This window comes from Methanosarcina sp., assembly GCF_049706645.1.
Lineage (GTDB): Archaea > Halobacteriota > Methanosarcinia > Methanosarcinales > Methanosarcinaceae > Methanosarcina.
The window spans coordinates 57,672-115,342 of record NZ_JBNAKP010000010.1; the positions used below are offsets into that span (position 1 = coordinate 57,672).

The window sequence follows — 57,671 nt, forward strand, 5'->3', positions numbered from 1 at the left end:
CATTCAGGCTTATAAATATAATTAAATAAAAGTATACTACAGGGTAAAATAATTAATGCAAATAGATTATAAGGGGATGGAATCTCTTTATACATAGTAAATAGGTCAGGGTACAATTGAATTTCTCTCTCCCTATTTTCAACAACGTTATGATTTATCACTTAGTTTAAACTTCTCATTAAAAAGTTGAACTATCTCTTATAACTTTTTATTCTATTCTCTCACTAGTTTTTGGGTAACAAATCCCTTCTAAGCCTTAACCTGACCCTTCAAAGCTAAGTTTTCCTAGGCTTTAGCTCTCTCCAAAACAAGGCTGTTAAGGGTGAATGGTTTGTCACGTTTTGCGTTCTGCTTCATGTAATGCCAGAGCCCCTTAGAAAATCCTGATTTCTTCCAATAAATATAAAAAATTTTTATGATTTTTTTGCCTTATGTCGTAAGAATCAATCTTCTCAATCTCATATATTGGGCTAACCCCCCTTACCTTCAGAAGGATAACATAACCTCACTTGCTTTCTTTTCCTTGGCAATTTACTTTTTTATTCAGCAATTGGAAAGCTCATTAACAACCTTTCAAACAGAATAAATCTTAACCCGGTGGGGAGAAAGTAATATATACTCCTAACCTGTCAGGGGAAGTATGCTAATTACTACCTCTCGCAAACCTTCTGCAAGGACCAGGACGCTTTGCAAGTTGCTTTCGCGGTTTATAGCCGGAAGATGTATGACACGCGGAAAGATGGGCGTGCAGGAACTCCTGGAGTTTGCGGAGGGCGGGCCTCTCATAGTCATAGGAGAGTACCACGGAAATCCTGGGGAGCTCAGCTTTTACGATGAAACCGGGAAGCTCATTTTCTCACTCAGGTTTACGGACTGGTATTCAAAGGAGCTTGATTCCTACTGGTTCCCTGATGTCGAGCCCGCGCTCGCAGGCCAGGGAGAGATTGCGGACGCCTTTGAGTCTTTTTTCCAATTCCAGAGGGTTGAAAAGGATAAAATTGATCAACTTCCTCCCGGTTCCACAGTTATAGACGCCGGGGAAAAAGATATCGATTTTATGGGCAGCGGAAAGTCCCTTTTTAAACTTAATGTTCGGGGTTTTAAGAAGTATTGACCCTCCAGACCCTTATTTTAAAACTGAGTTTTATAAACCGATTTTGTGCCTTATGTGATCTGAGGCTTCAAACAGGTTTTCAAAGAAAAATTAAATCCGATTCTTCCTCTCCGCTTTAAAAATAATTAAAAGCAGTTAAACTAAAATTTTCCAGTGTCAAAATAAATTGAAATAAAGTTTTTCAGGAGGAATTTCTTGAAACTCTTCGCAGAATTCATTTTTGAAACCGAAACTGCAGAAACGATCTACAGGGCTCTCCTGCCCGAACTCGATGATAACTTTTCAGAAAGGTCTGCAATCGGCCTGTACCTTGAGAATCCAAACAGGCTGGTACTGAGCGTAAAAGCTGAAGATGTAGTTTCCCTTCGCTCGGCCCTGAACACCTGGTTCAGGCTTATCCAGATTGCCCAGGAAATCCTTGAGACCACATCCGAAGCAAGCTGTTAGTCTTACCCGAAGCGCAATTCGGGGATAAAAAAGTAATGAGATTTCTTTTAAGCTCGTTTGATTCCGGCAGGCAAAAAAGAAAAGTTAATTATGCGTTCCGGAATTTCTGTCAGGGCTGGAGGTTTGCTTCAATTCATTTTCATTTTAAACCTCAATTTGAACTCTTTCGTCCTTCTGAGCTTCTTCTACCTCTTGTTTACACGTTTTTAATAACCGTGCGCTCCGGATTTTCTTGATTTGGGGCCTTTATTTGGCCTGAAAGCCCGCTCCGGGCACTTCTTGGAATCGGTTTTCCCGCGCACTTCAAAGCCCAGGCTGAAACATTCGCCTTTCAGTTCATCAATAGCCGTATAAAATCTGCAATCTTGGCATGTAGGCATTTGGATTACTACCTCCAGATACGTGAAGGCCACCTGGTTTTCATCCCAGAGTGTTTGCCCGGATACAGCCTCTCTGAAGCAAGAAATCGCTTCTCCTCAGATACCTTAAGTACGAAGATGTATCCCCTAAATAATATGTATCTGTAAATAAAACATTTTTGGTAGGCTACCAGAAAGAAGGTAGGGTTTTGGATCAGGTCAACTGGCAGATAATTTCAATAACTAACTAAAGTTATTTATATCCATCTCCAGAAAGCTTTTGCCGGTTATTCGCCGGTTATGCAGGATATATGTGCCTGGCCTGTGAAATTTTTCCGGCAGGGGTAACAGTTTCTTGTAGAGAGGAATTTTTCAAGACTGATTCCGAAGTCAAATTTCTTCATAGTCCTCAAATTCCACATCAAGTACAGGCAGTTCGGTTACTTTTCCTTCCCTATCGTAGCATGTCCAGCTCTGCTTATTGTAGGGGCGGCCCACTATGATATGGTAATTTCCTGTTTTCGAAAAGAGGTGCAGGTCCGCCTGAGAAGGGCTGCGGTTCGGGCCAGGGTGGCTGTGGACCGAGCCTGCGGCTTTAATGTTCGGCATCATATAAAGCCTGAGAATTGCATTCGTATCACTGGATTCCGTGCCAGGCAATATGAGGACCTCAGTAATGATGCCGTCTTTTTCCTGCAAAAGTCCGGCAAATTCCTGAGGAGCCATGGATTTGCTCGCTTCGAGGATAAAGTTGAGAGTATCGCGGGCTATTCCCTTAATTTGCATAAAGGACTATTCTCCTGAAAAGGTATATCTTTTCTGGGGGTAAGGATGAAGGACAGGTTAATTATTGCCGGCCGGGTTTTTTCCTGGTTATATAACCGACCGGGAGTTTTCACGGGATACAAGGGTCGTTAGCGGCTATATAATAAGAGCACTTCTCACAGGGGGCAGTTTTGGAATTATAGGCCAGTGGGTTTATCTACGGTTTGCATAGACTATTACACAGGAAGTTTTATTTCTTAGAGCTTGGTCGAATTATGAATTCGCTCTCAGTGATAGGTATTGCCAGGAGGTGCTGGAATAAAAGATACGCGCTCGGTTTCGGATCTGGAAGCAGACCTGAAACGGAATTCCGAAAGAGATCTGGAAAAGGATTCTCCAGGGGACCTGAAAAAGGATACCGGAAGGGACCTGAAGAAAAACCAGGAAAAAGGCAGTGACGCACACACATCATTATACAGGGAGTCGCTTGAAATGCACCGACGGCTTGGAGGCGTACTTGAGGTCGCAAGTAAAGTCCGCCTTCGCACGATACATGACCTCAGCGTTGCCTATACCCCCGGGGTTGCCGAGCCGTGCAGGAAGATAAGTGACGACCCGGAACTTGTCTACCTCTATACCCTGAAGAGAAATACCGTTGCTGTTGTCACCGACGGGTCTGCAGTGCTCGGGCTTGGGAATATAGGGCCTTATGCTGCCCTGCCTGTAATGGAGGGAAAGGCAATTATTTTCAAAGAATTTGCAGGCATTGATGCTTTTCCTATCTGCCTGGACACGCAGGAAACCGAAGAGGTGATAAAAGCGGTAAAGTATCTTGCTCCTGCTTTCGGGGGCATTAACCTTGAGGATATCAGTGCTCCCCGCTGCTTTGAAATCGAAGCCAGGCTGCGTGAAGAACTCGAACTGCCCGTTATGCACGACGACCAGCACGGGACAGCCATTGTAGTTTTTGCCGGGCTTCTCAATGCCCTTAGAATCGTGAATAAAGAATTAAGCGAGCTCAAAATAGTAATTTCAGGCCTTGGGGCTGCAGGAGTTGCAATTCTCAGGTTCCTTGTCCGAGCAGGAGCAAACCCGGCAAAAATCCTTGCCTGCGACAGCAAAGGGGTCGTGTATGAGGGCCGGGAGAAAGGCATGAACCCTGTAAAGGAAGAAATTGCCAGGCTTACGAACCCTGGAAATATGAAAGGAGGGCTCGAAGATGCCTTCCCGGATGCTGACCTTTTTATCGGAGTCTCGGTTGGAGGTATAGTCACCGAGGACATGGTTCGTTCTATGGCAAAAGATGCAATTGTAATGGCCATGGCAAACCCTGTGCCTGAAATAATGCCTGATGCTGCAAAACGGGCAGGAGCAAGGATCGTTGCTACAGGCAGGTCGGACTTTCCAAACCAGCTTAATAACTGCCTGAGCTTTCCGGGCGTTTTCAAAGGAGCTCTCAGCACCTGTGCAAGAAAAATAACGCCCGAAATGGAAATGGCTGCAGCCCATGCGCTTGCGAAAGTCGTAACAATCAGCGAGCTTTCCGAAGATCACATAATTCCTGATCCCCTTGACAGGCACGTAGTGCCTGCAGTTGCAAAAGCAGTTGCAGGTGCATCACTTGAAAGTTGTGTTGCAAGGAAAAAGCATGAAGACAACGCCTGAAAAGCCCGGATTCCGGCTAAAAGCCCTGTTTGCGGACAATTTCTTTTTTTCCTGTCCATCGGTCTTTTTTATCTTTCCTCTTTCTTTTAATTCTCCTTTCTTTTTGATTCAGGCTCACAGACAAATTCTCAGACAAATCATCAGAATTATTGTTTCGCAAGTAACTTGAACCCAAATAACATACTTTTTCTGTCATGTATCGGGGTGGTATGGAATGAATTGCAATGATCTGAAAACTGGTCAAACTCTTGTTTGTGAAAGATGCGGGCTTGAACTTAAAGTAATAAGTGAGTGTACAGATCACAGCTGCGCTACAGGCTGTGTCGGTGATATGGACTGTTGCGGAGAGCCGATGAAATTGAAAGAGTAAATGAAAGAGTAACCAAATAAAAGAGTAAGCAAAAAAGTAAAAGGAAATGAGTAAACCAGATAGTTTACTGGAGCATATAGGGGAATAGATCCGAAAAGGCTGCATCTAAAATCTGCGTTAAAAACCTGCGTTAAAAACCTGCTTTAAAGACCTGATTTTGTAATTCGTTTTTAACTAATTTTTCATCCGACTATTGCTTTCTTTCCAAACGCTTATTATTTTCTTTTTGTTGCCTGCTTATTGAAGTAAAATTTTCGAGAATGTGGCGGAGAGTAAAACGAAGGGCCCTGGTCCTGACGAACTATTTTTTCATACGATTTACAGGTTAACAAGAATCAACCGTAACATGATACTAAAAAGAAAGCAGTATAAAGTATATACAAAACAAAGGAAGAGAATACTAAGCATGTGCAATACAAAGGAGAAAAAGCTGTAAGGAGAAAAAGCTGTCATGGATGCAAAATCCTGGAGAAAAAGATGAATGAAGTTCAAAAAAGATTTGATGATATTTCAAAAAAGTATGATGAACAGAGAAAGAAGTTTATACCTTGCTTCGACGATTTTTATAGATTATCGGTATCCGTAGCCTCCGTAAACAGGGAAAATCCGGATATACTGGACATAGGGGCTGGAACAGGACTTCTATCGGCATTCCTGATGGAAAGATATCCTGAAGCCTCGTTTACTCTTATTGATATATCGGAGAAAATGCTGGATGTAGCAAAAGACCGATTCAGGAGTAACTCAAACGTAAAATATGTTGTAGCCGATTATTCGAAATACCATTTCGTAGAAAAATACGATATGGTAATGTCGGCGCTGTCTATTCATCATCTGGAAGACGAAGAGAAAAAGGAAATTTACAAAAAGAGTTATTCTTTACTTAAACAAAACGGGATTCTTATCAACGCCGATCAGGTCTATGGAGAAACCCCTTTCATAGAAACCCTGAATAAGAAAATCTGGAGGCAGTATATAGAGGATAGCGGCTTGCCAGAGGAAGAGATCCTGGCTGGTTACGAAAGAATTAAGCTTGATAAGGAGGCAACACTGGATCAACAAATGAACTGGCTTAAAGAAGCAGGTTTTTGTGATGTAAGTTGCATATATAAATTCTATCACTTTGCAGTGATGTTTGGGAGAAAAATCGTATAAAGTTGAGGGGCTACAGTAACTGCTACTCTCACCTCATGCGCGGGCTCTGCAGGGCTTTATAAAATGATGCCCGTTGAGAGTTAAAGATTCGAAATTATCCGCTTTTCTTTTTAAGGGATGAGTGATAATACTAATGCAAAGGAGATAGAATATGCCAGCAAACTTGATTGAATATTTTAACAAAGCGCCCAGGCTCGGCGTTCTCAGCACGTCCAGCAATGACGGACGGGTCGACACGGCTGTCTTCGGCTCGCCTCAAATGGTCGATGAAAAGACTGTTATAGCGGCAACGGCCGATAACCGTACCTTAGCAAACCTTCTGGAGAATCCGCATGCCATGTATACGATTATGGAGCCTGGAGAGTCGATCACGGATTGGAAAGGCATCCGGGTTTACATGAAGCTGAAAGAACATGCGACGTCCGGGGAACTCCTTGATATGATCCGAACCCAGGCTGCCAATTTCGTAGGCGAGGAAGGCGCGAAGCTGATATATGCTGCACTGACCTTCGAAGTCTATGAGGTCAGGCCCCTGGTAGACTTCGGGCAGGGCTGGGAGAAATCGATCTGAATTTAAATTCACAGGATCGAACTTTGAGAAGATAATTAAAAATTTGAAGATAATTAAAAATTTGAAGATAATTGGATATTGGAAGATAATTTGATATTGGAATGATCACAGGTTAAAAGTTTACAGGTCTTCTTATATATTACAATTGATTGTTTTTCCAGGTCTGCGATCCTTCCCGAATTATCGGGTATAATAGACTTACTTATTGCGGAGGCAGGGAAAAACTCTAGCTTAATTTAGTCTCCAGCCGCTACGGGCAAGTTGTGAACCAAATATAGGATTGCCAGTACATCCTTTGCCGTTCTTTCCCTTTCAAACCCTGTTTTTGATTATTATTGGTTTCTTATTTATATTTCTCTAGTTATTATATGTCAGTAAGAATAATCTCTCTATGATGCCTTTAGACTTTTTTCCAGTTTTCGGGTCCTGGTTGCGGCAGCTACCAATTAAATCAATGCTAGAGAAAGGGGGTAATTGAGCATGCATGAAGGTCACGAAGGAATGATGATGGAAATCTGGGAAATTCTTCCTGAAGATCAGAAAAAGGAAATTGCGTTAATGAAGATGGATATGAAAATACTCTGGCTGGAAGCCAAAATAGCTGAAATGGAAAAAATGATTGAATTAAAGAGAAAAGCCATAGAAAACACTAAAAAGATTCAGCAAGCACTGAGGAAATAAGATTTAAGGAAATTAAGGAAATTAAAAATTAAGGAAATCGAGAGCGTACATTATAAAGAATCATATATTCTAAAAAATACAGGTTAAAATTAAAAAAGCTTAAAAAAGCAGAGATAAACTTCAAGAGCTTACCAGCTCTTCGATTCCCTTTCAAGTTTTCTGGCGACCGTTGCGCCGGTCGATCACGCCGGATAGGGTTTGGGAATTAGATGTATTTCTTAATCATAGGCTCTAGCCGTTTTCGGTCAAACCTTTTTGCAAAAGGATTGTAGGCCTGCGTTTTTGATCAAGCTTTTTTTAAAAAGTTTGTGGTTATTTAATCCTTCTGAGTTCTTCCAGTATACTTTTCTGCGTTTCGGCTATTTCTTTTAATGTTGCATTGATTTCTGTCATCAGGCCTATCGTGCTTTGTGTTATCCTGGCTTCCGGGGTTTCCAGAGGGAAGGTTTCGTTTTGCTCCTGTTCTTCCTTCTGGAGTGCACGTAAGAGTTCTCCCATTGCTCCGAACTCACGGCTCTGGTCGGCGCAGCCTGTCGCTTTATCTTCCTGACTCATGACTCTAACAATGCTGCGAAATATAAAAATAATTTCCGGTAATCTGTGGCATCCATTTTCTTCCGGGTCAGGCTCAACTCTCTGTCCATATCAGATCAAATAGGATTTCCACTCTGTGCCTTGAAAATAGATTCAGATATCATGATTCTTTTTAAGGTAAACCGTTATTAAAATAGATCTTATGTGTCGAAAAAAAGTCTTTTTTTACTTTTTTAAGTGAAGTATAAATAGAACTTTAGCATTATGTTCTATGGGTGGTGGGGAATTAGCGTATGTAAACGGGATCTTTCTAAATTGGATAAAGCCTCTTTCATGATCCCCACTCCCTACAAACTATTAAAAATAGTTTTCTGGAATATTCTGTTTCTCTTCTTTTCTCAGTATCATCTTCCTGCGGTAGCTTACGCTTTAAAGGGCGGTTAGTTGACCAGGAGCAAGGCCGCTTAAAGCGATAAGCACCCCAAAAAGCAGAAGCAGCAAAATGGACAGAGCTACGGCCGCTAGAGATCTCTCCATGCTGATCTCGTGTACAAACTTGCCGCCAACAATATAGAGATACACCTGGTAAATCCCGAAAATCCACCCGACAAAAGGAATCCAGATGAGTGATGAGGCAGCAGATGAGTAAAGTACGAATTTAGCAGTACCCTCATAGGTTCCCTTTCCTCCAAGCGTTTTATAAACAGCGTAAAGTATTGTAGCATCAACAAAGAGAGCAATAATGCCTATAAAGGGTATCATAACCGCAATTATCGGTACTGTAGAAATGAATTTTCTAACCTCATCCGTTTCCGGGGTAAAAATCAGGTGAATAAACGTGCCTATGGCTGCGCTGACAGTTGAAAAAATGACAGGGTCAAAGTATCCCCCGGTCTCTGGCATTTCCCTGTAAAAATCCGAAGGTTTTTGCATAATATCTTTCCAGGTATCGATGTAATCCAGTATCATAACAAAAAATATTACAAAGTCTTACTATATTTAAGTTGTCAAAAACGTAGGTAAGTAGCATGCAAAATGGAATAAAGGTTTCAAAAGTGTGGGTATCTGGATAAATACCACGGAATCTTTTATGAACAAATTCCGTTGCTGCAAAAGCGTATGTCAATGCAATTTTGATGTGTTAAAAACTGGTTCAAGATAAAACAAAAACTTTATATTCGAATTTTACGTACTTCTTCCCGCAACACTGTACATAGATGGGCATTATATTTTCTGTGGCTCAAAAAACGGTTAAGTATCTTAAGGTAGATTTCCGGATTCTCCAAATAATTTTAATAGAAGTTTGGGAATTCAGATTCTTTTCAGGTTTATCTTAATCTTATTTCCTTCGAGATTTATCAAATATATCAAAATTTATCAACTTGTTAAAATATTACCCGAGATTCGAGATGATTTATTGACTGATAAAAAACTGTTAATGGGTAATGAAGCCATTGCACTTGGAGCTATAGAAGCCGGCGTCCAGGTGGTTACAGGGTATCCGGGGACTCCTTCGACCGAGGCTCTGGAGACGATTCTCCGGTATGCGGACAGGTGTGGAATCTATACCGAGTGGTCCAGCAACGAAAAGGTTGCACTTGAAACGGCTGTAGGGGCGGCTTACTCCGGGGCAAAGGCGCTTGTGACCATGAAGCAGGTAGGGTTGAACGTTGCATCTGATCCCCTCATGAGCCTGAGCTATATCGGGGTAAAAGGAGCCCTTGTGTTGCTCGTTGCCGACGATCCCGGGCCTCATTCTTCCCAGACCGAGCAGGATACGCGGGCTTTCGGGCACTTTGCAAATATTCCTGTCCTGGACCCCGCAACCCCTCAGGAAGCCTACGAACTGACAAAGCTGGCTTTTGAGCTTTCGCATGAATTCGAAATCCCTATCATCCTGAGAACGACCACGCGGGTCTCCCACAGCTGCGGGGACGTCGAGGTTGCAGTCGCAGAACCTGGGCCGGTAGAAGCCGTTAGCGAGGGTTTTGTAAAGGACAGGCGCTGGACAATCTTTCCAAGGCTTACTGCCGAGCGGCATCCCTGGCTTGAAAGCGTGCAGGTGCAGCTTTCCGAGCGCTTTTCCGGGCTCCCCTTCAATTCGGTTTCGGGATCGGGAAAAATCGGGATTATAGCCTCTGGAGTTTCAGCGCTTTATGTAAAGGAAGCCGTGGAAACTGTCAGGGGTTTTGAAGAGCTTTTTACACTCTTCAGGGTCGGAACGGTTTATCCGTTTCCGGAAAACGCAGCCCTTTCTTTCCTGAAAGCCATTGACAGGCTGATCGTGGCCGAAGAACTTGACCCTTACCTTGAGGAGCAGGTGCTCCAGCTTATAGGAAGAGCACATCTGCCTGTTGATGTTTACGGGAAAAAGAACGGCTTTTTCCCTGTAAGCGGGGAATATAATGTGGACCTTGTCATTGACGGCATTAACCGCGCACTCTCAGCTTTCGGGGAAGATTTGCGCGTTTCCCAGGCTTCTCCTGCCGTCTCAAGAGAAAAGCTTCCGCCCCTTCCGGTCCGGGCCCCGACCCTCTGTGCCGGCTGCATGCACAGAACCGTCTTTTACGCTTTCAAGCAGGCTGCAAAACAGCTTAAAAAAGAGGCTCAAACCGATACGATTTTCTCCGGGGATATCGGCTGTTATACCCTTGGAAACGCTTATCCCCTTAACATGGTAGATACCTGCCTCTGCATGGGGGCCGGGGTAAGCATTGCAGGAGGGCTCTTCCGTACGAACCCGAAAGCAAAACATGTGGCCTTTATCGGGGATTCGACCTTTTTCCATTCAGGCATCGCTGCGGTGGTAAATGCTGTCTATAATGGAGCCGACATCACCCTTGCAGTCCTCGACAACCGAACAACTGCAATGACAGGGCACCAGCCACATCCGGGCATAGGCTTGACCGCACTCGGAAGTGCTTCGAAAGCCATTGAGATTGCAGACGTGATTCGGAGCTGTGGGGTTGAATTTGTAAGGACTGTAGATACCGTGGATACGGACAGCCTGGAGAGTTGTGTAAAAGCCACACAGGAAGCCATGAATTTCAGAGGGCCGTCGGTTATAGTATTCAAAGGCAAATGCGCAGGGATTACAAAACCCGACAAATACTACAAAATAAAACCTGAAGCCTGCACAGGCTGTGGTTTCTGTATAAAAGAGCTCGGCTGCCCTGCCATTAACCTTGCTGCGGATGAGCCTGTTATACAGGACAGTTGCAGCGGCTGCGGGCTCTGTGCGCAGATCTGCCCGTCGGAAGCTATCTGCATAGGAGGGGTAAAGCTGTGAAATATGATATTCTGATTGCAGGCGTTGGCGGGCAGGGTGTCGTGCTCGCTTCCCGCATGCTCGCACTTGCTGCGATGAAAGCGGGATTCCACGTAAGCACTGCCGAAACCATAGGCATGTCCCAGAGGGAAGGATCGGTCAGCAGCCACGTAAGGATAGGAGACAAAATTTCCGGATCACTTATTCCCATCGGGCAGGCAGACCTGCTTTTAGGCCTTGAACCCGCAGAAACCGTAAGAAACCTGCCTTTTCTCAGGGAGGGCGGAAAGGTGCTGGTAAATACCCATGCCATCCCGCCGGCATCGAGGCCGCCAGGAAGCCCCGAATATGATCCTGCAGCTTTGCTCTCTTTTTTATGTGCCTGCTGCCCTGATATTCTCTGCTCCGATTTCACGGAGCTTGCAGAAGACGCAGGGACATACAGGGCTGCAAACGTTGCAATGCTTGGAGCGGCTGCAGGCGCACGAGTATTACCTTTTTCAGAGGAAACTTTAAAGGCAGTACTTGATGTCGAAATCCCTGAAAAATACAGGGCTGTAAACAGGGCCGCATTCGAATGTGCAAGAAATGTATCAGATTTATCTCCGGCACCTGAACTGGGGAGCAGAAGGTGAAATTATATGTATGAAGTATCCACTGAGGCTGAACTTGATCCCAATGCCCAGCTTTACCATCCCAAAATCTCGGAAGAAGCCTCCTTTGCAAAGTTGAAGGCACTGCTGAAGCGTGTGGTTGAAAACAGCCCTTTTTACCAGAAAAAGTTCAGGGAAGCAAATGTCGATATCGAGAAAATAAAGTCGCTTGAAGACCTGAAGCTTCTCCCTTTCACGCATAAAGAAGAATTAAGGGATGCCTACCCTCTTGGGTTGAAGGCCGCGCCTGATTCCGAGGTGGTAAGGATCCATTCCTCATCCGGAACCACCGGAAAACCCGTAATCATTCCTTATACCCGAAAAGATGTAGATATCTGGGCCGAGATGATGATGCGCTGCTATATGCTGGCAGGCCTTAGCAATCTGGACCGGATTCAGATTACACCGGGGTACGGGCTCTGGACTGCGGGAATAGGATTCCAGCTCGGGGCTGAACGCCTTGGAGCGATGGCTATACCTACGGGCCCGGGAAATACCGAAAAACAGCTTGAAATGCTTGTTGACCTTAAATCTACAGCCCTTGCAAGCACCTCTTCTTATGCGCTTTTGCTTGCCGAAGAAATTGAAAAACGCGGGCTTAAAGACGAGATCCAGCTCAGGGTAGGTATAATAGGTTCGGAGCGCTGGAGCGAAAAAATGCGCAGCCGAATCGAAACCGAGCTTGGGATAGAGACCTTTGATATTTACGGGCTGACCGAGATCTACGGGCCGGGAATTGCCCTTGATTGTTCTTTCCATGAGGGTATGCATTACTGGTCCGACCATCTGCTCTTTGAGATAATCGATCCTATTACGGGCGAGCAGCTTCCTGACGGCACGCTCGGAGAACTCGTAATTACGACCCTCACAAAGGAAGGGGCTCCCCTCATCCGTTACAGGACAAGAGACCTGACCCGGATCATTCCGGGCCTCTGTAAATGCGGCTGTCCTTTCCCGAGAATTGACAGGATCCTGGGAAGGTCGGACGACCGCATAAAGTTCAAGGCTGTAAATATCTATCCGGGCCAGATCGAAGATATCATACACAGGGTTCCGGGCGTAAGCAGCGAATACCAGATCCTGCTTTCACGCAGGGACGGCAGGGACAGTATGACCTTCAGGGTCGAGATCGAGAGTGCAGAAGATCCCAAAGGAAAAGAAAAAACCGAAAAAGCTCTCGGAAAAGCCTTCAAAGACTTCATAGGCGTAACCGTGGACGTGGTGGGCGTAAAGATAGGGGAACTTCCCCGCAGCATGAAAAAGACAAAAAGAGTAATTGATGAAAGGGAACTGTGAAAACCCCTCCAACCTTTCATCAACCCATTTCTCACCTGCTTTTTCCGCAATTGGTATCTGGCTTGCTTAATCGTCAGTCTAGTCAATGTCTTCAATATCGCCAATGTCATCCAATCGGCTTTTTACGGCACTTTTAACTGCGCATTTGATTTTATCACCCTCGGTACGGGATAATTTTTCAGTAACCTTCTTTTCTTTTTCGAGATCGTTTTTATACACAATAGTCCTGTATGGATACGGAATTTCTATGCCTTCCTTATCAAAGCGCTTTTTGATAGCTTCCCTGATTTCGCATCCTGAACTGTACGCAATGCTCCTGTCTTTGAACCAGACCATCAGGCGGAGGTTTACGGAAAAGTCTCCCAGCTCGACAACGTGTACTTTAACCTCCCCCCTTTCCCTGAAATCCGGGTCCACGGGATGAAGCACGGGGGAATCAAAAAATCCGATTTTAAGGGTTTCGGACCTGATCAGGCTGGGTTTTATCACGCTGTATTTAACCTCCTGAGGAGGCATGACATTTGGATGCTTTCTGGCTTCCTCGATCATGATGCTTCTTGCCTGGTCGATATCGGCGTCATAACCTATTCCTATATCTACCGGCCAGATTACCGCAGGGTCTTCTATAGTCCAGTTAATTATCGCTTCATTACTGATTACGGAGTTAGGGATTATAAGCCGCCTGTTGTCCCAGGTTATGATAACCGTGTGCCTGAGGTTGAGATCCGTAACTTTCCCGTATTCGTTCATAATGTTCAGCCGGTCTCCGACCCTGAAGGGTTGAAAAACGGCAAGGGAAAGCCCTGCGATTATATTGCTCAGTGTGCTCTGGGCTGCAAAACCGATAACAATACCGGCAATTCCCGCCCCGGTAAAGAGGGCAACCGAGAGGCTTCGAAGACCCGGAATGCTGAAAATAACAATAACAATTCCCACAAAATAGATTAATGCGACCACGATATGCCTGAACATCCGGAAAGACGTCGTGTCCATATGCAACCTGCTATTTGCTTTTTTGAAATAGCTGTCCATAAGCCGGTTTACATTCCGTGCGATAAGGATAGTGCTCAGGCCAATAAGAATTACGAATAAAAGCGTACCAAAGTTTTCTGAAAACCAGGTAAATGCCTGCTCTAAGCCTTTATCAATATAAGATATATTTTGTTCAAAAGGAGATTGGGTTTCGGGGGCTACCATGCCCTGAGTGATTGGCAAGAAGCTTTAAATAAATATTGATTTAAAAAAAATGAAAATTTTAAAAAGTAAAATTACGCAAAAAAGACAGCTCCGGCTGAAATAGCAGGGAATTAAAGCAAAGAATTTGAAGTAGAAATTTAAATAAAAAATGAGTTTGAAGAAAGAATTAAAGTAAAAGAAGTTAGAAAAGAGAATTTAAAGTAAAGGGAGTTAGAAATAAGAGTTTAAAGTAAAAAGAAGCTAAAAGAAATTTAAAGTAAAAACGAATCTGGTAAAATCCTTAAAGTAAAAAATTTGATAAAAATTAGTAACTCGAAAAAGGAAGTTGCGTGAACGTAAACTCCCTTCTCCGCGTTTCTCAGGGTTGTTTTTTCTTAATCTCTTATTAATCTCTCGTGCTGCTATTCAGTCTCCTCAGGCATACAGGTCTTCCTGCTTTACAAATACCCAGTACCCTTCGAAAGGACTGACTTCAAACTCGTCAGCCCCAAGCTGGTTCTCGGCTATCGTTCCGTTAAAGCCATTGTAACCGACATACTGATAATAGCCTGTAGTGTTATTGCCCGGCACCCAGGGGCCGATAACTTTTACAAACGAGCTGCTATTCGAGCTGTTGTTCAAGCTGTTATTCCAGTTGTCGAGAGTTGTGAACGCAACTTTTGCAGGGAGACTAACGTTTACAGATGAGCCCAGAGCGTTCCAGCCAGGGTAGACCTTCAAGCTTGGTGGAACCGTAACCAGTCTCTTCTCAACTGAGGCGAACTGCTGGGAAGCATTGAACTGAGTCCCGTTGGGCACATTGATCCAGTATGCCTTCAGTGGCTCGATTCTTGAAACGTTCTCAAAGCGCTTGCTTGAAGCATTGTAATAAGTCAGGGAGGTATAGTTTACTCCTGAAAGCAGATAGCTTACGCTTGTGTTATTAGCTTCAAACGGAATCGAGAAGAAGTGCCAGATTCCTGTATGATTCCCTCCTGTCTGGTTGACATCGGGAATGCCTCCTGTCTGGTTACCGTCTGTCTGGTTGTCTCCTATTCCACTGCCCGGTGGTATGAGCACATCATCGATTACACAGATAGTTCCATTGTTTACAACGATTATCTGTGTAATATTCACGTTTTGTATCATTATATTGTTTTGTACGACATTGATCTGTAGTACATTGCCCCCAATATTGGTAATATTATTCATACTGACAAGCTGCTCGCTAGTCAGTTTCCCACTCACGGTATGGTAAGAGAGAACCTCCGTGAGCAAACTCGTGTTGTTCATGAGCTCATTGCGGGTTGCTGCCGGCAATTTATTGAAGGCCTCATTGCTCGGAGCAAAGACCGTATAATTCCCTGTGTTCAGGGTCTGCGTCAGGTTTGCAGTCTGCACGACATTTACGAAGGTGCTTAAATTCGTCTGATTTTGTGCTACCTGAACAATAGTTTGGTTTCCGGTCTGGTTGCCGCCTGTCTGATTACCTCCAGTCTGATTGCCTCCTGTCTGGTTATCTCCCGGTGCCGGTGCTGCTATAGCAACCGTAACATTAGCAACATAAGTTGCATTTTCAATTTCGGCTTCTCCATCCTGTTCAGTCGTGTACCAGAAGCTGATATTGGTTCCATTGGTTACGTTATTCATACCGAAGCTTCTGTTAGCCGGCATATCGTCGATGTAAGTGAACCACATTTCCCCGGTCGTGTTATTGTTCCTTATGCCCTCTATGCTCTGGAGCATGAACTCCGGAGTCACATTTCCGGTCATATTTCCGGTCGGTATCTGGGCAATGTTTCCGGTTTGAGATTGGGTCAGATTTGTAGTCTGAGTTTCAGTCGTCAGATTTGCAGTCTGGGTCTGGGTCAGGCCTCCGGTCTGGGTTTCTGTCATATTCCCGGTTGGAGTCCCGGTCATATTCTGCACTACTGAAGCATTAAACTCAAGTCCTGTCGCGTTGAGAGCTCCGAGGTCTGTAAGGTTATTTACCTGATAGCTCTGGGTAGAATTTTCCGGCCTGAACATAAAGGTCCCTTGAGTGAGATTTACAGTATCGTTATAAAGTTCGGTCAGGTTTTGTTCAGGCTCCGGTTCCATGCCTTCTTCTACAGCAACCGTGACATTGGCCACGTAGGTTGCGTTCTCGATTTCAGCTTCTCCGTTCTGTTCAGTTGTATACCAGAAGCTGATATTGGTTCCATTGGTTACGTTATTCATTCCAAAGCTTCTGTTAGCCGGTATATCGTCGATGTAAATGAACCACATCTCTCCGGTCGTATTATTGTTCCTTATGCCCTCTATGCTCTGGAGCATGAACCCCGGAGTCACATTTCCGGTCATATTTCCGGTCATGTTCCCTGTCATATTTCCGCTAACGTTTTGCATTACCGACACATTGAAATCCAATCCGGTGGCGTTCAGGGCCCCGAAATCGGTAAGGTTGTTTATCATATAGGTCTGGGTAGAGTTTTCCGGCCTGAATGTGAAAGTTCCCCGTGTAAGGTTCACAGTGTCATTATACAGTTCGGTCAGTTCTACCTGGCCATCAGAAGGAATTCCACTATCCGGAGGAATGAGAACCCTATCTATTACGCAGAGAACTCCGTTGCTTGCAGGCGTTATCTGTGTGACATTTGCATCTTCTATTGTGATATTGCCATCTGTCGCATTGACCTGAAGCACATCGCCCTGGACACTGGTGATGTTCTCAGTACTTTCGAGTACCTCTTGAGTAAATCTTCCCTCTGCAACATGGTAAGAGAGAACTCTTCTGAGCATTTCGGTATCATTCATCAGCTCATTAAGGGTTTCTTCCGGAAGCTGATTGAAGGCTTCGTTACTCGGAGCAAAGACCGTGTAAGGACCTTCCTCTTTGAGGGTTTGTGTCAGGTTTGCAGCCTCAACTGCACTTACAAAAGTGCTTAAGTTTTGTTGAGTTTCTGCCTCCTGGATAAGGTCCGATCCCTCTTCTGCGGAAACCGTAATATTGGCAACATAAGTCGCATTCTCGATTTCAGCTTCTCCGCCCATCTCGGTCGTGTACCAGAAGCTGAGGTTATCTCCGTCAGTTACATTATTCATTCCGAAGTTTTCTTCAGCAGGTGCTCCGTTTATGTATACGAACCACATCTCTCCGGTTGCGTTATTGTTCCTTATGCCCTCTATGCTCTGGAGCATGAATGACACATTGGTCATGTTTCCGGTCATATTTCCGGTCATATTTCCGGTCGCATTCTGCATTACTGAAGCATTAAACTCAAGTCCTGTCGCATTGAGAGCTCCGAGATCTGTGAGGTTATTCACCTGATAGGTCTGGGTAGAGTTCTCCGGCCTGAACGTGAAGTTTCCTCGAGTGAGATTTACGGTATCATTATATAGTTCAGTCAGGTTTTGTTCAGGCTCCGGTTCCATGCCTTCTTCTACAGCAACAGTGACATTGGCCACGTAGGTTGCGTTCTCGATTTCGGCTTCTCCGTTCTGTTCAGTTGTGTACCAGAAGCTGATATTGGTTCCATTGGTTACGTTATTCATTCCGAAGCTTCTGTTAGCCGGGACATCGTCGATGTAAGTGAACCACATCTCCCCTGTCGTGTTATTGTTCCTTATGCCCTCTATGCCCTGGAGCATGAACTCTTGAGTCATGTTCCCTGTCATATTTCCGGTCATGTTCTCGGTCATGTTTCCGCTAACGTTTTGCATCACCGACACATTGAAATCCAATCCAGTGGCGTTCAGGGCTCCGAAATCAGTAAGGTTATTTATCATGTAAGTCTGGGTAGAGTTTTCCGGCCTGAATGTAAAGTTTCCTTGAGTGAGATTTACGGTATCGTTATACAGTTCAGTCAGGTTTTGTCCAGGCTCCGGCTCCATGCCTTCTTCTATAGCAACTGTAACATTGGCCACGTAGGTTGCGTTCTCGATTGCGGCTTCTCCATTTTCCTCTACCGTGTACCAGAAGCTTAGATTGTCTCCATCAGCTATCGGGTTCATTCCGAAGTTTTCGTCAGCAAGTTCTCCGTTTATATAGAGGAACCAGATTTCTCCGGTCATATTATTGTTCCTTATGCCCTCTATGCCTTCAAGTACGGATACATTGGTCATATTCGCATCTTGCAGCACGGACACATTATACTGGAGTCCTGTTGCAGTGAGAGCCCCAATATCTGTAAAGTTGTCCACCTGATAGGACTGGTTAGAATTTTCCGGTGTGAAGGTGAAGTTTCCTTCAGTCAGGTTTACTGTATTATTGTACAGTACGGTCAGGTTTTGTCCAGGCTGCGGTTCCATGCCTTCTTCTACAGAAACCGTAATATTAGCTACGTAAGTTGCATTCTCAATTGCAGCTTCTCCGTTCTGTTCAGTTGTGTACCAGAAGCTGATATTGGTTCCATTGGTTACGTTATTCATTCCGAAGCTTCTGTTAGCCGGTATATCGTCGATGTAAGTGAACCACATCTCTCCGGTCGTGTTATTGTTCCTTATGCCTTCTATGCCCTGGAGCATGAATTCTGGAGTCATGTTCTCGGTCATATTTCCGGTCATGTTCTCGGTCATGTTTCCGCTGGCATTTTGCATCACAGAGACATTAAAATCCAATCCTGTGGCATTCAGGGCCCCGAAGTCCGTAAGATTGTCCACCTGATAGGCCTGGGTAGAGTTTTCCGGTGTGAAGGTAAAGTTTCCTTCAGTCAAATTCACAGTGTTGTTGTACACTACGGTTGGTTCTACCAATATATTCCCTATCAGAGTCGTTGTAGTTGTTTCTCCATCCTGCGCAGATGCGGTGCAGGTAGCTGCGCTTAGTAGTAGCAAAATAATAAAAGTATAAACTAGACTACTTAATCCTGATCTAATTCCAGATTCCCCCGCTTATATCCCTTCAGCAGACAACAATCCCTTATATTAGATCTGTACCCCGTTTTAGTCTGCCTAAAGATTTATTTCGTGTGAATATGTATAATTTCCAACTTTATATATCATACAAAGAGTATTTGTATCTTCTCATTAATATTATTTTATGATGAATAATGTCTATTTTATGAAATTTATTGCAACTCTTAGAATTTGAAAAGTTTTCCGAACCCTGCTTAGGGCTTCAATTTCTCTATTCAATATTGCCTTCAGGAAGGATTCTTTTAATTCGCGTTTCCGTACTTAAAGGCATTATTCTTTCCTGTCTTCTCCTAGCCGATCCAAAAATAGTTTGTCACCATTTAAAAACCCTTACCTATAGAGAAGTGGATTTTAAATATAATTTAATTATTATTTTTGAGTAGTACCTAAAAAATAGTCTTCTAATGTTAGAAAAAAGTCGAGTATTCAAAATAAATTACATAATTTATATATTAATATTCTACCATTTATGGGCTACAGCTAGGTTTTACCCCAGATAGAAAAGGTCAGACAGAAAATAGATCCGGTCAATAAGAATAGGTTTGATCAGGACTGGTTTAATCAGGACTTGTGAAAGAAAATATCAAAAATTAATGAAAGGAAGGGTTACTTCCTTTCCCTGGCATATGCAACAAGTGCATCTTTAACTCCGTACTTGAATGCAACCACGATTGCAACTCCCCATGCAAGCGGCCTGAAGAAGATGTAGACGATGGTAGTATCAATTAGCATTGTATCCAGGGCAACCAAAACCACAATAAGAAGCAGGAAACCCCTCAGGAGAGGAATGATTATATCTGCCCCTTCTATCTTCATGCCTCTGACAGTACCGCTCAGGTAGTCCATCACTATATCAATAGCAAGAATTCCTATCACCAGGATCAGGATAGCTACAAGGACACGTGGCAGATACTGAGTAATATCTATCAACAGATCGGTAATCATGGTCTGCTGCAGGATATCCGCTGCAGCCGTGAGGAAGATCAGGTACCCAAATATCCTGACTACTCCAGCTATTATCTTTGATACTGTCATCCCTCCGGACCTGAGTGAGGCCCCAATGGGTGTCCTTTCAAATCTCTCATCTACTCCGGCTGACAGAAGCAGCTTCTCGAGTAAATCGCTGATGAAATCCACAATCAGCAGACCTATGAGCAGGACAATAATAGCCGAGATCACAAGCGGGATGTAGTATATCACAAGATTGACGAATTCATTCACAACCTCAATATTCAGAAGGTCCAGAATGATTACGGCAAAGATAATGTAGACGAACCAGCGTATGAGTGCTTCAAAAAAGCTGATAGTACTCACCTGTGCCCTTCTCAACATACCGCCTATCACAGTTCTGTCAATCAGGTCATCCAGTCCTATTCTATCCAGTATTTTCGCGCCTATTTTTCCAAGGAATTTTCCAAGCACTGTTCCTATAATAATTAAAAGAATTATGGCTACTAATGTTGGAATAAATGCTATGAATTGATCGACCATATCGTATAAACTATTCATAATCTCTGTTTCAACCATATTAATCACCCCTATATCCAGTTCTAAAACTGATGATCTTTCCAAGTTCCCCAATTTTCGGAAAAATCCCCTTATATATTTAACATCTTATTCTATTAAATATATAATACATATATTTATCTGCAAGCATATAAAAAGCTTATTTTAAATTAAGAATCCGGCTGCATTGAAGATAAGCTAAACTGCTTCAAAAGCTTAATAAGGATATTAGGACAAAAGGTTGTGCACAGGCTTAAATCAATGGAGCTTTAATTACTGAATAATCTATTTTTATTAGAAGGTGAGGCAGAGAAATACGCATGGGCACTTTTGGAAGAAGAGGGTCAAAAACCGGGCTTGCACCCGGAACGCTTATCCATGTAGGGGAAAAGAAGGTCGAAAAGGTAGTAATCCGGGTACTGGCCTATAATAGTGAAAAGCTTATAGAAAGAGAGCTGGAAACGGTTGAGGGGTGTCTGGAGTTTAAGGACCAGCCCGGTATCAATTTATGGATAAATGTGGATGGGCTGGATAGGATAGATGTTATAGAAAAGCTCGGCGGCTACTTCGATATCCATCCCCTTACCCTCGAAGACGTGCTCAATACAGGGCAGCGTCCCAAGACTGAAGATTACGAATCGTATATCTATACGGTTTTAAAAATGATGCTTCTTGATACGGAAAGAGAAGAGATTGTTGTAGACCAGGTAAGCATCATTATCGGCCCCAATTATATCCTCTCTTTTCAGGAAAGGCAGGGGGATGTTTTTGACCCGGTACGGGAAAGATTTGAAAATCCGGCTTCCCGCCTGCGGAAAAACGGGGTGGATTATCTTGCCTACAGCATGATTGACGCCGTGGTCGATAATTACTTTTTGATTCTTGAGCACTTCGGGGACGAAATCGAATATCTTGAAGAGGGGTTGGTAATACAGCCAAGGCCTGAAACCCTCAGGACTATCCAGAAATATAAAAGGGATATGATTATCCTTCGTAAATCCGTCTGGCCGCTTCGGGAGCTAATAAATGGCCTGCAAAGGATCGAGTCCAATCTTATTAAAGAGACTACCCGCATCTACCTGAGAGACATCTATGACCATACCATCCAGGTAATTGATTCAGTCGAAGATTTCCGGGATATTTTGGCTTCAATGGTTGACATTTATCTCTCCAGCATAAGCTACAGGATGAATGACGTTATGAAGGTCCTGACAGTCATAGCAACTATTTTTATTCCCCTTACTTTCATAGCAGGCGTTTATGGAATGAATTTCGAATACATGCCTGAGCTCAAATGGCGCTGGGGTTATCCGGCAGTAATGTTTGGAATGACCCTTCTGGGAGTCAGCATGTTTGCCTATTTTAAGAAAAGGAGATGGGTTTGACCTTCCTTTTTCCCGGCATCCTTCTTCTTCCTTTTTCCCGGTATCCTCCTTCCTTTTTCGTTCCTTCCAAGCCCTTTAACATTATCTTTTCCACCAGATTTTTTTCTTTGTTTTTCATCAGTCTTTTTTCTCTCCTGACTTTCTGCCTACTTTTCTCTCTTTACTCTGGAAAGGTTTTTAAACATGAAAATTTTTATAATGTCATACATCTATATTAAGAAATTCAGGTAATTACCAAAAATGTTAATCCCCGAGATATTATGTACGGCTATTATGACCCCCCATTTTCAGTGGAGCAGGAAGGAATTGCTATTTCCGTTGAAAAAACCGGAGAGCATTGGGTGTACAGAAGGACACTTGGAACGGATAAGGTAGAGAAAATTATCCTTGGAGATGGAAAGTGCCTGATTATAAATCCGGTAGAGCCCTTAAACACTCCTAAGGAAATTACCCCAAATCTACTGATAGAATTTGAGAAAACCCTGCTTCTTGCGGGAGGAGCAAAAAGAAGAATTTTCCTGACTTTCCCGATAGAGATAGGCGTTTTTATCTCGGATAAGGGAGAAAAAAATCTCCAGCTTCTGGATGTGCTGAGCCTGGCAAGGCAGAAATTTACCCTGTATGGGGAGGTTTCAAACGGAGTTCTCTGCAAGCACTGGAAAAGCAGAATATATTCGATTTCTCCGTCCCCGAATCCTCTGCAGGAGGGAATTATGGAACTGACCCTTCGGAATACCTCTTCGGATTGGGCGTCGATCTCCAAGGTGGTTTTCAGTGCATACGGTATGAAACTTTACTACGATGGCGATGTTTTCATGCGAGCGCGCATGGACATCCTCAACAGAAACACGGCTGAAACAGGTTTTGAGCTGCAGCATCTCAGCGGGGAGCTAAAAAGCAGCCCTCGGAGAGATTTTAAAGCCATGAAAGAAGCTTTCGGGGTCTACAGCCTTCAGAAGCTTGGTTTAGCATCCCTTAAGTTTTACATGGGGTGGGGCTTTTGATCATGGATGTTAACCTTCTCGATTTTGTCCTGTACAATACCTCAAAGGCTCCGGTTACCCTTGGGGATCTATTGAAATTTGTACTCATCCTGTCTTTCTCGGTCCTTTTTTCCCGGATTCTGACACTTTACCTGCGCAGGTCCCTGAAGGATAAAGTCAGTAAGGATGTGGGCGAAACTGTCCTCAAATTTCTCTATTACGGCACACTCATTATTGTTTTTATCTCGGCCCTACCTCTCATAGGGCTTGATCCTTCAGGACTCCTGCTGGCAGGAGGGGTCGCAGGTATTGTGCTGGGTTTTGCAAGCCAGAACATTGTGGGAAATCTGGTTTCTGGTTTTTTCCTCATGGTCGAAAGACCCATAAAAATCGGGGATCAGGTTGAGATCAGCGGAATCTCAGGCTATGTGACCGATATTCGCATAATTTCAACACTTATAAGGACCTATGATGGGCTACTTGTCCGCTTGCCCAACCAGCAGGTCTTTACAACAAACATCACAAACATCGTTGGGCATCCTGTCAGGCGGTTTGAACATACAATCAGAATCCGTTACAGTGACGACGCCAATGCCGCAATTTTTCTTATCAAAGAACTTATCGACAAAGAACCCTTTGCTCTCCTGAATCCCTCTCCCTCGGTTTTCGTAAGCGACCTCGGGGACAGTTCGGTAAATATCACTGTCAGGATCTGGGCGCCTGTGAATGAGTGGTTCGGGATAAAAACCAGAATTCTATGGAATATAAAACAGACCCTGGAAGAATACGGTATAGAAATTCCTTTACCGCAGCGCATAATCCGTATTCAGACCGATGCAAAGAAAATTCCTGAAGAACTGATGCCGGAAAAAGAGATCGACAGCGTATTAAATTATGAGGAAAGGGTTTTAGCCTGAGGAAGCCTTTTATGCAGAGCTGTCAAAAAGCTGCTGTAGCAAAGGTTTTTCCTTTTTCTCGTTTTAACCGGTACTCCTGAGTATCTTTACTCCATAAACCTCAAAGCTCTCGTAACTTATTAAGAATTTCAATTGCCGCAGTTATTGAGACATCTTTTCTAAATAAAAACGGATTACGACTAATATGAGGCAACCTATTACTATATGTGATATAATATTAATTTTGCATAACACTAATGGGATTTTTGCATAAAAAATTCAATGAGTCCTAACGAATTGGTATGATAAACGGATATGATAAACGGATATAATAAACGGATATAATAAAGGATATTTGATGTCATATCAGGGGTGGCGGTCTTATGAAATTAAAATCGATTAAAGAGGTCATAACCTCAGGAATGTTTAAAGGTCCCCTTGCTCTCGGGGCATTACTGTCTTTTGCAGTTTTTCCGGAAGGCAGGGCTTCTGAAAAGACAGGGAATTCCTCTAAATTTATAAACGAGGAATCTAAGTCGGAAGAGCTTGATCCCGATAAAGTTACGACGGAATGGAACGATACATATCTTTTCAGCAGCAGGGAAGATGCTTCGGAAGAACTTGAAAGATTAAAAAAGAAGCCGCAGGAGATAAATGAAACATTTCGCCCGAAATTTGAAAATCTGTCCGGATCTGCTGTACTTGGATATCTGGAAAGCGAAAAGGATTATTCAAAATCGCTTGAGGTTATGTACACTTACGCATATACTCAGCTCAGCAAAAATGTGAACGAATCGTTTTTTATTTCTCTTGTTGGAAGCGCCCAGGATCTGCTTACCGAATATAAGAAAGCCAGAGCCTTCGCAACAGTAAAATTGACCTCGCTCGGTAAGGAGGATTGGGAAAGGCTCTTTTCCGAAGAACCCGGACTTAAGGCCTACAGGGCTTATCTTGAAGCTAACTACATAAGGTTTGCCGAGCACAGGCCAGTGAATGAGTCCCAGGCAATGTATCTTGCAGAGCTCGAAAACCAGCGAATGAAGCTGGAGACCGAAGCGCTTTCACAAATCACGAATAAAGTGACAAGGGCAGGAGAGATAACACTTGAGAACGGAGAGAAATTTTCCGTAAATTCCCAGTCCTACAATACTTTACTTTCAACCGATCCCAGCCGGGAAAACAGGAAAAGATGTTATGACCGGAGGTTCTACCACCTGATAAACGAATCCGATTCTATGGCAGCTCTCTATTCCCAAAAAGCCCGGCTTGACGATCTTGTCGCAAGGGAGCTGAAATACACGGATTTCTATGATTATACCCTGTATAATCTCTATCTTACCCATGTTCAGATTGATGATATGAATGCGGTTTTCAAGCAAAGAAAAGGGGTATTTGAGGACTATAATGAGTTCAGGAGAAAAAAACTCGGGCTTGAAGCGCTCAAACCATACGACCTTATGCTGCAGCTGACGGATCAACCTGGCAAAAAGTATGCCTACATTGATGCTTTGAAAGAGATTCGGAAATCTTATTCCAGGATGAACCCAAATTTTAAAGAAATCTTTTTTAAAATGGTTACTGGCAACTTCGTAGATGTATATCCTGACCCTGAACACGGGAAGCAGCCAGGGGGTTACTGTACCGATTCCTGCGCCCTGAAAGCTCCGCCTCTGATCTTTATTAATTACGACGGTCTTCTCAGGGACCAGAAAACTCTAACACATGAGCTGGGACATGCCGTTAACTTTTACCTCATGGGCAATTCCGTGGATTATCTCTACTGCTCAGGCACGATTTACGAGATGGAAATCCCTTCCACTTTCAACGAAGAGCTTCTTGTTGATCACATTGTCGAAACTTCGGATAGGGATACTGCAGTTGCCGTACTTTCCCAGCAGATCGACGACTATCAGAACTTCTTTACCAGGCAGCCGTTGATTACGGAGTTCGAATATAAAGCCCACAGGCTCTGCGAAGAAAAAGAAACGGTAAGCGGAGCGGAACTCAATGCAATCTGGACCGATCTCTCTAAAGAATACAGGAGTCCTTCAGTTGAGTATTACGCTGAAGATTCCGCGGAATGGACCTATATCAACCATATTTACCTGACAAGCAATTACTATACCTTCAATTATGCGGTTTCGAAAGCAATAACCCTCGCCCTCTTCAAACAGTACAGGGAAGACCCCGAAACTTTTAATAAGAACTATGTCGCCTATCTTTCGGCAGGTTCTACAATGCCTCCCGAAGCAAAACTAAAGAAGTATTTCGGGATCAAGATCAACAGGCAGCTCTTTGAGGACGCAATGGATATTGTCGAGTTAAGAATTCAGGAATTGCATAAACTGGCAAAGGAAGAATAAATCTGAATTTAATCCAAGGTTCTGAATTAAATTCATGAGTTTAAGTATAATTCACAATCTAAATTTTTAAGTCTAAATTTATAAGTCTAAATTTATAAGTCTAAATTTGTATGTCTAAATTTATTCTGATCGTACAAATTCTGAATACTACTTGATTCCTTGAAAAAATAATATTGTGAAGAGGAAAACCTGGACTGAAGAGGGGTGAGAAGAACTAAGAAAAAACCAGCGAACCACGCTCTTATATTCTTTCTTCAAGCATGTAGCGGTTTTTCGGAACATATATAAAATCTGAGAAATTCAAATTTCAAGATTATTGCAGGAAATAAAAAAGATTTATATCTAAGGATACTTTGCTGGATTTTGTGGTTTGCAATTCAGGCCTCAGTTAATTTCAGAACCGAAGAATTTCCGAGGGTTTAGCAGCTAAATTAAAACAGCTGAAACTGAAAATAACTCAGGAACAGGTCTATGCTGATTCGTGCAATAAATTAAATGCAGGATCGGTAAAAGATAAATGTGAAATGGGACTCAAAAAGGAATGGTGAAACTTTGAAAGCTCTTGTTATCATAGATATGACTAACGATTTTGTGTTTGAGACCTACGAATATAAAGGAACGTTATATGAAGGAAAACTTGTAGCCCCTATGGGAAAAGCAATCATCGACAAAATAGCCGGGCTAATTAGAAAGGTAGTACGTGGGGGAACAGTCAGTGTAATCAGGCTTCCGAAAGATCACCTCAATGCCTTTATGAATCCCGAACTCGAACTGAAAGCTGCAGAGCTGGGAATTGATGAAGTATTCATGACAGGTCTGGTTGAGGAGGTCTGCATATACATTAATAGCCTGGGTTTCCTTGAAAGGGGTTTTCGAACAAATACCGTAAAAGGGTGTACAGCGCCTTTCGATGAAGAAAAAGGTAGAGAGGCCTTTAGGGAACTTACGAAATGCGGAGCAAAAATGGTTGACGATGTCCCGGAAAAAGATATAAAAGTTATTCTACTTCTGGAAGACGAGCATGATGAAAACTCCGAAGAGATAAAGTCTGGAGACTGGCCGCCCCATAATATGAAAGGAACCCCCGGAGCCCTGACCGTAAAACCGATTCAGGATGCACTTGAGGGAAGGTATAAATAAGATCTCAAAATGGAAAGACCGAAAGTTAAAGATCTGAAGTTAAAGATCTGAAGTTAAATATCGAAAGTTCTCCTGATAAGTTTAACTCCTTGATGATTCAGGAAAGTAACTTTAGAGCGCTTAAAAGACTTTATTCTGTTAAATTCAGATTAAAAAGCTTTATTTTGTTAAATTCAGATATTAAGGCAATTATTTCAAATACGCCGCTATAAAGCTGGGATCAACGAAAGGTGGATATCCATTTGCAGTAGTATTGGAATAAAGGTGCAGACCTGAAGAAAAGGCAAAATCCAGAGGCTGCAAGTTATAGTTTACCTGAGCCCAGCCTCAGGAATTACACTTATCCCTTATAACCATAACAGGAACCTTAGAGTGACGGACCAGATTTCCTGCAACGCTGCCAAGAAGCAGCCTGTCCAGTCCTTTTTTTCCCAGAGTGCCCATGATAATAATATCCATTTTTTCCTCTTCGGCATACCGGATCAGCTCGTATGAGGGATTGCCTTCAAGAAGGACAGATTCCACATTGATTCCTTTCATCTCTCCTGAGCCTTTTACATAATTTACAGCTTCCTCCCCCTGTCTTTTCCACGCCTCGTATACTGACTTCCAGTAAGGGTCCACACCCAGAGAAAGGGAATCCCCATCAATAGAAGCCAGGTAGTCCGTTGAGACCACATAGATTGCATAAACTGTCCCTCCACTCAATCGAGCAAGTTCTAACCCTTTGTCAACAGCCAGCCTGGAGCAGGCCGAACCGTCGGTTGCAATCATTATTTTCTTAAAATTAACGATTTCCATATAAAAACCCTCAACTACATTATTTCCTTGAGGAAATATAACAGCATCGGGGTTTGTAAAGTGAAAAAACCGTGGAACCTTTTAATTTGGAAGATTTTGATCTTCGGCAATATAAAAAAAGTAAATTTAGTTAGTACCAATCTGCCGTTTGTTAGTTATTTGCTTACCTTTTTTTCAGTATATTGGCTTCGATCCTGATATTACGGCTTTTAATTGAAGTTTATGTTTCCTATTCAGTTTCGTCCGTTATCCGCCTGCAACAGGCGGGATAAGGACTACCAGGTCTCCTTCTTTCAATTCCGTCCCGGACCCTTTAAGGAAGTCTATATCCCTGCCGTTAACCAGAAACCTGACCCTGGGATTCTTGTCCTCAAAGGGTTTTCCCACGGCAACCTTGAAATCCGCTCCGAAGTGGGATTCGAGAACCTTAAGCAGGGTTTCAACCGTATCGCTTGGATGAAGTTCAAAGGGCATTTCATGCACTCCGGTAATCTCGCGAATCGAGGCCAGGAATTTTACGTTTACATTCATTTTATCTTCCCGTCTGAAACCCCATGTCTGAAAACCCCATAAACCCAGCTCTTACCTGCAGGCGAAGCCTTTGATAGCTGCATCTAACTGTAGTTTCGGGTTTTCCGCAGTTTTTATCGGACAATTCCGAGTTCCTTTAACTTTTCTTCAGTGGGCCTTCCGTCAACCCAGCCCCTGAGTTCGTAGTATCTGTCAATCATCTCAGGCACATGGGAAACCTGCCCTTTGGACGGGCCGCTTGTTATTGTTTCTTCCGTGAGGCGCTTTGGAAGGACGTCCTCTGCCCTGCCAAGCCCATAACTGTTGTTTATTACACGTTCGAGGTTTGTGATTCTCTCTCCTATCCTGAGCAATTTTTCAGGGTCAAGCTCCAGGCCTGTAATCGCCTGAAGCATGCCTGCATACTGGGGAAGCCAGATTGCAAAACTGGTAAAGAGGCAGATCACGGTTGAGTTGATTGCAGAAACCGTATCCTGCATGAAAATGGTCCATTCAGGTTTGTTTTCAATGGAATACGGGTCAAGCTTTTTCGGAATTCCAAGGATTTCGGCCGGGATCGTGTAGCCATAGACATGGTCTCCTCCACGGTTTGCGGTTGCATATTCCAGGCCTATGCCCTGGATCGAGCGCGGATCATAGGCTGGCAGCTCCATGCCCTTCACGTTTATGGAAAGTTCGGGAGCCTTATATTTTTCCGCAAGCTTTTTCGAACCAAGTGCCAGGTCTGCTCCGAATCCGGCTTTATATGCCGTTCTCCAGACGCATTCCACCATTGCCGCTGCATCTCCGAATTTAAGGTTTAAGCCCTGCAGACGCTCTTCAGGGATCTTTCCTTTCTCAATAAGTTCCATGGCGCAGGCAATAGTCCCTCCCATAGAAATAGTGTCGATCCCGAACTCATTACAGTAATGGTTGGCTTTTATAACCGCATCAAGCTCTTTTACTCCGCAGTTGGACCCAAGAGCGAAAATGGTCTCATACTCCGGGCCTTCGGTATATTTGACGCTGAAGGGGCCCTCGGGAACAGTGGATCTTCTTCCGCAGATAATAGGACAGCCCCAGCAGCCATTTGTACCTGTAAGATAGGTTGCAGTAAGCCGTTCTCCGCTTTGCTCATCGGCCTCAGGGAAATGGCTATTCTGGAAGTTTCTTGAAGAGTATGCCCCATGTGCATTGACTATATTCACAAGGACCGCGGTCCCGTAGACATGCAGCCCTCCTTTGGGGCCTGTGACCGGGTTTTCCTTAATAAGGTTCATTGCCTCTGCAACTTTTTCGACAAGCATTTCCGGATTTGCAGGTTTCTGTCTTTCATTTCCCGAAACCACTATTGCTTTCAGCTTCTTGCTGCCCATGACAGCGCCTGACCCGGTCCGGCCTGCCGTCCTGTATTCATCGTTCATTATACAGGCCATGGAAATCAGGTTTTCTCCGGCAGGGCCTATGCAGGCGACTGATGTTTTTCTGGGATCCTTTGTAGTCCTGTCGATAAGTTCAGCCGTGACATTAATTGTGGTCATGCCCCAGATTTCGGGAGCTTCCACGAGCTCAGCCTTCCCGTTTATAATGCTCAAGTAGACCGGCTTATCCGAAATTCCTCTGACAATTACTCCGTCATATCCTGCAAATTTCAGATACGTTCCCCATTTTCCTCCCGAGTTTCCGCTCCCCAATCCACCTGTCAGGGGGGATTTGCTGGTAAGAATGTGATAACGTCCGCTCGTGGGTACTCTCGCCCCTGTAGCCGGACCGGTCATGAAAATCAGAAGATTATCCGGATCAAATGGCTGGATATCCTCTCTGAGCTCATCGTATATGAATTTCAGGCCGAGCCCTTTTCCTCCGATGTACATCCTCAGAACTTCTTCGTCAAGCGGTATATCCTTAAGCTCTCCACTTTCAAGATTAACATCCAGGATTTTTCCTACGTATCCCCCTAACATAGATAGCCCTCCCCAAAGGTTTATTTCTTCATTCAAATAACGGCATCTTCCGGTTTCCGGTTCAATTTCCCCTTCCTCCCTTCAAAAGAAGTTTTGATGAGAGCTGCCAGGTAATGAAATGATTTGAGTGTAATACCAATTTGAGTAACCAATTTGATTAGTATTAATTATGCTAAAGTTCCTTTATAAAAGTATTCACGTAAAAAGAATTTGTTGTAAAAATATATTCTGTTTATTAGTTCTCTAAACTTATTAAACCTTTAAAAATAGACTGTATAAACCATCAAAACCGAACTCTTTCAGGTCTCAGGTCAATAAGCTACTATAATGGGTTACAGGATAATATCTACGAATAACTACCATATTACGAATAACTACCATATTACGAATAACTACCATATTACGAATAATTATCATATCATGAATAACATCATATCACGAATGACTATCATATCACGAATAACTATTATATCTAAAAATAAATATCACACACCGTTTTAATTTTAAAGATAAATGTCTGATTTATGTGACTTATATCACCGATCATATCTTTGAACTTTCCTGTACCTTTATTCTTATATCGAATTCGGTACCTTTGTCCTTCCTCATCTCGATTTCACCATCTAACTGGTCTACAAGAATGTTTACGAGCTGCAGACCAAGCGTGTCTGAATTCTCTAAATCAAGTTTCCCAGGAATTCCTACTCCGTCATCTGAGATAATCAGGGTATACCCCGTACATTTTCCAGTAATTTCTTTTTCATTACTACCTGGTGAATTTCCGGCTTTCTCTTCTTTGAATAATTTAATCCGAATTTCTCCTCTATTCCTGCCTGGAAATGCATGTTTTAATGAATTGGAAACCAATTCATTAACAATTATTCCCAATGGGACCGCAATATCCATGTCAAAGAAAATATCTTTTTCAAGATCCGTTTTTAAGCTGATCTCAGCATTTCCAAGGTTATATGTTTGAAAAAGGTTCTCAACGAGCTTTTCAAGGTATGGGGAAAAGTTCAGGGTATTGTCTCCTTCGCCTTCATGCAATTCTTCATGGATCAGGGCAATGGACATTACTCTGTCCTGGCTTTCCCTGAAGGCGGCTAGAACTTCTGAGTCCTTAATATCTTCTCTGTTATTGAATTTCTCAGCCTGAAGGTCAAGCAGGGAAGAGATTACCTGCAGATTATTCTTAATTCTGTGGTGGATTTCCTGTTTGCGGGCAATCTCGATATTTTTCAGAGCTTCTTCAGCCTTTTTACGTTCAGTAATATCGGTGAGCATGCCCATCGAGCCCATAAACTTGCCATCCTTATCAAGAAGGGATTTAGCATTTACGAGCACCCATGAGTATGAGCCATCCTTACGTATTAATTTCAATTCGTGGCTCTCATTGACACCCCTCCGCCTCCTTTCCAGACTAAGTTTGAGGTTAGTCTTACATTCTTCGTCGGCAAAGTCCAGTATAGATCTGCCAATCATTTCTTCCTGACTGTATCCTAACATCTCCGCCATTTTCTCATTGACGTAAGTAGTCCTTGTTTCAGCGTCAAGTATCCATATACCTTCATTTGCTGTCTCTACGATATTGCGGTACTTTTCCTCGCTTTCCCGAAGTTCTTCTTCTACTCTTTTTCTTTCGGTTATATCTCTGGAAATGAACGAGGTCGCAGTCAGCTTTCCATGGCTATCAAAAACCGGAGAAAGAGTTATTGAAACGTCTATTATCTTCCCGTCCTTTCTTAACCGTGAAGTCTCATGATGGCGGATTTTCTTTCCCTTTTTGACCATCTCAGTTAATTTTTTTGTTTCTTCATCTAAATGGGATGGAGCCAGGATGGAAGCGGTCTTTCCAAAAATTTCTTTAGCTGAATAACCATAAACCTGCTCTGCTCCTTTGTTCCAGCTTGTAATAACGCCGTCAAGTGATATAGTTCCAATAGCATCATTTGACGATTCCACAATATTCGCTAAGCTCTGAATTTTCTCTTCTGATTTTTCACGCTCAGTAATATCCTGAACCGTCCCTCTCATTCGAACAGGATTATTTCTCTCATCAAAAATAACTTCTCTTTCTGAATGGACTATGCGCTCTTCTCCGTCAGGCCGAACTATTCTATAATCAGTAGCATAAACTTTTCCATCGAAGGCTTCACCAGTTGAGCTACATACATAATCCCTGTCCTCTGGATGTACGTAACTTAAAAATTTATCATAAGTTATGCATTCTTGAGGGGAACGCCCAAAAATACGGTACATTTCCTCAGACCAGTGTAATTTACCAATTACAAGATCATTATCCCAATTTCCAATATGAGCCATCTTTTGAGCTTCAGCAAGACCTCTTTCACTCTCTTTCAAAGAGTTATAAGCTTTCTCAAGCTCTGAGGTACGCTCTTTTACTTTTTCTTCTAAATTGTCATGTGCCTTTTTTAGGGCTTCTTCTGTTTTCTTACGTTCAGTAATATCGCGTGCAGCAGCAAAAACCCCAATAACCTTACCATTCTCGTCTCTATAAACTGAGGCATTGTACAAAACCGGAGTTATGCATCCATCTTTATGTTGAACCTCCAGAGGATAATCCCGGACTTCGCCATCGGTAAACACTTGCTGATAGCCTGCAAGGGCTTTCTCAGGCTCAGTAAAGTAATCTGAAAAATCAGTCCCAATTAAATCATTTCTGGAATATCCGGTAACCTGTTCTGTAGCACCATTCACATCCGTAATTTTGCCATCAGGCCCAATGGTCACCAGTGGGTCAAGGCTTGCTTCAATCAGACTGCGATTATAAAGATTTGATAGTCTGAGAGCTTCTTCCGCCTTTTTCCTCTGCAGCGCCTGCGTCACCGCCGGCACGATAGCTTCAAGATCCTCCTGCTGCTCGCAGTTATAGCCGCCTTCGCGGTTTGCGACCGCGATCACACCCATTGTCTTCCCATTCTGGACAAGAGGCACGCCAAGAAATGACGTGAGTGGAGGATGTCCGCAAGGAACACCGATACTGTCGGGATGTGACTGCGGATCATTGGTAAAGAAGCTTTTCTCGTTGATGATGACACTGCCATACAAACCATGGATAATAAAATTGCTTGGGGAACGGCGATGCCCTGTTTTGTCGGACATAAGGCACTGTTCCCATCCAAGCTCGCTTTTTGCAACATCGTGTAGTAGCCCGTCAGAGCCCATTTCATTAATGAAACCAAACTGGCTGCCGGTCACTTCCAGAGCTACAGACAAACACGCATTTCCCAGTTCTTCTTCTGTTTTTGCCTGCACTACATTGCTGAAAATTTTATTGATTCCCTCAAGAATGCGATTGTATCTGAGCATCCTGTGTTCTTCTTGCTTGCGTTTGGTAATATCATCAAACAGGGTATATACCTGGAAAGGCTTGTCTTCTCCAGTCCGGAAAAGGGGAACAGCATTAATATTGATCCAGCGGTAGCAGTTCTCCCGAGGATTATAAACTCCCATCATCACATCTTGAACTTTCTTTCCTGTTCGGAGGGATATCATAGCTGGATGCTCGAGTCCCGGGAACGGAGAGCCATCTTCCCGGATAGTAAGGTCCTCCTCACCCACAGAAGAGCTGCCCAGGAACTCAGCCGGAGTCTTGCCAAGAATACGCTCTGCTGCGGGATTCATGGAGATTATCTTACCGCTGGCGTCCTGGTAGACCACACCTTGAAGCATAGTCTCATATAAGAGTCGAGAATGTTGCTCAGACTGGAGAAGATCCTCTTCTGTCTGCTTGAGCCTGGTGATGTCGCTAAAGACCGCAATGAAACGATTACCTCCCATCGGGCTTGCAAATACTTCAAACCACTTGCCAAGAGAAGCGTTGTATTCTTCGAAGTGCATTCCCATACCTGTACGAACAACCTCTCCGTAGCGATCCAGCCATGTCTGCTCGACTATAGGGAGTAGTTCTTTGAAACCCCGACCTATAATCTGCTCTCGCCTGAGACCTGAATACTTTTCATACGCGAGATTAACATCAAGAATGATATTGTCGATGGGCTGACCTTTTTCATTAAAAACGATCTCACCAATCTCTACTGCCTGTTCAATCAAATTGAAGAGCTTCTGGTATTTCTCTTCGTTCTCTAGAGTCTTTTCTTCAAGCTCTTTCTGGTCACTTATATCGAATCCAGAAATGTTTACACACTCTTGTATGGATAAGGGGTGAAAAATAACCAGGTATACACTTTTTCCCGCGTTAACTTCCATTTTTTCCGGGCTATTCCGGGAAATTACCCTTCGCACAATATCTCCGATGCTCGAAGGCAATTTTTCTCCTACTCTCACGCCCCACTCATACAACAAGGGGTCGCCTGCCTTATTTGAGTAAAGAACAGTACCGTCCTTTCCAACACTGAGCACAGGATTTGGATTTATAGCTGGAGATTGCCCCATTTTATCTTTCATTTTCCCCTCAGGCTCCCTCTCTTAGGCGAATATGCCGAACCTTTTTATTCATTTATATTGCTGGATTTAATGCCTGTTTATCTTTTTCTGTTACTGTAAACTTGATAGTAAATTCAGTCCCATTGTTTCTTTTCACTTCAAGTTCCCCATCTAATTGATCTACAAGGGAAGTTACAAGCTGAAGCCCCAGGCTGTCGAGGTCTTCAATATCAAGGTTTTCAGGAATCCCTATGCCGTTATCGGAAACTGTCAGAACGAAATCAGAGCTCTTACAGCCATAGCTTTTGTATTCTCCTTTTTCTTCTCTACGGAGTTTGATCTGGATTTCTCCTTTATCCTTTTCAGGAAATGCATATTTGAGGGAGTTTGAAACCAGTTCGTTGATGATTATCCCTAATGGAATAGCAGCATCCATATCTAAAAAAAGGTTCTCTTCCAGATCGAGATTTAAGCTAACATCGGTTCCGAGCCTGTATGTCAGGAGTAGATTATCAGCTAATTCCTTGATGTATTGAGAAAAGTTAAGCACATCGATATTTTCACCTTTGTACAATTCCTCATGTATAAGGGCAATAGAAAGAACTCTGTCCATGCTTACTTTGAAAGCGTTCAGCACTTCTGAATCTCGAATATTATTTTTGCCTTTAAACATCTCAGCCTGTAGGTCCAGAAGAGAGTAGATTACCTGAAGATTATTCTTGATTCTATGATGGATTTCCTTTTTACGGGCAATTTCGAAATTCCTGAGAGCTTCTTCAGCTTCTTTTCGCTTTGTAATGTCAGTGTGGAGGTTCAGAGTTCCAAAAAACTTACCATCCTTATCAAAAAGAGATTTGGAATTTGTATGTGTCCAGATAGGGTAGCCGTCTTTACGTATAAATTTAATTTCAAAGCTCTCATTGACGTTACTCCATCCTTTATCTAACTTCTGTTTGATAATAGCCTTACTTTCATCACTGAGAAGGTCCCACATCGGTCTGCCAGTGAGTTCTTCTGAACTGTAACCAAACAGATCTTCAATCTTCTTATTGACGAAAGTAATTCTTTCTTCAGCATCAATTATGCTTATGCCTTCATTTGCTGTTTCTACGATGTTACGGTACTTTTCTTCACTTTCCAGAAGTTTTTCTTCTATTTTTTTTCTTTCTGTTATATCTCTGGAAATGAAAGAGACAGCAATAAGCTTTCCATAGGAATCAAAAACCGGAGAAAGAGTTATCGAAACGTATATTGGCACACCGTCTTTTCTTAACCGTAAGGTCTCGTAACGTTGGACTTTTTTCCCATGTTTGATCTCTTCAATTAGTTTTATAGTTTCTTTATCTAAATGAGGGGGAGCAAAGATGGACACGGGTTTTCCCAAAACTTCTTCCACCGAGTAACCATAAACCTGCTCAGCTTCCTGATTCAAGCTGGTAATGATGCCATCTAGAGACATAGTTCCAATAGCATCGTTTGATGATTCAACAATATTTGCCAGGATTTTGATCTGTTCTTCTGCTCTTTTTATCTCAGTAATGTCCTGAACTGTTCCTTTCACTTGAATAGGGTTATTTTCCTCATAAAAAACAATCTCAGCTTCTGTATGGACTATGCGTTCTTCTCCATTAGCTAAAATTATTCTATAGTCACCCTTAATAGGTTCTCCATCTAAACCCTTTTTTATGGCATTATTCACACGGTCTCGGTCATCGGGATGTACATAAGTTAGAAATTCGTCGTAAGTTGCGCCTGATTCTTGAGGGGAACGTCCAAATATGCGATATAGCTCTTCAGACCAACATACTTCGCCAGTTACAAGATTCCAACCCCAATTTCCAATATGAGTCATCTTTTGAGCTTCCGCAAGCCCCTGTTCACTTTCTTTCAATGATTCATAAGCCTTTTCAAGCTCTGCTGTGCGTTCTTTAACTAATTTTTCCAAATTGTCATGCACTTTTTTTACAGCTTCTTCTGCTTTTTTTCGTTCAGTAATATCGCGTGCAGCAGCAAAAACCCCAATAACCTCACCATTCTCATCTCTATAAACTGAAGCATTGTACAAAACCGGAGTTATATTTCCATCTTTATGTTGAATCTCCAAAGGATAATCCCGAACTTCGCCATCGTTGAACACTTGCTGATAGCCTGCAAGGGCTTTTTCAGGCTCAGTAAAGTAATCTGAAAAATCAGTCCCAATTAAATCATTTATGGAATATCCGGTAACCAGTTCCGTAGCGCCATTCACGTCCGTAATCTTGCCATCAGGCCCGATGGTTACCAGTGGGTCAAGGCTGGCTTCAATAAGGCTGCGGTTGTAAATATTTGATAATCTAAGAGCTTCTTCTGCCTTTTTATTCTCAGTAATATCTCTGGTGATAGTAGAGATAGCCACAAGCTTTCCAGAAGCGCCAAAAACCGGAGAAAGAGTAACTGAAACATTTATTATTGTTCCATCCTTTTTCATCCGCAAAGTTTCGTAGTGATGAACCCTTTCTCCCTGTTTAATTATTTCAACTAGTTTTTTTGTTTCTCCTTTAAAATCATCTGGTTCAAGTACGGATATGTTTTTTCCCAGAACTTCTTCAGCCATATATCCATAAATTTTCTCTGCGCCATTATTCCAGCTGGTAATAATACCATCAAGAGACTTAGTTAGAATTGCATCATCAGATGACTCCACAGCGTTCGCAAGTGTTCGAATTTTTTCTTCTGCCTTTTTAAGTTCGGAAATATCACGTGCTGCAGCAAAGACCCCAATTATTTCGCCAGCTCCGTCTTTGTAGACTGAGGCATTATATAAAACAGGAGTTATATGCCCATCTTTATGTTGAATTTCGAGAGAATAGTTACGGACCAACCCTTCCTTGAACGCACGTTGATAACCTTCTCTGGCTTTTTCAGGCTCAGTGAAATAGTCTGAGAAGTCGGTGCCTATAAGTTCGTCTCTAGAACGGCCTGTAACTGTTTCAGTGGAGTTATTGACATCAGTTATTTTTCCGTCTGGCCCAATTGTTACTAAGGGATCAAGGCTGGCTTCGATAAGGCTGCGATTATAAAGATTTGATAATCTTATAGTTTCCTCAGCCTTCTTGCGCTCGGTAATGTCTATGAATGCAGAAATAGATCCGCGTAGGTTTCCCTGCTCGTCACGCAAGGGCCTTGCATTGCCCAATACGTGCCGTATTTCACCATCAGAAGATATAATCTCCAGCTCGAAGTCGTTTACCTCTATGCCTGCAGCAGCCATCTGCGACGGCATATTTGCAGGCTGTATCTCCACCCCGTCCTTAAATAAACTAAAGATCTCGGGCCTCTTTCCTTCAGGAGCGGACTTGGAAAAATTTGTACCCACAGGAATACGTATCCATTCATAGGAGAGGCGGTTACCAGTTATCTGAAGCGCCTGGGGATCATGTGCTATAAACACAGTAACAGGCACGGCATCCAATACTGCTTCAAGTTCCTCCGAGCGAGCCCGCTCACGTTTCTCGCTCTCTCGCAGTGCGTCAACCAGTGTCTCGCGTTCTGCCAGCGACTGGGCAAGTTTGAGATTGCTGTAGCCTAGCTTCGAGACCATATTGGCAAACGTCGTAAGGAAAGACATGCCTGTGTCCACAGCCGTCGGGCTCAACCTCGGAACTCTTTCAAGCGCGGCTATATATTCCTCTTCATTGAATCCATAGTGTCTGGCCTGAGACCGGAAAAGCTCATAGTCCAGAGGCTCGTCCTCAAAAAAGAACTGCCCTGAAAAGGCATAGCCGACGTGCTGGTTACCCACAATGATTGGGGTAGCTATATCCCACATATTGTTTTTGCACTTGTAAAGCTTAAACTCTCCAGGGGGAACACCCGAGGATAGCTTTATATCGCTTTCCACGCAATGCTTGCAGGCGTCGGGGTGAATCCTATGAAATTTTGTGCAGATGTCCTGCCATCCAACCCCTACCAGAACGTTGCCTTTGAGATCAACCAGGGCCATAGTAATGTGAGCAAGCTTATATAAGTCATCCATGAGGTACTGGATCACCCTGGCATCAATGATGTCTGCCAGCTCCAGGTTCGCCACCTCTCTGGCAGGCGGGAGCATATTTCCCGCTTTCAGCCTGATGTTCTGCTTATTCTGAGGCATAATTTCCTCGGTCGTCTTACTCTCTGTGAGATTTCTCCGCCCGGAATTTTCTATTCGCTCCCATTTTCCTTCCTTTTTAACCAGAGTGAATTGATGATTTGAGGCAATATCTATGGTTTCAGTTACATCGTGCGCATCGAGAGAATAGGTACATAGAGCTATTATAGGGTAGTTTCTAATAATAGTGTCCACTTTTTTCTCATAATAAACGAAATTACCCCAATCCTCTCTTTTCAGCCAAAAAGAATTACCGCCCAACCTCAGCCCATCATAATCTCTTGCCAGACCTTGATCGAATTTTTCAACCCAGCCATTTAAAGCTCTTTCCGAATCGAAAATGCCTTCTTTTATATACCAATCATTGTAGGGAATAATTTCAATTTGGCCATTTTCCAGATAAATATCAAGGTCAGGAATCGTTTTTCTCAAGGCTTCCTTTGCCTCTTCCGAATCTAGAGGGTATGTTGTGATCCACAGGCAAAATTCATTATTTTCCAGTCCTGCTTTGAAGTAAGGAACAAGTATTTCCGTCAAATCTTCCTTTGTCCGGTAGAACTGGCAGAAGTGTACTCCCCAGGGCAAATCTCCAATAATATCGATACCAGATATTCTCAGTTTTTCATTCATTCTGTACCTTTCCCAACAACTAAACATAATCTTTCAAGATTATATTACATTCTATATTAGCAATTAATTTTGAGACTAGGGAACTTTTTTGAAGCTCCTGGCAAATTAGCAAATATACCCCCAAATATTTTTAAAAAAAGAATCGTTCTACCTTGTAATTTTAATATATCTTTAGAAATAAAATTGCTAGTATATGAACGTTTTTACCCTGACCTCGTTAACATTAAGCCAAGAAGCTATTTTCCTAAAGAACTCATAAAGAAGTTCTTCAAATATATAAAAATTTTAAATTTTCAGGTGAATCTCGAGCTTTAGAAAATAATCATGCTTTAGTTATATATTCGTACCTGACATCGGCCTGTACTATCTCTGGCACCTGCCCCCACATGCCGATGTATTCCCCCTGAATCACAAGTGCCCCTCTTATTCCCGGAATCCCCTTTACGGCTTTGAAAGAATCTTCTACTGATTCCTTTCCGATGCCGACCTCGTTTCCAAGAGCCGTTGCAGCTGCATCCGCCAGGGAAACGTCATCCGAGAACACTGCAGCTGCATCCGCCATCCCGAAACTGATCGAGGGGCCAACCGTCCCTGCTGAGGTGCATACGCCTGTAATCGAGTCTCTGGGCTCGAAAACCAGGCCCAGGTTTTTTACGGGGGACTGTCCCGCGTAGATCCCAACCACAACAGGCCTGTCATTGATGAGTGCGATATCCCCTCCATTATCGACAATAGCGTATCTGGCCCCGGCTTCAACCATCGCTTCCACTGCAAGCGCCGAAATCGTACCTGCAACCGCACTCATTGGGCCTATACTCATAGTGTTTCCGGCTTTTATCATCCTCCTTACAACTTCAGGGGCATTTTCCGGGCATTCATAGGGTTCGAGAGTAAGCTGAAAATAAGGGTCGGATAGAATATACGTCTCAAGGGCTGCCCTGTGGATGCGGATCGCTTCTTTTGCAGCTTCGATATGGGCCTGGTTGTTGGCCGCAATCGTAACTATGGTTTCCTTGAGCTGGAAATGTTCTTTAATCGGGGAACTGGCAGGCTCTTTAGCGGGCTCTTTCATGGGATCTGGCATGAGATCCAGATAGGATTTATTGCTTAAAAAATAGGTGCTCCCGAGTTCCCGCAAGCCTTTTCACAAGCCTTTTCAAAAAAGGCTTGAGCGAAAACGACTTAACGGTGTGATAAACCGGTGCAACGGTTTCAGCGCAACGGTTTCAAAACAGGTTTGAGCGAAAAAGTAGTGAAGGGGTGGTCGCAAGCCTGTTTTTAGAAGGTTTGAGTGAAAATCCGTAGAAGGCAAAGGGGTTTAAAAATTTTCTTAAACCAGGCCCCTGCGCCTTTCACTTCTATATTCCTCGAAGAGACTTTGCAATTCGTCCTGTTTGGCTTTGTGGCGTTTTTCATCGGCTTCTTTTTCCCAGGCTGCGATTGCGGCTTTGAGGGTTGCGGGTTCGGCCATTGCAAAGTCTTCAGCCCTTTCAAGCGGGACATCCTTTAAGACCGGCACATCTCCTTTAAAGAAGGTTTCACTGGCTGCGTGCGAAATGTCCTCAGGGATGAGTACGGCACGGACTCCGGCTTCTACCAGGATCTGAGCTGTTGCGGCTCCGCCTCCGCTTGGATTTTCCAGAAAAACTACATCGCCTGTCTTAAGCCCGTATTTTTCCTTTGTCTCGGCAATGGATTCCTTCGTAAAGGCGGCAATAACTTTAACAGCCGTGCCTTCGCCGCGGACTTCCATCTTCTGGATTTTACGCAGCTTGTTGCTTCTGCGCCGCAGCTCTTTTACGGTTTTGTTTTTATGGCTGAGCTCTTTTTTCAGGTTTTCAATGTTTTCGTCCCTTATCTGGATTTCTTTTGATTTCCTTACTTCGCTGTAGGCTTCCTTTTTGAAGCTGTTCAGCCTTGACTCAAGTTTTGAGATCTTCCTGTCTTTTGCAATCAGTTCTTCTTTTAATTCCTCAAGATATGCCTGCAGGTTCTGAATCTGCTCGTTCTGCCGCTGGACAGTTTCCCTGATTTTAAGGAGTGATTCATCTACTGGCCTGTCTTCCGGCTTTTCGGCACGCTCTCTCGATTTTGGTTTTTCAGGCTCACCTGAGGCCCGGACTTTTTCAATTGCAGCTTCTATTGAAGCTCCACGGATTACATGAAACTTAATCAGCTCGAGGTCTGAATTCTGCGGGGCTTTCTTTTCAATTCGGGTAAAGATATTCTTGTAGCTCCTGTAGGTGAGAAGAGCCGCAGTCAGTGCATCCCTTTCATGGTCATTTGAATAGCCAAAAGTCTTTCCAAGCGCAATTTTTTCCTCGGCAGAAACCTCGATCCCGGGACTTGCAGGGACTGCATTGAAACTCCTTCTGATTTTCTCAACCGAACCCGGCATTGGAGTTACGTCACTTGCTATAACTGCAGGCTTTCCGTACTCCGCGATAAGCTTGACCACTTCGTCAGGAGCTATTCCCCTGAAACTTTTCAAGTAGAGAAGGTCTCCATCAAGAGAGAGAATTGCTATTCCCACAGTTGTTCCGGGGTCGATTCCCACGATCGTAAACTTACGTCTAGTGTTCTTCGGTCTAAGGGGAACGTACCGGATTTTATCGCGTTCAACGCTTCTTACGCTTACCTGAGCATCGTTGCTTGCCATTGGATGTATCGGTATCTCTCCGCGTTTTGCATAAACAGTGAATTCAGATCTGACATACCCTCCGAAACCTTTTACATTTACGGCTTCGAACCTGATGCCTTTTTCCCTGGAGAGATCTCTCAGGGCATTCTCAATCTCCCTGCTTCTTTGCAGCACAGCTCCGTGTACCTTCCTGCGGTACCTGTTCTGGCTCCAGCCTCCCCTTCCAAGGGAACGGGCTCTGCTGACTTTAATCTTTGTAATATCTTCAAAGAGGGAAACCTCATGCCCAACCCCCATATCTGCAAGGCGGGCACATGCTTCGGCTTCATCATTCGGGTTTTCAGGGTCAAAAGAAAACCCGTGTTTCCGTGCTAGCCTGACAAGCGGTTCAGGATGCAGCCCACCTGTGACCTGAACAAGTTTAACGCCATCAGGCAGCCGTTCCATAAGAGAAAGGAGCTCGCTTCTATCGGCTGCGAGCTCGAAAATATTGTCAACAGCTATTATCTCCGGCCTTTCCCTCTGGATCATGTTAAAGATCTTCTGGCGACGGAGCATACTTTGATGGGAAACTTCCCCGTCCTTAAGGATAGCTAGTGCATACCTGGGAAGTTCCCTTGCCCTGGGAGAGCCCCGGGCAATATCAATTCCGTAGATAATCCTTTTTTGCATGAGCCTCTATATTTTATTTTTTATAGAATATATATTTAACTGCATTCTTTTTTATTATTTAAATCTATTTACTAATATGATTTGCAGAGTTATTTATCGCGAATTCAGGATAGATGGGTACAACCTATGGGTACAACCCGATAGATTTTTCAGCCGATGCCCGAATAGAGTAGAGCAGACTTCTTTTGGTCTGTAAATAATAAACTTTTTTCAAGATTATCTGCTTCGGTTTTAATCACTCGTCAGCGACAGTCCTCAGTAGCCTGATATTTTATTTCTTAGCACTCCGACTAATTCTTGTCAGTATACAGAATACCCACTCCTCAGTGTCTACATTCCGGTAGCTTATTCTCTTCGATCTATTTTTTAATATGGAAAAACTCGATTTACTAACCCACAAATGTGCAAAAATAGGGTGAAAGGATGATTAGCCTTCCATCCATTATTTTTGATCAAATTTTATCTTTTTATACCAAAAATAAATATCTGTTTCATACATCAAACATCGATATTTTCTTTCTTTTTATCTCCACTTTCTTTTTATCTCCACTTAGTACTGCTGGCTGTTATTCTCAGTTTTTGCCACGGTTTATCGCTTACTATCAGCCGATTCTATGGCATTGTCATCCTTTGAGCTGCTTTTTGCAGGCACAGGAGTCTTAGCCGTTTTTGAGGCAGTAATGTCAGTAAGCTCAGGGCCGGAATTTGTAAGATCCATGCCGGGACTTAAAAGATCTGTACCCGGATCTGCAACAGGAGGCGTCTGCTGCTGTGGATCGGATACAGGTACAAGAGGCAGGTAATCGGTAAAGTTCGTTCCATTATACTTTACATCTGCAATGCCGTTTTCATCCTTATCCGGCGCGGTTTGAGAGAAACCTGTCCCGTCGGGGCTTGCCCAGAAGTTGCCTCCCATATAAGGACCTCCGACAATGTTTGTACCTGCCTTCTTTACTGTATTCCAGGTATTTCTCCTGTTTCCGACGTGTACATTCAGAGTATTATTGAGATAATTATTGAATATAGTGTTGTTATCACAGGCTGGACACATGGAAAGACCTGAGATATAATTGAAAGCAAGAATATTTCCGGAAAGCGTACTGTTATCCGAGAAATTCAGACGAATACCCCATATGTTTTCATTAACCGTATTTCCGGAGATTATACTGTAATTTGAATGTGATATCCACATTCCGTACCGGATATTCTCCGAGAGATTATTCCCTGAAATTATACTCAGGTTTGAATTTGTCAGGTAAATTCCCATATCGTTCCTGCTTATCGTATTATTATTGAGATTGTTGCTGCTTGAATTTATAAGGTAAAAACCGTGACCCGCATTCGAGCTTACCAGATTCCCGGTCAGGTTGTTGTTACTGCAATTATTCTCCAGAATAATTCCGTGACGGTTTGAATCGGCACTGTTATTTGAGAGTATATTCCCTTCCGAGTGCATGAGCTGAATTCCGGATTTCTCGCTCAGGTTCATTTTATTGTCTGAAATCGTATTATTTTTTGAGTTACTCAGATATAGCCCGAAATAATTTTCCGAAAGGTCATTGTTACTTATGGTACAGTAACTGCATCCGGCTAGATGGACCCCTGTTACCTGGGCGTATTGGGTTGATCGGACTTTAAACCCGTTAACTGTTGTATTATTTGCTCGTATGTGAAATACATTTACTTTAGGGTTGTTTGCCGTAACTATTGTATCCTCAGGATTCCCGGATTCTGACCTTATTGTCAGGTTTTGTATACCGATTATTATGTTCTCGGTATAATTACCGGGTTTTACAATTATTACATCTCCCGAACTTGTATTATTTACCGCGCCCTGTATTGATTCTCCTGGCTGGACGAGAATCTCGACCGCAGTCCCTGTACTCGAGCCTAATGTGAAAATAAGAAAAGCTACAGCTAAGCTGACAAACCTGTTTATTTAAATCCCCCGCATTCAATGTAAATTATTATTTAAGCTTTTATTAATAGGCTAGAATTTAAACATTAAACCATATGAATATATTGGATTAGAATAATATCAAAATAAAGACATAAATCTATAACGCAAATGATAATCAGGAGATAGTTTACTGAAAAATCAACCGTGCAGTTTTTCTTTTTCCGTGCCTGAATTATCTTTGTAAAAAAGAATTTCAATGCTCGGCCCACAAGAAATTACCTGTACACATAACATAAAGTGTTACAGCTCGATAAATCCGAAAGGGATTGAATAGACTACTGATGAATTTTTAATTAATTTTCTAATAGTTTCTAATCAGTTTCGAATGAGTTTTGAATGAGTTTCTAATGAGTTTCTAATGAGTTTCTAATGGGTTTCTAATGAATTAAGGAAAGTAATTCCAGAAACTCTAGAATTTAACAGCAAGGTCGAAAATTTAAAAATAAAGTCCTGAATTTATAATAGGATCTGGAATTTAAGAATAGGACCTGGAATTTAAGAATATAATCCAGGAATCAGAAAGAGATAAAATTCAGGGATTCGAACCGTGAAAAGAACAATTAAAAATTAAAAATCGGAAAATAAGATGAAGGTATGAAATCTTCATCCTATTTTCTTTGATACTGATTTTTATTTTTACCTCTCAATTCTCTTTTTATTTTCGTTTATGCAGGAATACCGTAAGAAGACAGGCTACGAAGTAAACCGCTTCAAATCCGGGTGTGCTTGGAATTTTTCCCGTCCCTGTTTCCTGTTTAGTTTCCGAGGCTGTAATATTCTGCCCAGGGTCCTGAGTGTCGGTTTCAGGCTTCGTTTCAACTCCGGCTTCTTTCTCTCCGGCTTTCCCTGTTATTGCAAAGAACGAGAACTCCGGGGTTTCTGCCGTGAAGTACAGATATTTGTCGTCTTCTTTTAACAATTTCACTGGGAGCTGTGACCATTTTTTGTCGCTGTACCTGTTGAGCGTGATTGAAGCCTGGTCGATGTCTTTATCCTCAGTCCAGGATTTCTCAACCTTGAAGCACACTACAGGGTTTCCAATGTTCTTTTCAGTTGCAAACCCTGAGTTTCCTACCCAGAGATTGAAATACTTATAGACCTCGCCTGAGGATAGATTGGATACCAGGGTTGATTTTGTTTTGAGCTGCTCGGCAATGGTTGTAGTCTTGCCGACAGTCTTCTTTGCATCGAAAGTCACATAAACAACGCAGGTTGCATTCTTTGCGAAATCAAACTTTACAGGCTTTCCGTTTGCAACATGTGCCTGTGAAATCTCTTTAACCTCGACATTTCTTGCAGGTTCAGGGGAACCGCCGCCGCCACTGCTTCCACCGCTGCTGCTGTGGCTGCTTCCGCCACTGCTTCCGCTACTGGAGCTGCTTTCCTGCATTACGTTTGTCTGGGCATTTTTTGAGAAAGTGCCGTTTGCATTGCCCGCTGTCAGGGAAACAGTATAGGTTCCTGCGGCAGAATAAGTATGCATCGGGTTCTTTTCGGTTGAAGTAGCTCCATCTCCAAAGCTCCAGTTCCTTGATATCGCGTGTTGCGAAAGGTCAGTAAACTGTACAGAAAGAGGAGCATAGCCGCTCGTTACATTGGCACTGAAGTCTGCAACAGGAAATAATGGTGGAACTATAAACTGCCCGAAAGCAAAAGGAGCTTCTCCTACAGGCACAGTGGCTGTAACAGTGTTTGTTGCTGCGTCAATTACAGAGACATTATTGTCAACACCGTTTGTGACATATACTTTAGTTCCATCCGGACTGACTGCAACTCCGAGGGGACGGGTCCCCACTCTCACTGTGGCTGTAACAATATTTGTGGTTGTGTCAATTACAGAGGTAGTATTATCGTCAGAGTTCGCGACATATACCTTTCTTCCATCTGGGGTTACTGCAACTCCAAAAGGAAAACTTCCTACATTCAATGTGGCTGTGACCTTGTTTGTAGTTGTGTCAATTACAGAGACAGTATTGTCATTACCGTTTGCCACATATACCTTTGACCCATCAGGGACAACGGAAACTCCTATAGAACCGGCTCCTACATTTACCGTGGATGTAACGGTATTTTTCGCAGTATCAATTACAGAGACAGTACTGCTGTAAGTTAAGTTTTCCATATAAGCTGAACTCGCCACATATACCTTTTTTCCATCCGGTGTGACTGCAACTCCAGAAGGATAGATCGCTACAGGCACAGTGGCTGTAACAGTGTTACTGGATGTGTCAATTACAGAGGTAGTATTGTCGTCAGAGTTTGCGACATATACCTTTTTTCCATCCGGTGTGACTGCAACTCCCTCAGGAGCATTTCCGACATTCACCGTGGTTGTAACAGTGTTAGTAGCTGTGTCAATCACAGAGACGCTGCTGCTGTTTTCGTTCGCGACATATACCTTTGTTCCATCCGTTGTGACTGCAACTCCCATAGGATCACTCCCTACAGGTATAGTGGCTGTAACGGTGTTTGTAGCGGTATCAATTACAGAGACATTATTGCTGTAATAATTAGTAATATATGCATAAACAGGACGCTGGAGAACATCTATATTAATAAGTTTTGAAGCTGTTCCGTTTCCATTGTTTACGGTCAGGTTGACAATATAAGTTCCTGCTTTTGAATATGTATGTGCTGGACTCTGTTCAGTCGAAGTAGCTCCGTCCCCAAAATTCCAGTTCCAGCTGGTTGCATTTTCAGAACTGTCCGTAAACTGCACAAAAAGAGGGGCATATCCGCTCTTATCACTGGTGGTGAAGTTTGCAACAGGTATCTTTAATTCCACTTCTGAGACCGTACACATGTAAATATCCCAGTTTCCATTACGGTCGTCCCACCATACGATCCTGTCCCCGTAGATAGCCGGACTGAATTGGTTGAGTTCATTGGCGGTGATTCGGGTTTCTGTAGAGCTGGAGAGGTTGTACATGTAAATATCGGCGTTTCCATTGCGATCATCCTCCCATACTATTCTGTCCTCATGGATGGGAGTTGACCATATCTGGTTTGATTCGTCGGTGGTGATTTGAGTTTCCTTTGAGGTAGAAATGTCGTACATATAGACATCCGCATTTTCAAAGTCACTCTGATTTCCATTGCGCCAATCCATCCAGACTATCCTGTCTCCGTGGATAAAAGGAAGTTCCTGATTTAATTCATTAGTTGTAATCCGGGTCTCCGTAGAAGTGGAAAGATCATACATGTAGATATCGCGGTTTCCATTGCGGTCATCCTCCCAGACTATCCTGTTCCCATAAATATAGGGATAATACTGACGGAATTCGCTGGTGGTGATTTGAGTTTCTTTAGAGATAGAAAGGTCGTACACGTAGATATCCCAGTTCCCCTCATACTGTTCATCAGCGTTTATACTTCCTCCATTACGACCGTCATTGTACACTATCCTGTCCCCGTAGATGACAGGATACTCCTGATCCGATTCATTGGTGGTAATTTGAATTTCTCTGGAAGTGGAAAGATCGTACATGTATATATCGGAATTTCCGTTGCGGTCGTCCATCCACACTATCCTGTTTCCATGTATAGTAGGCCACGTCTGGTTTGACTCATTGCTAGTAATCTGAGTTTCCCTGGATGTAGAGAGATTATACGAATAGATATCGGTATTTCCATTACGCTCGTCAGCCCAGACTATATTGTCCCCGTAGATAGCAGGATAGGATTGATTGGATTCATTAATGGTAACTCGAGTCTCATTTATAACTAGAAGACTGCTCTGTACGGTAGATACCTGTGACATTATCCGATCACCGATAGCAGGAAGATCGGAATTTAATCCGCGAGTGGTCATCTGAGCTTTGTTTACTTTGTGAGCGTTATTTTCTACATCAGATGCCAGTGCCGCAGGTGATAGGGAGATTAATAAAACAAAAACTAAAGCCGTTGAAGCTAAAGCCACTGAATATAATTTTTTTTTATTTTTCATTTACTCCTACCTTCTATTTCTTTCACTTTCCCATCTTTAAAAAAATATTAATACTGATTACTCCCTGATAATCTTAAACCTTTTCTTTAGAATTTGAATTTACGAAAATTTCCTGAATTAATAGAGTTTGTTCAAAAGCAGGATCGAATCGAAGTTAATATACGTAAAAATACCAAATTCGAGACAAAACATAAAATAAAAAGAAGATTTTGAAGCTTTCAAATGAGCTCAAAAAATGTATTTCCCGAATAATCAGGATCTTAGAATGTGAGAGTAAATAACTCCCGGATAATATCGCAACTAAAGAATGGGGGCTTTAAATCTCATTCATTCGAGTGAAAAGTAATTGGCATTTAAAGGAAATGGTGTTTAAGATCGACACAATTTAATTTCTATCTAAAGTGTCTTTTTTCGATGCAGCTTTTTCGAATTCCTGTGCTTTTGGGTCTTTTGTTTCAGTCTCTTCGGCTTCAGTCTCCTCAGTGTCAATTACTTCAGCTTCAATTTCTTCGGCCTCAAATTCTTCGGTCTCAAATTCTTCGGCTTCGAAACTTTCTGCCTCAAATTTTTCGGCCTCTAAATCCTCTTCCTGAAAAATGTCTCCCTCAAAGCCTTCTTCTTCCAGCACTTCTACGAGATCCCATTCTTCTGCAGTACCGCCGCCTCTACTTTCTTCTCCTTCTTCTCCTTCTTCTTTATCTTCTGCACTTCTGGCTGCCTGGCTCTTAACTTCACGGATAGTTTCATCAAGCTCTCTCTTAATTCCGTATTTCCGGTAGAAATGAGTCAGTATATTTGAAACGTCCCTTTCGAGAATTTCGTCAGCTTGAGGATGTTCAGGAGTGATATACTGGGGCCAATCAATGAGCTGGACACCGTCTTCGGAAGCAAAGATATTGTACTCACTTAAATCGGCATGGATAACTCCAAGTGAATAGGTAATTTTTACCTGTTTAAGAATTTCATTGAGGTACCATTCGGGGTCAATAAGTTTTGTTTTTGAGAGAAGGCTGCCTTTTGCTAGTTCCATGACTATTGCATGCCTGTTATGGTCAAAGGGCTTCGGGATTGAAACCTTCGGATACAGGGTGACCATGATCCCATATTCCCGCTGGGCAGCAAGCCGGGCTGCATAGATCCAGGAAAAGTGTTCCCTTTCCCCCAGGTGTTCACGCACTCGCTTTATTTGCTTGAAGCTGGTTCTCCCTTCCCTGTGAAATTTGATAACGACAGGTACAGGTTCCCCAATTGCAAGTTCGGGCGGCAGGATCGCTTCGTAAATGACGGATTCCTTACCTACCCCGACTTCGTCCCCTATTGCACTGATACTTTTTCTTTTGACAAAGGCATTGAGGGCAAGGACATCATATCCTTCGAAGTAAATCTGATAACCTTCATATGGCTGGGTAGTCCTGACCACAAGCTTATTCCGGACAAGCTTCTTTAGCCTGTACTCCAGCTTCTCAAAAGGCAGCCTGGTATATTTATTCAGTTCGTCAATTGGCACCCACTCAAAATGCTTCATTCCGGTTTCAATGCCAGTCAGGATCCTGAAATCCTTTGAGTCAATCTCCTTAAAAACCCTCAGCGCTTCGTCGATCATCTTGATACTACATATAGCCCTCGATATTTAAATAATAACTCCTTGCGTCCTTTTAGAATCTGGATTGAACTTTTCCGTGCCCTTAATAGTCATGGACAGCGAGATAAGGTCGAGCCCCTGAAAGTACCTGCAACCCGAAATAAAGAAACATGGATAGCCTTTTCATAATCTCAGCCGTTAATAGGAGCTATTTCCCACTACTATCAATAGGAGCTATTTCCCACTACTATCCCGAAGATGTATCTTCACATATCTGTCAAGCACATTATACATAGAAACAATGTACAAAGGCCAGGGCTATTGCTTGGGATAAGGATAGGTATTTAGACAACTGACATAAAGGCCTTGCCTTGATCTCACCCGCAGGAGGAAAAATTCTTCAGGCACAGGTTGACCTTATGAGAACCCAACGTTAAATAACTTAGATCCGTTTTTACACCATACTTAACTATTTTTGTAAGCATCTTCCTCGATTTTGTTCCAAAAATAATTACATATTCCCTAAGTTATTTCGTAATTCCTAAGTTATTTCGTAAAGGTCTCCGGGCATTCTCAATCCAAACGTGCAATCCTTACAAGCGACTGAACCGGAACATTATAGATTGTATCTACGCCTTTTTTGTCGATCAGTACAACCACAACTCTTGGTTTTGCATTCATTTCTCTCAGCTGCTCAATCACTTCCATACTGGTTGAACCGGTGGTAATAACATCATCCACGATAACGCAGTTTTTACCGGCAACGGATCCAAAATTTCTGCTTATGGTCCCTCTGCGACCTGTGTGGGAGATATCCTGTCCTTTACGATGATAGATCGCTAAATCCACATCCAGTTCGTATGCCACCATGCTTGCCAGCGGAATGCCATTGGCGGCAATGCCAACAACCACGTCCACTTCAGTATTTGTTTTTCCCAGAGTCTCAAGCACCATATCACAGAGTGCAAGCGAGATGTTGTGTAGACGTTTAGCGCTTTTCCCTATACTGTTCCAGTTTACGGAAATATCTTTTGGAGCGGGGGTTATTTCCTCTTTTTTTGAACGGGTTAAAAGCCAGACAATCGTTTCTCTCGAAACGTTGAGTTCATCGGCAATCTGGCCGGTAGTAAGCCCGTTACTCTGCAGTTCCACAGCTTTCTGAATTAAATCTTCTATATCCTTCATGCTTCTATTCCCACCTGAAATTTCTATCCGGCTCTATTTCCGGGGCCTCTAAATTAAGACAGCGTTATAATATCAAGTGCTATATCTTTTTTCAGCTCAAGATTGACTCTTTTATAGTTTCTTTTTTTAAGAGGAAGGTCCCAGTCGAGGGCAGATTTCCTCCTTATCAAAAGTTTTTGTACAGTCCATATATTGCTTCTGTCAGATAATTATTTCCTTAAACTGTTTCATTTGTATTCGGTTAAGGGTTAAAACGCACAAATGTGTTATTTTTATGCTATACATCTAGGAATTATGTTGGGAAATCGCTATTGATTCTCGAAGTTATGCATAAAATTCTTTAACCGATGACAAAAGAGTATTTATTTATATGTCATCACTAATCACATTTTATGTATTTAATAGAAATCAAAGAAACCCTAGATTATTTCTATTACCCGCTTAAAACTGAGATAGAGCAATGTATAGCTAATGGTGCTACCATATCTAGAGAAAATCTTCAAAAATTTGAAAATAAGGCATTTAGATATGCAACAATACATACCGCAGATTCATTTAAAAGATGTTGTGATGACCCTACAAAAGATAATAAGATGGAAAGGCTATTTTATTTCATAAAGTCTGATATTAGGGATTATGAAAATATTTTAAACAACTAACAAAACATGTTTTTGCAATTTAAAAGTCTTATCAATCAGAAAGCAATTGAATTATTAAGGACAAAAAGCCCTGGCGGCGGTTCTGGTACCTTCAGTTTATGTGTATCCCCATTTCGTTTCTGCTTTTTCTGTTTTATTGTCGTAATATCTTCTGTGATATAGCAGTGTGCCAATTTTTCTATAAAATCACAAATCTCAAGAGATTCTTGGGTAGAAAATTCCATATCAGAAGATCAATTTCCCTCCTAGTACACAAAAAATTAACTTTGAATTTAAAGCAAATTCGCGACACTGACCCTTTTCCGAATCCGCATAGTCTGGATGGAATCTGGCGTAGCTATTTTTGACACATCTATCCTTCATTTCCACGCACATATACCTAAAAGCCACGTACAAAGGCCAGGGCTATCGCTTGGGAAAGAATAGGTCACTTGTATTAGGAAGGCTCTTTGAAGAAATTCTGTTGAATTAAAATCCTAAAAGCCTGCAAATTTCTTTTTACTAGATCCTTCTCAATTTGACTTTTATAAACTTTTATCTCATAGAAAACTCTATATTTCCACGGGGACTCACCCCGTAAAAATTTGATTTTGGATCGGTCCGTTAAATAAATTCAATCATAAATTCCTTCGCCCTCAACAAATTCTCCATTTGCAGTGAACCATCCATGCTTTTCTCCTGTAAATTCAGTACCTAAATACTCTCTATATTTATTGTAAGTCCAGCCACCACGCCACCATTCATTCACCCCAGATGACGAAATTCCAACTTCAACATGGGCATCTGGGGATGCTGTATAATCTGCATAGATCATACTTTCGTAATTCCAGGCCTCTACACAAGTTTCATCGTCAAGAGGCGGTAAATTAGAATCGGAAGGTTTCAGATTGTATTTGGGGGAAAGATTAGGTTCATTCTCAAGAGCATTTCTTGTATCTATTATATGATCGGCTTCCATGGATACACCAAAATCGATAGATCCTCTTGTGAATGAGATAACTTCTCCGGTTGGTACATCCTTATTTTGACCAGGCTCAGGCGGATTTACCTCAATCTCCTGATGCAGTTCAGGATTAAGCTCATTTGCAGTGATTTTTAACATTTTTCCGTGTTCAGTTTCGATCATGCTGAGATTCCAGCTTTTATTTCCACCTGTATTTTCGAAAACAGCTTTCTCACCCAGCTCAGATTCATTCATGAGTACAGGAACTGGTACGTAAAAAGTCAGATTTTCCAATTTTGAATCTGTATTTACCGCAACTGTGAAGTCATATAAGTTGTTACTGCTTTCAACAGATTGTTCCCCGAAAGTACCAGGCTTATATAAGATGAAATAAACTGAACCGCTCACTAGAAGGACTGAGATAGTTACCACGGAAACTAGTGAACCTAGTGTGCTGATTTTATGGACCTTTACACCGCCTCTCATTGCCAGGTACACCATGTACAGGCATGCAAGAATTCCAACAACCGGGGCCCATATAAGTGTCAAAGGTGCACTCGCATATGCCAGAATCCGAAAAGTGCTTTCATATATGCCTTTTCCACCTAAAAACTTGAAGAAGATATGGAGTAAAATCCCCTCAAGGAAAAGACTCACAATCCCAATCATAGGCAGCACTATAATGCTAAAAAATCCTACTTTCAGCGCTTCTAGATTGAGTGTAATAAAACCCAGGCCTAACGCCATTACCACTATGCCTGTGCCGGCTATTATGTAAGATATAACTGCAAACTTTACGGGGTCTGCATATCCCCCTTCAACGGGCATTTGTTCAAAAAAATTAGTGGGAGTATTAATTACTTTCAGCCATGTGTTTTTGAAGTCCTCCAGAATATTACCCATAAGGTTTCCTCTACTTTGCTGGCCTCACTTTTTTATTTATTGGAATTAGTAATTTAAGTTTAAAGAGTTTTGCTATTTACCTTCGATTTAATCAGCCACTCCTCAACGAAAAGCACAAATATATCAAATCTGAACTTTTTTCATCTACGACCTTAGTTCCTCTTTTGACAATCGTAGAATGCTTATTCTGAATGTATACCCATAAGTTTGAACCTCTTTGTACAAATTTTCGGGATAATCGTGTCAGTCAAATCCTGTTCGTACTATATCTAGTTAGAAGCCACGTACAAAGGCCAGGGCTATCGCTCGAAGCCAAATGGACCAAATATATCCCAGAAGATTCTACAACGCAATTAACACGAGTAAGTAAGGGCCATCCTTTGTACTCCACCCTATTACACCAGAATAACAAGACAAAAAACAAATACAAACAAAAAGATATAAATAACTATATTTTAAATCGAGGTTATGACCATGGATCGGGAATGCGAAGCCGAATTTAAGAAGATCAGGGATGAAATCGAGAATTTAAAGAAAGAGATTGCAAGTTTGAATGGGGAAATGAATAAAAAAGAAGATCTTGGGGACTTATTGGATGCATCAGATGTAGATTAAGGAGTGGGGCACTGACTGTTCAGCTCTCATCGCATAAATATAAAAATTTATTACATTGGGAGTGCGGAGGGTCACGAATACCCCACCTTAAACAGGCTGTCCGATAATTCAATTTTTTCGCACGTCTACTAATATCCGGTCTGTAAGCCTTCATAAGCCATCGTATACACTCTTCCAAGGCATTTATATCTCCCTGCTTCCGGGAAGCCCTGTAATTATAGGACTTTGACATCGGTTAACGAGTTTTATGCACAACTTCGAGTTCTATGTATAACGATTTTCAAATATAATTCATAGATAAATTGCGTAAGAAATAACACTTTTTGATGTTTCATACCTTAACCGAATCCAAATGAGTACATACCATACTATGCATACATTTATTGTTATTGGTTATTATATATCAACCTGAAAAATCTTAATAAAAGTAGAGCCTATCCCAAAACTCAAAATTTGCTTCTTTGAATCTCGTATTTTAAATGACCAGTCAAGCTTCGGATTATGGAAACAATCCTGAATAATTCTGATGATTAAGATTAAAACCGGGTTTTGGGATTAGTTCATTATTAAAAATATACACAAGTCAATTATTTGATTATTTATACTATGTGCGGGTAGGTCAGTTCTACTACTTATTATTATATTTCCGAGCTGCTCCCTGCTTCTGCACAGACAAATATCAAGGACAGGTGCCGGGACAGTCTGTTCTACATATCCCGAGGACAATCTCTTCTACAAGTGCCAGGATTGGCACCACGTCACACGCTCATTAACTTATATATGGAAGTTAGCTTACTTAAAAACGTCTTGAAATATTTCATTGTTTACTCTATAAACTAAATTTTGTTGTAAAGGTTATTTTGCCTACCACCCCCAAAACCCTAAACTCCTTAAATTAGTTTAGTTACAAATGTTTGGTAGTACTAATCATTTCTCTTCCAAAAGCATACAGGTCAGCAGGACTTCTTGAGGATACAAAGTTTCCATCTATAACAACCTCTTTATCTTCATAGAGTGCTCCTGCGGCTATAATGTCGTCCCTTATGCCTATCCAGCAGGTCGCTTTCCGGCCTTTTATGACGCCTGCGGAGACAAGCACCTGTGGACCGTGACAGATTGCGGCAACTGGCTTATTTTCTTTAAAAAAATGTCTTGCAATCTCAAGGGCACTCTCGTCAAGCCTCATTTTTTCGGGGCCTTTTCCTCCGGATATCACGAGAATATCGTAATCTGCTGGGTTTATGTCCTTAAAGGCTACATCAGCGTTAATCTCATACCCCTGTTTTCCTTTTATCGGCCCTTTCTTCATTGAGGCTATGTGTGTTGTAATTCCTTCTTCTTTCAGGCGGTGGTAAGGGTAGAAAAGTTCAAGATCTTCAAAACCATCGGCTCCGAATACAAGTGCTTTCATATGAAACTCCCCCGGGTTTAGTGTTAAGGCTTTACCTTATGTTTTTATTTTCCTGATTCAATCTTTCGGATTAACCTTTCCGAATTTAATTTTACAGGTTTAGTTTTCGGATTTACTTTCTAGATTTAATTTTACAGGTTTAATTTTGCATACTTAATTTTGCAGATAAAAGATTAATCCTGCTGCACATATACCTTATCTGGTTTCGAAAATGAAGCAGGTAGAGTCGGCCCTGTCTGGCAGGCTTAAATTGCTTCAAGGGCCTGTTTGAGGTCTGCAATTATGTCTTCGGAATCTTCGATTCCTACCGAGAGCCTGACAAGCCCGTCAGTTATGCCTACTCTCTGCCTTACTGCACACGGGACACATGCATGGGTCATCGATGCAGGATGCTGAATAAGGGTATCCGTAGCCCCTAGGCTTACTGCAAGAGAACAGAGCTTTACGTTGTCCATGAGCTTCCGCCCGGCTTCGATTCCGCCTTTTATCTCAAAAGAGATCATGCCGCTGAATCCGCTCATCTGCTTGCGCGCAAGTTTGTGCTGAGGATGGCTCGGAAGCCCGGGATACCTGACCCATTCTACCTCGGGGCGGGACTCAAGAAATTCCGCAACTTTCATGGCGTTCTCGGCATGCCTTTCCATCCGGATATGCAGGGTTTTAAGCCCTCTTATACAGAGCCAGGCTTCATGGGGGCCCATAATGCCTCCTGTATATCCGACAACCGCAGACATACGCTTTATGAAATCCTTATTTCCTGCAGCGATTCCGCCAAGCAGGTCTGCGTGCCCGCCTATGTATTTTGTACAGCTGCTGAGGGAAAGATCCGCGCCAAGCTCAAGAGGCCTCTGGAAATAAGGAGTTGCAAAAGTATTGTCCACAACACAGAGAGCCCCGTTTTCCCTGGCTATCCTGGCTAGTCCGGTGATATCGCATAAGGTAAGCGTAGGATTGGCAGGGCTCTCAAGAAAGATCATCTTTGTCTCGGGTTTGAAGGCTCGCTCTACATTTCCGATTTCAGAGGTATCGATGAAACTTACATCTATTCCAAGCCCTGGCAAAACCTGAGAAAAGAGGCTGTAGGTGCAGCCGTATATCACATCCGTCGAGATAAGGTGGTCTCCCTGCCTCAGGGCAGTAAGTGCAATTGCAGTGATCGCTGCCATTCCCGAGGCAAAGGTCTGCCCTGCTTCCCCACCTTCAAGTTCAGCAAATTTTTCAGCCAGAACCGCATGTGTGGGAGTATTTGGAGGAATCCTTGCATATATGTATCCTTCTTCCTCTCCTGCAAACCTCGCCGCTCCCTGCCTGGTATTTTCAAAAATAAACGTTGAAGTCTGGAATATCGGAGTCGTATGCGCCCCGAAAACCGGATCCGGCTTTTCTGCTGCATGTACACATTTTGTTGCGAACTTCACTTCTCTTTCCATCTCCCCAAACCCCTGTCAAAATTAATCTACGGAATAAGTATTTGCTTTTCCGGTAATTAT

40 protein-coding genes (1 of these 40 only partly in view) are annotated in these 57,671 nt (G+C 42.6%); 17 read left to right on the forward strand and 23 right to left on the reverse strand.

All coding sequences use genetic code 11. The features are described from left to right. A protein-coding gene (locus tag ACPK8D_RS03745) for a tetratricopeptide repeat protein (RefSeq protein ID WP_424716504.1) crosses the window boundary here: on the reverse strand, positions 1 to 161 show its 5' portion. It extends 2,503 nt beyond the left edge of the window; the window shows 161 of its 2,664 coding nt (coding positions 1-161); its start codon is at positions 159 to 161; its stop codon lies beyond the left edge, outside the window. A 479-nt stretch (positions 162 to 640) separates the two neighbouring features. On the opposite strand from ACPK8D_RS03745, the gene ACPK8D_RS03750 reads away from it, so the two are divergent. Next, positions 641 to 1,114 carry an rRNA maturation protein gene (locus tag ACPK8D_RS03750; protein ID WP_424716505.1) on the forward strand — a complete coding sequence of 158 codons (474 nt, stop codon included), beginning with the start codon at positions 641 to 643 and terminating at the stop codon, positions 1,112 to 1,114. Positions 1,115 to 1,309: 195 nt separating this feature from the next. After that, a complete protein-coding gene (locus tag ACPK8D_RS03755; RefSeq protein ID WP_424716506.1) occupies positions 1,310 to 1,561 on the forward strand; it encodes a KEOPS complex subunit Pcc1 in 252 nt (83 codons plus the stop codon). Positions 1,562 to 1,767: 206 nt separating this feature from the next. On the opposite strand, the gene ACPK8D_RS03760 is transcribed toward ACPK8D_RS03755, so the two are convergent. Then, positions 1,768 to 1,941 (reverse strand): hypothetical protein, encoded by a 174-nt coding sequence (locus ACPK8D_RS03760; RefSeq protein ID WP_424716507.1) that lies wholly within the window; start codon positions 1,939 to 1,941, stop codon positions 1,768 to 1,770. A 369-nt stretch (positions 1,942 to 2,310) separates the two neighbouring features. Then, a complete protein-coding gene (locus ACPK8D_RS03765; protein ID WP_424716508.1) occupies positions 2,311 to 2,706 on the reverse strand; it encodes a Mov34/MPN/PAD-1 family protein in 396 nt (131 codons plus the stop codon). A gap of 471 nt (positions 2,707 to 3,177) precedes the next feature. On the opposite strand from ACPK8D_RS03765, the gene ACPK8D_RS03770 reads away from it, so the two are divergent. The 5 genes from ACPK8D_RS03770 to ACPK8D_RS03790 all read left to right on the forward strand — a co-directional run bounded on the left by ACPK8D_RS03770 (position 3,178) and on the right by ACPK8D_RS03790 (position 7,127). Continuing rightward, positions 3,178 to 4,350, forward strand: a complete 1,173-nt coding sequence (locus ACPK8D_RS03770) for an NAD(P)-dependent malic enzyme (RefSeq protein ID WP_424716641.1) — start codon at positions 3,178 to 3,180, stop codon at positions 4,348 to 4,350. Positions 4,351 to 4,564: 214 nt separating this feature from the next. Next, positions 4,565 to 4,720, forward strand: a complete 156-nt coding sequence (locus ACPK8D_RS03775) for a hypothetical protein (protein WP_424716509.1) — start codon at positions 4,565 to 4,567, stop codon at positions 4,718 to 4,720. Positions 4,721 to 5,128: 408 nt separating this feature from the next. Then, the gene (locus tag ACPK8D_RS03780; protein WP_424716510.1) at positions 5,129 to 5,875 is read left to right on the forward strand and encodes a class I SAM-dependent methyltransferase; all 747 of its coding nucleotides are present in this window, start codon (positions 5,129 to 5,131) and stop codon (positions 5,873 to 5,875) included. A 151-nt stretch (positions 5,876 to 6,026) separates the two neighbouring features. Next, positions 6,027 to 6,446, forward strand: coding sequence for a pyridoxamine 5'-phosphate oxidase family protein (locus tag ACPK8D_RS03785; RefSeq protein WP_424716511.1), 420 nt, complete (start codon positions 6,027 to 6,029; stop codon positions 6,444 to 6,446). 507 nt (positions 6,447 to 6,953) lie between these two features. Next, the gene (locus ACPK8D_RS03790) at positions 6,954 to 7,127 is read left to right on the forward strand and encodes a hypothetical protein (RefSeq protein ID WP_424716512.1); all 174 of its coding nucleotides are present in this window, start codon (positions 6,954 to 6,956) and stop codon (positions 7,125 to 7,127) included. 312 nt (positions 7,128 to 7,439) lie between these two features. Here ACPK8D_RS03790 and ACPK8D_RS03795 read toward each other — a convergent pair whose 3' ends face one another. After that, the gene (locus tag ACPK8D_RS03795) at positions 7,440 to 7,682 is read right to left on the reverse strand and encodes a hypothetical protein (RefSeq protein ID WP_424716513.1); all 243 of its coding nucleotides are present in this window, start codon (positions 7,680 to 7,682) and stop codon (positions 7,440 to 7,442) included. 408 nt (positions 7,683 to 8,090) lie between these two features. Further along, entirely contained in the window at positions 8,091 to 8,630 is a 540-nt protein-coding gene (locus ACPK8D_RS03800) for a YIP1 family protein (protein ID WP_424716514.1), read from the reverse strand. Between the two features lie 448 nt (positions 8,631 to 9,078). Between ACPK8D_RS03800 and iorA the strand changes: the two genes are divergently transcribed. The 3 genes from iorA to ACPK8D_RS03815 are packed head-to-tail and all read left to right on the forward strand — an operon-like array spanning position 9,079 to position 12,878. Then, positions 9,079 to 10,950, forward strand: coding sequence for an indolepyruvate ferredoxin oxidoreductase subunit alpha (iorA, locus tag ACPK8D_RS03805; protein ID WP_424716515.1), 1,872 nt, complete (start codon positions 9,079 to 9,081; stop codon positions 10,948 to 10,950). After that, positions 10,947 to 11,564 (forward strand): indolepyruvate oxidoreductase subunit beta, encoded by a 618-nt coding sequence (locus ACPK8D_RS03810; protein ID WP_424716516.1) that lies wholly within the window; start codon positions 10,947 to 10,949, stop codon positions 11,562 to 11,564. Before iorA ends, ACPK8D_RS03810 begins: the two co-directional genes overlap by 4 nt. A 6-nt stretch (positions 11,565 to 11,570) precedes the next feature. Then, the gene (locus ACPK8D_RS03815) at positions 11,571 to 12,878 is read left to right on the forward strand and encodes a phenylacetate--CoA ligase family protein (protein WP_424716517.1); all 1,308 of its coding nucleotides are present in this window, start codon (positions 11,571 to 11,573) and stop codon (positions 12,876 to 12,878) included. Positions 12,879 to 12,956: 78 nt separating this feature from the next. Here ACPK8D_RS03815 and ACPK8D_RS03820 read toward each other — a convergent pair whose 3' ends face one another. The 3 genes from ACPK8D_RS03820 to ACPK8D_RS03830 all read right to left on the reverse strand — a co-directional run bounded on the left by ACPK8D_RS03820 (position 12,957) and on the right by ACPK8D_RS03830 (position 20,477). Beyond that, positions 12,957 to 14,075 (reverse strand): mechanosensitive ion channel family protein, encoded by a 1,119-nt coding sequence (locus tag ACPK8D_RS03820; protein WP_424716518.1) that lies wholly within the window; start codon positions 14,073 to 14,075, stop codon positions 12,957 to 12,959. Positions 14,076 to 14,489: 414 nt separating this feature from the next. Next, the gene (locus ACPK8D_RS03825) at positions 14,490 to 18,869 is read right to left on the reverse strand and encodes a fasciclin domain-containing protein (protein ID WP_424716519.1); all 4,380 of its coding nucleotides are present in this window, start codon (positions 18,867 to 18,869) and stop codon (positions 14,490 to 14,492) included. 687 nt (positions 18,870 to 19,556) lie between these two features. Further along, a complete protein-coding gene (locus ACPK8D_RS03830) occupies positions 19,557 to 20,477 on the reverse strand; it encodes a mechanosensitive ion channel family protein (RefSeq protein WP_424716520.1) in 921 nt (306 codons plus the stop codon). A 299-nt stretch (positions 20,478 to 20,776) separates the two neighbouring features. Here ACPK8D_RS03830 and corA point away from each other — a divergent pair, with 299 nt between their 5' ends. Beyond that, positions 20,777 to 21,841 (forward strand): magnesium/cobalt transporter CorA, encoded by a 1,065-nt coding sequence (gene corA / locus ACPK8D_RS03835; protein WP_424716521.1) that lies wholly within the window; start codon positions 20,777 to 20,779, stop codon positions 21,839 to 21,841. Here the strand turns inward: corA and ACPK8D_RS03840 are convergent. Further along, positions 21,819 to 21,959 (reverse strand): hypothetical protein, encoded by a 141-nt coding sequence (locus ACPK8D_RS03840; RefSeq protein ID WP_424716522.1) that lies wholly within the window; start codon positions 21,957 to 21,959, stop codon positions 21,819 to 21,821. The genes corA and ACPK8D_RS03840 overlap by 23 nt on opposite strands. Before the next feature lie 142 nt (positions 21,960 to 22,101). Between ACPK8D_RS03840 and ACPK8D_RS03845 the strand changes: the two genes are divergently transcribed. The 4 genes from ACPK8D_RS03845 to ACPK8D_RS03860 all read left to right on the forward strand — a co-directional run bounded on the left by ACPK8D_RS03845 (position 22,102) and on the right by ACPK8D_RS03860 (position 27,223). After that, positions 22,102 to 22,845 (forward strand): DUF432 domain-containing protein, encoded by a 744-nt coding sequence (locus ACPK8D_RS03845; protein WP_424716523.1) that lies wholly within the window; start codon positions 22,102 to 22,104, stop codon positions 22,843 to 22,845. 2 nt (positions 22,846 to 22,847) lie between these two features. Next, entirely contained in the window at positions 22,848 to 23,741 is an 894-nt protein-coding gene (locus tag ACPK8D_RS03850; protein WP_424716642.1) for a mechanosensitive ion channel family protein, read from the forward strand. A 362-nt stretch (positions 23,742 to 24,103) separates the two neighbouring features. Continuing rightward, on the forward strand, positions 24,104 to 26,083 hold the full coding sequence (locus tag ACPK8D_RS03855; RefSeq protein ID WP_424716524.1) for a M3 family oligoendopeptidase: 1,980 nt from the start codon (positions 24,104 to 24,106) through the stop codon (positions 26,081 to 26,083). Between the two features lie 576 nt (positions 26,084 to 26,659). After that, positions 26,660 to 27,223 carry a cysteine hydrolase family protein gene (locus ACPK8D_RS03860; RefSeq protein ID WP_424716525.1) on the forward strand — a complete coding sequence of 188 codons (564 nt, stop codon included), beginning with the start codon at positions 26,660 to 26,662 and terminating at the stop codon, positions 27,221 to 27,223. Between the two features lie 327 nt (positions 27,224 to 27,550). Here the strand turns inward: ACPK8D_RS03860 and ACPK8D_RS03865 are convergent, their stop codons facing one another. The 11 genes from ACPK8D_RS03865 to ACPK8D_RS03915 form a co-directional block, all read right to left on the reverse strand. Further along, positions 27,551 to 28,024, reverse strand: coding sequence for a universal stress protein (locus ACPK8D_RS03865; RefSeq protein ID WP_424716526.1), 474 nt, complete (start codon positions 28,022 to 28,024; stop codon positions 27,551 to 27,553). Positions 28,025 to 28,270: 246 nt separating this feature from the next. Beyond that, entirely contained in the window at positions 28,271 to 28,555 is a 285-nt protein-coding gene (locus tag ACPK8D_RS03870) for a MoaD/ThiS family protein (RefSeq protein WP_424716527.1), read from the reverse strand. A 113-nt stretch (positions 28,556 to 28,668) separates the two neighbouring features. Beyond that, the gene (locus ACPK8D_RS03875; RefSeq protein ID WP_424716528.1) at positions 28,669 to 30,498 is read right to left on the reverse strand and encodes an aldehyde ferredoxin oxidoreductase family protein; all 1,830 of its coding nucleotides are present in this window, start codon (positions 30,496 to 30,498) and stop codon (positions 28,669 to 28,671) included. A gap of 543 nt (positions 30,499 to 31,041) precedes the next feature. Further along, on the reverse strand, positions 31,042 to 34,926 hold the full coding sequence (locus ACPK8D_RS03880; protein WP_424716529.1) for a PAS domain S-box protein: 3,885 nt from the start codon (positions 34,924 to 34,926) through the stop codon (positions 31,042 to 31,044). A 52-nt stretch (positions 34,927 to 34,978) separates the two neighbouring features. After that, positions 34,979 to 39,664 carry a PAS domain S-box protein gene (locus tag ACPK8D_RS03885; protein ID WP_424716530.1) on the reverse strand — a complete coding sequence of 1,562 codons (4,686 nt, stop codon included), beginning with the start codon at positions 39,662 to 39,664 and terminating at the stop codon, positions 34,979 to 34,981. 322 nt (positions 39,665 to 39,986) lie between these two features. Then, the gene (locus tag ACPK8D_RS03890) at positions 39,987 to 40,748 is read right to left on the reverse strand and encodes a UPF0280 family protein (RefSeq protein WP_424716643.1); all 762 of its coding nucleotides are present in this window, start codon (positions 40,746 to 40,748) and stop codon (positions 39,987 to 39,989) included. 246 nt (positions 40,749 to 40,994) lie between these two features. Beyond that, entirely contained in the window at positions 40,995 to 42,977 is a 1,983-nt protein-coding gene (locus ACPK8D_RS03895) for a DUF460 domain-containing protein (protein ID WP_424716531.1), read from the reverse strand. A gap of 589 nt (positions 42,978 to 43,566) precedes the next feature. Beyond that, positions 43,567 to 44,916 carry a right-handed parallel beta-helix repeat-containing protein gene (locus ACPK8D_RS03900; RefSeq protein WP_424716644.1) on the reverse strand — a complete coding sequence of 450 codons (1,350 nt, stop codon included), beginning with the start codon at positions 44,914 to 44,916 and terminating at the stop codon, positions 43,567 to 43,569. Between the two features lie 676 nt (positions 44,917 to 45,592). After that, positions 45,593 to 48,883: a PGF-pre-PGF domain-containing protein gene (locus tag ACPK8D_RS03905; RefSeq protein ID WP_424716532.1), complete on the reverse strand. Its 3,291-nt coding sequence runs from the start codon at positions 48,881 to 48,883 to the stop codon at positions 45,593 to 45,595. Between the two features lie 385 nt (positions 48,884 to 49,268). Further along, entirely contained in the window at positions 49,269 to 50,486 is a 1,218-nt protein-coding gene (locus tag ACPK8D_RS03910) for a serine/threonine-protein kinase RIO2 (RefSeq protein WP_424716533.1), read from the reverse strand. A gap of 552 nt (positions 50,487 to 51,038) precedes the next feature. Beyond that, complete coding sequence (locus ACPK8D_RS03915; RefSeq protein WP_424716534.1) at positions 51,039 to 51,650, reverse strand: orotate phosphoribosyltransferase-like protein; 612 nt, start codon at positions 51,648 to 51,650, stop codon at positions 51,039 to 51,041. A gap of 392 nt (positions 51,651 to 52,042) precedes the next feature. Here ACPK8D_RS03915 and ACPK8D_RS03920 point away from each other — a divergent pair, with 392 nt between their 5' ends. Then, positions 52,043 to 52,309, forward strand: a complete 267-nt coding sequence (locus ACPK8D_RS03920) for a hypothetical protein (protein ID WP_424716535.1) — start codon at positions 52,043 to 52,045, stop codon at positions 52,307 to 52,309. 613 nt (positions 52,310 to 52,922) lie between these two features. Here ACPK8D_RS03920 and ACPK8D_RS03925 read toward each other — a convergent pair. After that, on the reverse strand, positions 52,923 to 54,155 hold the full coding sequence (locus ACPK8D_RS03925) for a YIP1 family protein (RefSeq protein WP_424716536.1): 1,233 nt from the start codon (positions 54,153 to 54,155) through the stop codon (positions 52,923 to 52,925). 468 nt (positions 54,156 to 54,623) lie between these two features. Between ACPK8D_RS03925 and ACPK8D_RS03930 the strand changes: the two genes are divergently transcribed. Continuing rightward, complete coding sequence (locus ACPK8D_RS03930) at positions 54,624 to 54,770, forward strand: hypothetical protein (protein WP_424716537.1); 147 nt, start codon at positions 54,624 to 54,626, stop codon at positions 54,768 to 54,770. Positions 54,771 to 55,674: 904 nt separating this feature from the next. Here ACPK8D_RS03930 and ACPK8D_RS03935 read toward each other — a convergent pair. Together ACPK8D_RS03935 and ACPK8D_RS03940 are read right to left on the reverse strand one after the other, a co-directional pair. Next, a complete protein-coding gene (locus tag ACPK8D_RS03935) occupies positions 55,675 to 56,181 on the reverse strand; it encodes a type 1 glutamine amidotransferase domain-containing protein (RefSeq protein ID WP_424716538.1) in 507 nt (168 codons plus the stop codon). Between the two features lie 245 nt (positions 56,182 to 56,426). Then, complete coding sequence (locus ACPK8D_RS03940) at positions 56,427 to 57,611, reverse strand: trans-sulfuration enzyme family protein (RefSeq protein WP_424716539.1); 1,185 nt, start codon at positions 57,609 to 57,611, stop codon at positions 56,427 to 56,429. Positions 57,612 to 57,671 lie beyond the last annotated feature (60 nt).

Coding starts and splice junctions, on each gene's coding strand:
- ACPK8D_RS03890 (WP_424716643.1), bottom strand. CDS start 40,748: ATGCCAGATCCCATGAAAGAGCCCGCTAAAGAGCCTGCCAGTTCCCCG.
- ACPK8D_RS03895 (WP_424716531.1), bottom strand. CDS start 42,977: ATGCAAAAAAGGATTATCTACGGAATTGATATTGCCCGGGGCTCTCCC.
- ACPK8D_RS03820 (WP_424716518.1), bottom strand. CDS start 14,075: ATGGTAGCCCCCGAAACCCAATCTCCTTTTGAACAAAATATATCTTAT.
- ACPK8D_RS03830 (WP_424716520.1), bottom strand. CDS start 20,477: ATGGTTGAAACAGAGATTATGAATAGTTTATACGATATGGTCGATCAA.
- ACPK8D_RS03930 (WP_424716537.1), top strand. CDS start 54,624: ATGACCATGGATCGGGAATGCGAAGCCGAATTTAAGAAGATCAGGGAT.
- ACPK8D_RS03765 (WP_424716508.1), bottom strand. CDS start 2,706: ATGCAAATTAAGGGAATAGCCCGCGATACTCTCAACTTTATCCTCGAA.
- ACPK8D_RS03750 (WP_424716505.1), top strand. CDS start 641: ATGCTAATTACTACCTCTCGCAAACCTTCTGCAAGGACCAGGACGCTT.
- ACPK8D_RS03870 (WP_424716527.1), bottom strand. CDS start 28,555: ATGAATGTAAACGTAAAATTCCTGGCCTCGATTCGCGAGATTACCGGA.
- ACPK8D_RS03790 (WP_424716512.1), top strand. CDS start 6,954: ATGGAAATCTGGGAAATTCTTCCTGAAGATCAGAAAAAGGAAATTGCG.
- ACPK8D_RS03915 (WP_424716534.1), bottom strand. CDS start 51,650: ATGAAGGATATAGAAGATTTAATTCAGAAAGCTGTGGAACTGCAGAGT.
- ACPK8D_RS03940 (WP_424716539.1), bottom strand. CDS start 57,611: ATGGAAAGAGAAGTGAAGTTCGCAACAAAATGTGTACATGCAGCAGAA.
- ACPK8D_RS03925 (WP_424716536.1), bottom strand. CDS start 54,155: ATGGGTAATATTCTGGAGGACTTCAAAAACACATGGCTGAAAGTAATT.
- ACPK8D_RS03865 (WP_424716526.1), bottom strand. CDS start 28,024: ATGGAAATCGTTAATTTTAAGAAAATAATGATTGCAACCGACGGTTCG.
- ACPK8D_RS03845 (WP_424716523.1), top strand. CDS start 22,102: ATGTACGGCTATTATGACCCCCCATTTTCAGTGGAGCAGGAAGGAATT.
- ACPK8D_RS03775 (WP_424716509.1), top strand. CDS start 4,565: ATGAATTGCAATGATCTGAAAACTGGTCAAACTCTTGTTTGTGAAAGA.
- corA (WP_424716521.1), top strand. CDS start 20,777: ATGGGCACTTTTGGAAGAAGAGGGTCAAAAACCGGGCTTGCACCCGGA.
- ACPK8D_RS03785 (WP_424716511.1), top strand. CDS start 6,027: ATGCCAGCAAACTTGATTGAATATTTTAACAAAGCGCCCAGGCTCGGC.
- ACPK8D_RS03760 (WP_424716507.1), bottom strand. CDS start 1,941: ATGCCTACATGCCAAGATTGCAGATTTTATACGGCTATTGATGAACTG.
- ACPK8D_RS03840 (WP_424716522.1), bottom strand. CDS start 21,959: ATGAAAAACAAAGAAAAAAATCTGGTGGAAAAGATAATGTTAAAGGGC.
- ACPK8D_RS03815 (WP_424716517.1), top strand. CDS start 11,571: ATGTATGAAGTATCCACTGAGGCTGAACTTGATCCCAATGCCCAGCTT.
- ACPK8D_RS03770 (WP_424716641.1), top strand. CDS start 3,178: ATGCACCGACGGCTTGGAGGCGTACTTGAGGTCGCAAGTAAAGTCCGC.
- ACPK8D_RS03920 (WP_424716535.1), top strand. CDS start 52,043: ATGTATTTAATAGAAATCAAAGAAACCCTAGATTATTTCTATTACCCG.
- ACPK8D_RS03850 (WP_424716642.1), top strand. CDS start 22,848: ATGGATGTTAACCTTCTCGATTTTGTCCTGTACAATACCTCAAAGGCT.
- ACPK8D_RS03795 (WP_424716513.1), bottom strand. CDS start 7,682: ATGAGTCAGGAAGATAAAGCGACAGGCTGCGCCGACCAGAGCCGTGAG.
- ACPK8D_RS03910 (WP_424716533.1), bottom strand. CDS start 50,486: ATGATCGACGAAGCGCTGAGGGTTTTTAAGGAGATTGACTCAAAGGAT.
- ACPK8D_RS03885 (WP_424716530.1), bottom strand. CDS start 39,664: ATGAATGAAAAACTGAGAATATCTGGTATCGATATTATTGGAGATTTG.
- ACPK8D_RS03875 (WP_424716528.1), bottom strand. CDS start 30,498: ATGTTAGGGGGATACGTAGGAAAAATCCTGGATGTTAATCTTGAAAGT.
- ACPK8D_RS03800 (WP_424716514.1), bottom strand. CDS start 8,630: ATGATACTGGATTACATCGATACCTGGAAAGATATTATGCAAAAACCT.
- ACPK8D_RS03905 (WP_424716532.1), bottom strand. CDS start 48,883: ATGAAAAATAAAAAAAAATTATATTCAGTGGCTTTAGCTTCAACGGCT.
- ACPK8D_RS03880 (WP_424716529.1), bottom strand. CDS start 34,926: ATGAAAGATAAAATGGGGCAATCTCCAGCTATAAATCCAAATCCTGTG.
- ACPK8D_RS03855 (WP_424716524.1), top strand. CDS start 24,104: ATGAAATTAAAATCGATTAAAGAGGTCATAACCTCAGGAATGTTTAAA.
- ACPK8D_RS03935 (WP_424716538.1), bottom strand. CDS start 56,181: ATGAAAGCACTTGTATTCGGAGCCGATGGTTTTGAAGATCTTGAACTT.
- ACPK8D_RS03860 (WP_424716525.1), top strand. CDS start 26,660: ATGACTAACGATTTTGTGTTTGAGACCTACGAATATAAAGGAACGTTA.